Raw genomic sequence first — 57,671 nt, 5'->3', positions numbered from 1 at the left:
TTGCGCCTTTTGTTGCCCTTATCGGCACGACCTTCCTGCTCGGCTTGCTGGGTGCGCGTTTCACGCCTCGGTGCCTTGCTGGCCATCGAGCCATCCTCCGCAATCATGAAATCAATCTTGCGGTCATCAAGATCAACACGAGCGATCTGCACCACTACGCTACCGCCCAGGCGATAGGTAGTACCGGTACGATCCCCCTTGAGCTGATGGCGTTCAGCCTGATACTGGTAGTAGTCGGAGGGCAGCGAACTGATATGCACCAGTCCTTCTACGAAATAGTCGTCGAGGCGTACAAAGATACCGAACTGGGTCACCGAAGCGATGTGGCCCGGCAGCACTTCTCCCACCTTGTCCGCCATGAATTCGCACTTGAGCCAATCCTCGACATCACGGGTCGCCTCGTCGGCGCGCCGCTCGGTCATTGAACAGTGCTCGCCCAGCTCAACCATCTGTGCATCGGTATAAGGGCACCACTGCTGACGTTTCTCGACCGGGGTATCGGCTACGCGAGCCACTTCACTGGACGCTTCACCGCTGCGAATCACCGAACGAATGGCGCGGTGCACCAATAGGTCAGGATAGCGACGGATAGGCGAGGTAAAGTGCGCATAGGCGGCATAGGCCAGCCCGAAGTGACCTTCATTGGCAGGCGAATAGACCGCTTGCGTCATGCTGCGCAGCATTACCGTCTGGATAATGTCAGCGTCAGGACGGTCGGCAATCGCATCACGCAGGGCCTGATAATCCTTGGGCGTAGGCTCTTCACCGCCGCCCAGACTTAGCCCCAGCTCACCGATAAAGGCACGCAGGGTTTGCAGGCGATCACCGGAAGGCCGCTGGTGAATACGGAACAGGGCCGGCAGCTTGTGCTTTTCAAGGAAGCGCGCGGTTGCCACGTTGGCAGCCAGCATGCACTCCTCGATAATCTTGTGCGCCACATTGCGCGAACGCGGCACAATCTTCTCGATCTTGCGCTGGTCATTGAAGACGATCTGCGTTTCCGTGGTTTCGAAATCAATCGCCCCTCGCTTGGTACGCGCTTCGCGCAGGGTGCCATACAAACCGTGCAGATCTTCCAGCGCAGGCAACAGCGCCTTGTACTGCTCACGAAGCTGACGGCCCTCTTCACTTTCGGGGTGCTCAAGTATCTCGCCTACCTTGGTGTAGGTAAGACGTGCATGGGAGCGCATCAGCCCTTCATAGAAGGTATAGCGGCTGATCGCGCCGTTGGCGGTGATATTCATTTCACACACCAGACACAGGCGATCCACTTCCGGATTGATGGAGCACAGCCCATTGGAGAGCAGCTCCGGCAGCATCGGCACTACCTGACCGGGGAAGTAGACCGAATTGCCGCGATTGCGCCCTTCCACATCCATCGGGCTATCAATCCCGACGTAGTACGACACGTCAGCAATCGCTACCAGCAGCTTCCAGCCGCCCGTTTTGGTGCGATACGCATGTACAGCGTCATCGAAATCCTTGGCATCCTCACCGTCGATGGTCACCAGAGGAAGGTCACGGATATCAACGCGGCCATGCTTGTCTTCTTCACGCACTTCAGCAGAGAAGTTCTGGAGCTGCTCTACCACTTCCTCGGGGAATTTATCCGGAATATCGTGATCACGAATGGCGATCTCGATCTCCATGCCGGGGTCCATGCGCTCGCCCAGCACCTCAACCACTTTGCCCTGTGGACGCTGCTTGAGAGTGGGCTGCTGGGTAATCTCAACCGATACCACCTGCCCATCTCTTGCACCGCCGATCTCTTCGGGCGCAATCAGGACTTCATTGGGAATACGGGAGTTTTCCGGCACCAGAGCAGCAAAGCCCTCTTCATGAGTGGCCTGGTCACGGAAAATGCCGGTCAATGTCTGGGTACGCGCCTCCAGCACATCGACAATGGTGCCCTCGGGACGACCGCGCCGGTCACGCCCGCTGATACGCGCTACCACCACATCACCGTTAAAGACGCGGCGCATTTGGCGCGGCGGCAGTACCAGGTCGGGCTTCTCGCCATCCTTGCGTGCCAGAAAGCCGATGCCGTCCCGATGGCCGATCACCCGCCCCTCGATAAGTTCGGAAGGATCAATCGACGCATAGGCACCCTGAGCGGTCTTCAGCACCTGACCATCGCGGGCCATTGCGATCATGCGGCGGCGCACCGCCTCACGCGGCTCCTCTTCCACAAGGCCCAGCAGGTCACTCATTTCTTCATGAGTCAAAGGCGCCTTGTGCTCGGCCAGCCGCTGTTGCAGATATTCGCGGCTGGGCACAGGGTTTTCGTAGTTACTTGACTCTCGAGCGGCATTGGGGTCTTCGCTCAGGGTCCAGGATGTCATGGGCAAATCCCCGGGATAAAAGGTGATAGTAAGCTATTCAAAAAGAAAAAAGGCGTCGTCAGTACGCTTCCAGCGAGCGCGTCTCGACCACTGCTACCGCGCGTAACGCGATGACCTTTGCAGGCATTCGTGGAGCGCCCCTTGCGCGGGCGCAGCGTCACTGCCTGGTGCGGCAAGATCGAGCAATAGGTGCCAGTGCCGCGACTATCGCAGGATGTGGGAGTGCGATGCTTGAAAAGCGTGTGTTTAAAGAGGCAGGAGCTGCTCTCTATCATAGTGGACGTGTTAACCATAGCGGTGAGTATAACTGTCCCCTTCCCGCTAGGGAAATAAAGCGCACGCAGGAAGGGAAACAGCGAAGGCCGGCGCGCCCTTTCTGCCATCAGCGTCTGCTTTATGAGAGAGAAAAACAGGGTCGGAGCGCTATAAGCAGATGTTTCCTGGATTTTTTATTGCGCCACCTATTGCGCTGAACAAAAAAACCGGTATTATTTGCCGCCACTTGGTTCGCACTTTCACTCACGCTCCAACGCGCAAGTGAATGGCAACTCGCCCAGATGGCGGAATTGGTAGACGCGCTAGCTTCAGGTGCTAGTGACCGCAAGGTCGTGGAGGTTCAAGTCCTCTTCTGGGCACCACTTGGTGCATCAGTACACGCGAGCTGCAAGCGACAAGACACAAATTGCCCGGATGGCGGAATTGGTAGACGCGCTAGCTTCAGGTGCTAGTGACCGCAAGGTCGTGGAGGTTCAAGTCCTCTTCCGGGCACCAGCATGTTGTTACTGCACTTCTTGATGAACGCAGTACACAGGCCCAGGTGGCGGAATTGGTAGACGCGCTAGCTTCAGGTGCTAGTGACCGCAAGGTCGTGGAGGTTCAAGTCCTCTCCTGGGCACCATTAATACCCTTCTGATATTCTCTTCAATATCTCTCTGATACTCCCTTCCTCTGCAACACTGCTTTCTTCTGCAACACCTCTTTTTATCGGCTGTTAACGCAACCTCCCTTTCATTCCCCCCTTATCACCCTTTATCAGGATAAGTTCAGCGAACCGTATTCCTGTTGCCCCCTCTATTTACTCGATTGCGTGCAAGCATCTCCCTGCGCTCTCAACCATGCTGTATCTCTACACTTCTTTCAGCTATCCGACTAGCCCTCAGGCTGCCCCAAACAAAGAACGGCCGCTGCTCCATGGCATATGAAGCAGCGGCCGTTCGTGCGTGTCGTCGGATAGATACTAATCGGTACCTGACTGATCCCGCTGCTTCGATACACGGCTACGCGCAGCAGTACCCGCCGTCTTGGCTGCGCCACCGGCAGCAACAATAATGGCAGCGATGGCCAGATACTGCACAATACTTAGCTGCTCATGCAGGAACACCAGCCCCGACAGCGCCCCCACCGCCGGCTCCAGACTCATCAGCATACTGAAAAGACGCGCAGGCATCCGGCGCAGTGCAATCATTTCAAGGCTATAAGGAAGTGCAGTAGAAAGCAGCGCGACGACGGCAGCAAGGGGCCAAAGGTGCGGCACGATAAGATCCGCGCCCAGATTGACCACGCCAATCGGTAGCGCCACAAGCCCCGCCACTACAGTGCCCAGCGCTACGGTATGGCGGCCATGACGGGCACCTGCCTTGCGTCCCCAGATGATATAAAAGCCCCAGCATGCCCCTGCTCCCAGCGCATAGGCAATACCCCGCGGGTCCATATCACCGCCAATCTCACCTACGGGAAGAAGCAGATAGAGACCGAACACCGCCAGCGCTATCCATACCAGATCAAGCACGCGGCGCGATCCCAGCAAGGCGACTGTCAGCGGGCCGGTAAACTCAAGGGCTACCGCAACCCCTAGCGGGATGGTCTCAAGCGCCTGATAGAACAGCATGTTCATGCCGCCCAGCGCCACGCCATACATCAGCAGCGCACGCCCTTTACTGCCTTCGGGCCAACCGCCGCGCCAGGGGCGCATCACGATCACCAGCATGATGGCGGCAAAGCACAAACGCAGCACCGATACTCCCAGCGCCCCCAGATCGGGAAACAGCGTCTTGGCAAGCGATGCCCCAGACTGCACAGAAGTCATGGCGACCAATAGCAACAACACTGGAGCAAGAAAAGAACGAGACGCAGCCACCACACTCCCCCATAGCCAAAGAAACGCAGCGCATCTCAGTGTCGCTATGAAGCGGCACCGACAATGCGCGGCGTTCTGATGAATCCCGACAGCACCTGACAGATGCGTTGGGCATGTAAAATCCTGTCACTGTCGCCATGGCGACAGCGAAGAAGCCTATCATGAGGGCAATGCCAGCCCAACCGGAAAATCCCAACCGTTAATAGCGCGCGGGAAGCCGCGCATAGCGCTCCAGTTCCCAGCCATGGGTGTCAACCTGCTGCTTCAGGCGCTGCTGCTGTGCCGCGGGTAGTTCACTGAAAAAGCGCAGGCCGGTCAGCCGCTCAATGGTGGCAATCGGCACGAGATACTTGTCCAGCGGCTCATTGCCCTTTACGTGCTGCGGCATCAGAAAAGCCAATGCCTTGGCCGGCTCACCATGCTGCCCCGGCGCGACCACAATCTTGTAGAAGGATTGGGGAATCGACACACACACCGGCAGCGAGGGCATATGAGTAAAAGACTCGCGGCATGAACGCAGCCACTGCCAGTTCTGGGTATACACAGGCCCGGTAATCACCCAGAGGGAGCCAAACCGCGGCAGCATTTTATCCATGACCGCCGATTCAAGCCGCTGCCACAGCTTGCGATTAAGCGCAGGGCTTTGCGGTGCCACGTTCGTCATCAGAAAGGTTTGCTGCTGCGCTTGCTTGCCATAAAGACTGGCCATCGCGTAGTTCGGCGCCATATGGCCGCGGTCATAGCCGCTCGCGCTGTACACATCGCTGGTCAGAGGCAACCCCGAACGCCAGTCACGATGAAAACCGGCAGGCCGCTTCAAATGATACCGCGGGTTGGTCGCCTTCAACTGATACTCCACCCACAGCGGCGTCATGCGAATATCTGACCACCCCACCAGGTAGTTGTCGTTACGCAGCACACGATGAAAACTGCGCCAGTCCTGCCATTGGCTGGCGACAGGTACACCCTGCCAGCTCATGGTGGTGCGGCTTTTCAGCTCGCCCACGTACCAGATGACTCCCACAACGCACAGCACCAGCAGCGCCCATGGGCTTTTCTTCGCGCGGCGCACCAGCCACGCCAATGGCGGTGGCACTACCCTGACCAGTCGCTGTAATACCCACCGGATCATGACTGATTAACGGATAAATGCACCGCCCTTGCCATATGCAGTGCCGCTGCCTCCATTGAGGGGTACTTCTCTGCCGATCCTCGCCTGCTACACACCGCTATCTTCCGCCTGCTCATCAAATGCCCAACCTGAAAACGCCCTTAAGGAGAGCGCCCACTTTCAATATTCGAACACTGTACATAAATACACATCAATAAAAAAGCGCGTTGCCTCCGGGAAGCAGCAAAAAATGCGATTTCAGGCGCTGCAATGCGCATTCCATATCTTCATGCAGGCAGCTTTTACGCTGTTGCTGCAACCGCCATTTACGACGATAGGTGAAGGCTACCCTCTCTTTTTGGGTCTGGAAGAGCAGGCTTATCACTTAGTCGAATTTCGGTGACACGAACATGTCACTAAAGTGGCCTCAAGCTACACAACAGGTTGCGAGCAGTGAAATGAAATCGTTTTCACACTGCTCAGCGGCTTCTACTTCATGGAAAAGGTCATTGTCGGTCATGGCTTATATCTCAGCCTACGCTCCCAAGCGCGCTACCATTCTGCAAGTAGCCAAGGATGCAGGGGTATCGAAAACCAGCGTCTCTCGCTATCTGGGCGAAGGCAGACGGCTGCTTTCCGAACCGATGCAAAAGCGTATTGCGCAATCCATCGAGCGACTGAATTTCAAGCCCGACCGTATCGCCAGCAGCCTGCGCGGACGCCGTACCCGCTTGATTGGCATGGTCGTCACCGACATCACGACCCCCTATACCGTCCAGATCATGCGCAGCATCGAGAATGCGTTCTACCAGCGCGGTTACACGCTGGTGGTCTGCAACACCGACAGTGACCCTGAGCTGGAAGCCAACCATCTACAGGTTCTGCAAAGCTATAACGTCGAGGGAATCATCCTGCACACCTCCAGCGGCCTTGGCGACACGCTGGGATCACTACAGCGGGATCATGCGCCGATGGTACTGATTGACCGCACCATCGAAGGTGCCGAGCTGCCGTGCATTTCACTGGATAATGCGCAGGCCATGGCATTGGGCATCGAACACGTTCGTCAGCAGGGCTTTCACCATCTGCTCTATATCACACAGCCGCTGGGCGGATTCAGCTCTCGCGAAGCACGTGCGCGCGCATTTGACGATCAGCTACAGCATCAGCACACCCTCAGCGGCGAGCAGCTTGAACTGAGCGACGAAAACGCGGAAGCCACCCTCATTGAGGCATTGACTCGGCTACTGGAGCAGCATCACGCGCCATGCGTCATGTGCAGTAACGCCAAGGTAGCGCTAAAAACCCTGCGCGTGCTCGACAAGATCGAAGGTATCGGTAAAACCGGATTTATCACCTTTGATGAAGAGGCGTGGTCCCCGCTTGTTGCCGGCGGAATCACCACGATTGCCCAGCCTGCCGATCAGATCGGCGAGCGCGCTGCTACAACACTTTACCGACAGCTGCACGAAGCATCGCCTGCGGCGCAGTCATACTCATTTCCCGCAACACTACATATACGCCGCTCCACTCAAACCGGTGCAGGCGAGCACACTGTTACCCGTCAACGCGCGTCAGTCGCGCAGGGTAAATAAGGAACCTTCTATGTCATCACCTCTCTTTATCTGCGCATCGTCCTATGGCGCCCACTATGCCACCGCCCATGGCCAGGCACAGTGCGCCCATATTGCAGCAGAAGCCGGCGCTACCGGCATCGAGATCCGCCAGGAACTTTTGAGCGAGCACGATCAGCCGCTGGAGACCCTGGGCGAGAAGATTGCCGAACTTGGTCTGGAGTGCCACTACTCCAGCACAGATCTGCTGTGGCTGGGCGAGCACCTCAATGACCGACTGCACGCAGCCATCGAAGATGCCAAAAAGCTGAAAGCGAGCCTGATCAAGGTAGCCATCGGCGCACTTCCTTCCGAAGAGACACGCCGCACCACCCTGGCGCAGTTGGCTGAATGGCTCGAAGGCAGTCAGCTCACTGTGGCGCTGGAAAATGATCAAACCAGCGAAGGCGGCACGCCTGAAGCACTCAGCGCCGCGTTGGAAGCCTTCAAGCAGGCAGGTATCAAGGCCGGTTTCACCTTCGACATCGGCAACTGGCAGTACGTTGGCGTGAACGCCATTGATGCCGCTCATGAGCTGGGCCGCGACGTCATTTATGTTCACTGCAAAGGCGTGCGTCGGGAAGGCAATCAGCTTCATGCCGCACCGCCCAGCCCCAGCGAGCTGGTCGATTGGTCCACCATGTGGAAAGCGTTCCCTCGTCACGTCAAGCGCAGCATCGAATTTCCGCTTGCGGGGGATGACCGCCATGACCATGACAGCCACCAGCTCATCAGCAACTCCGCCTCCTGGGTGACTCGTTTGAGCCATCTCTAATCACGCTACCGTAATGACGCAATATCCCACTGTACCGGGAAAAGGAATCGTTTTCATGAGCAGTTCTGATGCTAACAACAACGCCAAATTCGACTTTGATGTCGTAGGTTTCGGTGAAAGCATGGCGATGTTCGCTGCCCTGGAAGAGGGACCGCTTGAAAGCGTACAGCGTTTTGAGCGCAGCATTGCCGGTGCCGACAGCAATGTCGCCGCGGGTCTGTCGCGCCTGGGCTTCGGCGTACTGTGGTACTCGCGGGTAGGCAACGACAGCCTCGGGCGTTTCATCCTCAATACGCTGAAGTCGGAAGGCATTGATTGCAGCCAGGTCAAGGTTGACGAAGAGGCGTTAACGGGCTGGCAAATCAAGGCGCGCCGCAACGATGGCGGTGATCCTGAAGTGGAGTACTTCCGCAGCGGCAGCGCCGCCAGCCGGATGTGCGCGGATGATCTTACCCCCACCCTCACTACCAGCCGCCATCTGCACTGCACCGGCATTCCGCCGGCCCTGAGTGCCACGGCCCGTGAGCTGAGCCACGCCGCTGTCAAGCGCATGCGTGACGCTGGCCGCAGTATTTCATTCGACACCAATCTGCGCCCTGCCCTGTGGCCCAATCAGGCCACCATGGTCGAGGAGATCAACGCCCTTGCCTGTCAGGCGGACTGGGTACTGCCCGGTCTGGAAGAAGGCGAAATACTTACCGGACGCGCCGATGCCGAAGGCATCGCTGACTTCTACCTCGAACGGGGCGTCAGTGAGGTGGCGATCAAGCTCGGTAGCAAAGGGGCATTTTACAAAAACAGCAGCGGCACACGTTTTGAGCAGCCCTGCTGCTCCGTCACCCGAGTCGTCGATACCGTGGGCGCAGGCGACGGTTTCGCAGTGGGGTTCATCAGCGCACGTCTTGAGGGGCTAACGCCCGAACAGGCCGTGATGCGCGGCGCCTGGATTGGCGCCAGACAGGTACAGGTCGCAGGGGACAACGCAGGACTGCCCTTCCGCAAGGATCTGGCAGAAATCGACCAATAAGCGGTAGCTCTACTGATCGTTCGACTTCATCGCTCAACCACATCACCCAAGCAATGAAGTCGCACCGTCAGCGCTGCTGGCGCGGTCGAGCATTTGACATTCAGGTAACGCCTGGCCTGACGCTGCAAGGCAGCGTACTCGCCACCGACCGCCTCCCGTTGGATCAGAGGCGTTCTACCCACAGAGCAGACAATTGTCAGTTCTTCAATGATGGACGACCAATACCGCTCAATGGACTAACGCCACCATCAGTGCGATAGCCATTGTGCGGCAGGAGAAGTATCTCATGGCCATAGCACCAAGTGATGTTGCCCCTCACAAGGCAACGACTTCCGAAGTGGATACCACCCACCTGACCCGTTCGGCGTGGGCACTCTCTCTGGGCAGCGCGCTGGAATACTATGATTTCGCGCTTTACAGCCTTGCCTCGGCACTGATCTTCGGGCCGCTGTTCTTCCCTTCCTCAAGTATCGCCATGCAGCTGATCCTCAGCTTTGGCACCTACTTCCTGGGCTTTGCGGTACGCCCGATCGGGGGTGTGGTGTTCGGCGCACTGGGCGACAGAATCGGCAGGAAGGCGGTACTGACCATCACGGTACTGCTGATGGGGGTTTCCAGTACGCTGATCGGCCTGCTGCCTACCTTCCATAGCGTTGGCTATCTCGCGCCGATCCTGCTGGTGATACTGCGTATCGGCCAGGGCCTGGGTGCCGGTGCCGAACAGGCTGGCGCAGCGGTGATGATGACCGAAAGCGCGCCGCGCAACCGGCGTGGATTCTTCGCCTCACTGCCCTTTGTTGGCGTACAGGGCGGCACCATTCTGGCGGCGCTGGTCTATTTCCTGATGCTCTATGGCGTTGAGGACATCGCTGATACCTGGCTGTGGCGTATTCCGTTCCTTTGCAGTGCCGCTATTGTGGGTGTTGCCCTCTATATGCGTCTGCACATGAAAGAATCTCCGACCTTCGAGAAACTTTCTGCGGAAAACAAAAGGCCCAAAAGCACCCTGAAAGAGTCACTGGCGTGCTCCAAGAAATCCATCCTGACCGGCATCGGGCTGCGCATGGCGGAAAACGGTGGCTCCTCCATCTACCAGGCGCTGGCTATCAGCTACATTGCCGGAGTCGTCGGTCTGAGAGGCCCGGTCGGTGCCCTGACACTGGTGGTTGCTGCTTCTGTCGGCGTCGTCACTGTACTGGTAGCGGGCAAGGCCAGCGACATCTACGGCCGACGCGCTGTTTACCGCTTCTTTGCCGTCTTCCAGCTCGTGGTCTCTTTCCCGGTCTGGTATGTGCTTAGCCAGGGTGAGCTGATCAGCACCATCATCGCCATTACCATTGCACTGGGCATCGGTACCTGGGGCATGTTTGGTGCTCAGGGAGCGCTGTTGCCGGAGCTGTTCGGTTCGCGCTACCGCTACCTCGGTGTGTCGATTTCACGTGAAATTTCTGCCGTGATTGCAGGCGGCATCGCTCCGCTGGTCGGCGCACTGCTAATGGGCGCTACCGAATGGGTACTAGGCGGAAATCCCGAAACGCGCATCTACGCATGGATTCCCATTGCCACTTACCTGTCGCTGCTGACCCTGATTACGGTTATTACCGCATGGCGCATGCCTGAATCGCTGAACCGTGACCTGAACAGCGAAGACGATGCCCATTGAGTAGCGCCTCGCAGCGCTCTACAGTAAATGGACATGGCATCCAGCTACCTTGTTCTGTCAGAGCGCGCTTGATACGGCGCGCTTTGGCAACATCTTCTCCCAACCTTCGAGGTTACTCCGATGAAGCCAACGGTTATCTCCTTCAATCATCCGCTTGACCCCAAGCTCAAAGAGCGTATCGAGCAGCACGCAGAACTTCTCGATTTCACTCACACCAAAACACCGGCTGACGATCCGAAATTCATTGAAGCGCTGGCAACGGCGGATGGCGTGATCGGCTCCAGCCTCAAGTTCGGTGCTGAGCTGATTGACAAGGCACCGCAGCTCAAAGTGGTCTCCAGCGTCTCCGCCGGTGTCGATAACTACGACGTTGAAGCACTTAATCAGCGCGGCATTCTGCTCTGCAACACGCCAGATGCCCTTACCGAAACCGTGGCTGATGCAGGTTTCGCCCTGATTCTGGCGTCCGCCCGTCGTGTGGTCGAGCTGGCGAACTGGGTGCGTGACGGTCAGTGGCAAAAAAGCCTCACCCCGGAACGTTTCGGCAAGGATGTGCATCACGCGACGCTGGGCATTGTCGGCATGGGCCGCATTGGTGCCGCTATCGCGCGTCGTGCCCGCTTCGGCTTCAACATGAACGTGCTTTATCACAACCGTTCGCAGCATCAGGGTTACGAAGAGGAAATTGGCGTCGAGTACCGCTCCTTCGAGGAGCTGCTCAAGGAGTCCGACTTCGTCTGCACCACGCTGCCCTATTCCGAACAGACTGCGAACATGTTCAATGCCGAAGCGTTTGAAATGATGGGCAAGGAGACTGTCTTCATCAATATTGGACGCGGCGGCGTAGTCGATGAGCCAGCACTGATTGCGGCCCTCGAAAACGGCACCATCAAGGCAGCGGGTCTTGATGTTTTCGCCAAGGAGCCTCTCTCCGCCGATAGCCCGTTGGCACAGCTCGATAACGTCGTGGCGCTGCCGCACCTTGGCTCGGCAACTGAAGCCACTCGCTACGCAATGGCAGAGCTTGCGGTCGATAACCTGATTGCCGCGTTGTCAGGCGAACGTCCGCAGTGCCCCTACAACTGGAAACAAATTGGCAACGAGTAGTGCTGATACCTCGATTGTATAAGCACGGAATGATATAAAGATCCAAACCATATGCGGTGGTGAGATATAAGCGTCTCGGCGCGTGTATCTACTTGCTCGGCAAGCACCTCTCGACCCCAGTGGTGGATTAGCTGTCAAACAACGGAGCATCTAGCATGTCCAAGCAGGAAATTGGCGTTATCGGTATGGCCGTCATGGGCAAGAACCTTGCCCTGAATATTGAAAGCCGCGGCTACACCGTGTCGATCTTCAACCGCTCGCGCGGCAAGACCGATGAAGTGATTGCAGAACATTCTGACAAAAAACTAGTGCCCAGCTATACCATCGAAGAATTTGTCGATTCGCTGGAAAAACCGCGCCGTATTCTGCTGATGGTTCAGGCGGGTGAAGCCACTGACAAAACCATCGAATCCCTGAAGCCGCACCTCGACAAGGGCGACATTCTGATCGACGGCGGCAACACCCTTTACACCGATACCATTCGTCGTAACAAAGAGCTTTCCGATGAAGGGTTCAACTTCATCGGTACCGGTGTTTCCGGCGGTGAAGAAGGTGCATTGAAAGGCCCGTCCATCATGCCTGGCGGTCAGAAGGAAGCGTATGAGCTGGTAGCGCCTATCCTTGAGAAGATTGCCGCCAAGGCGCCCGATGGCGATCCTTGTGTTACCTATGTTGGCCCAGATGGTGCAGGCCACTACGTTAAAATGGTACACAACGGCATCGAATACGGTGACATGCAGCTTATCGCTGAATCCTACTCGCTGCTCAAAGGCACCCTGGGTCTCTCTAACCGTGAGCTGGCCGACGTCTTCTCTGAGTGGAACCAGGGCGAACTCGACAGCTACCTGATCGACATTACCGCCAAGGTCTTCACCAAGAAGGACAAGGATTCCGATCAGGATGTGGTTGATGTCATCCTCGACTCGGCAGGCCAGAAAGGCACCGGCAAATGGACCAGCAAAAGCGCGCTCGATTTCGGTGTGCCGCTGCCGCTGATTACTGAATCCGTGTTCGCTCGCTTTATCTCGGCGCTCAAGGATCAGCGCGTCAAGGCCGCGAAAGTGCTGACCGGCCCCACGCCCAAGCCCTTCGACGGCGACCGTGCCGAGTTCATCGAGAAAATCCGCCGTGCGCTCTATCTGAGCAAGATCGTCTCCTACGCGCAGGGCTTCTCGCAGTACAAGTCGGCTTCCGAGTCCTACGGCTGGGATCTCAACTATGGCGAAATCGCCAAGATCTTCCGTGCTGGCTGCATCATTCGTGCAGGCTTCCTGCAGAAGATCACCGACGCCTACGAAGAAGATCCGCAGCTCGACAACCTGCTGCTGGCACCTTACTTCAAGGGCATCGCGGATGAATATCAGCAAGCGCTGCGTGACGTGGTTGCCTACGCTGTCCAGCAGGGCATTCCGACGCCGACCTTCTCCTCTGCGATCGCTTACTTCGACAGCTATCGCTCCGAGAAGCTGCCCGCTAACCTGATTCAGGCACAGCGCGACTTCTTCGGCGCTCACACTTATCAGCGTCTCGACAAGGAAGGCACCTTCCATACCGAGTGGCTGAAAGACGACTAAGCGGCCCGCTTCGCTTGTCATAGAACGCCCGCGCCCCCTCTAGGGTCGCGGGCGTTGTCGTATCAGTTTCTACATTCGCCATCTTTTTCGCGCCCTTTATGGTGGCTGCAAGCCATCGGCGCAGGAGTTCGCCATGTTTCAGGCCATTTATCTGACTCAGGATGAAAATCACGCTACCCACGCCCAGCTTGAGCAGTTGGAGGAAGCTCAACTACCCGACCGTGAGGTGTGGATCGACGTGGAGTGGAGCACGCTCAACTACAAGGACGCGCTGGCACTTACGGGCAAAGGCAAGATCGTGCGGGAATTCCCCATGGTGCCGGGCATTGATCTGGCTGGCGTGGTACGGGAAAGCCGCTCCCCCAACTATTCACCCGGTGATCGGGTGCTGCTGAATGGCTGGAACGTCGGCGAGAAGTACTGGGGCGGGCTGGCTCAGCAGGCACGGGTGGATGCCCACTGGCTGACGCCGCTGCCGCAAGGAATGAGCACCCACACCGCCATGGCGCTGGGCACCGCAGGCTACACCGCGATGCTGTGCGTTCAGGCTCTGGAGCGCCATGGGGTAACACCGGAAAGCGGCCCCATACTGGTGACCGGCGCGAATGGTGGCGTCGGCACTATCGCCATCATGCTGCTGAAAAAGGCGGGTTACCGGGTGATTGCCGCGACAGGACGAATGGGGCAGCGTGATGCCCTGCTGGCGCTGGGGGCAAGCGAGGTGATGGATAGAAATGAGCTGAATCAGGCTGCGCCTCCCTTGGGTAAGGCACGCTGGGCAGGGGCCATTGATAGCGTTGGCAGCCACACGCTCGCCAACGTGTGTGCCCATACGCAGGAAAATGGCGCTGTCGCCTGCTGCGGTCTTGCTCAGGGCATGGACTTTCCCGCCTCGGTGGCGCCGTTTATTTTGCGCGGTATCACGCTATGCGGCATCAACAGCGTGACGCGCCCTGCCAGTGAGCGCGACAACGCGTGGCAGCGCCTGGCCCACGATATCGACCTTGAGCAGCTGGACCGATTGACTCGCACCATCGCCCTTCCTGAAGCCATCGGTGCCGCCGAAGAGCTGCTGGCAGGCAAGGTACGGGGCCGTCTCGTGGTTGACGTTAATCGTTGAATAAAAGAAAGAAGGCGGCAAACCTGCATATAGAGGTCGCCGCCTTATTTTTTCAATCTACTGAATGCGCCCAACCGCTGGCACGGGTGGAAGGCATGTATCGCCAAGCGGCCCGCTCACTGAAGGCAGAGAAGACTACGCGGCGGCAGTGCTGCTCAACCGTCGCGCAGCTCTTCTCTTCACCTCAGCATCCAACCCGCTTCCCGACTATTTCTTGTCAGCAGGCCAGGTAGGATAGCGACGCTCGCTGGCTGCCGGTGGGAAGTACTGATAGAGCCAGGTTTCACTGAGCGTCTCGTCACCCGATTTCAGGAACAGACGCAGATTGACCGGATCGGTGCTCTCCGAGGTGGGATACCAGTCAAACAGAATCCGGTAGCCCTTGAACTCCTTGACGTAGATAACATGTATGTCCTGCACCTTACCGTCACTGGCAGAGACTTGCGGCTGTAGGCTAAGCCCCTCATCCAGCTCGGCAAAATCGACGGCAAAGCGACGGCACCACACATCAGGGTACTGCTCTCCCGGTGCCCAGCCTTCCGTAAAGCCACCGGCTCCCTGGCGGGTTTCAAGCACGTTGGCGAGCGAACTCTGAACCGGTGGCAGCGGTGCCCAGTGCAAGCGATATCGGAAGTGATACTCCCCACCCTTGGCAATTTTCTGTTCCGGCTGCCACATGCAGACAATGTTATCGAGGGTTTCACCGGTCGAAGGCAGCTCCAGCAGATTAACCGCCCCCTTGCCCCACTCATTGAGCGGCTCTACCCACAGGCTGGGGCGCTTATGGTAGAGATCGACGGTATCCTGATAGGTGGCAAAATCACGCTGTAGCTGCAATAGCCCGAAACCGCGCGGGTTTTCATCGGCATAGGCGTTGTACTGGATATGCTCGGGGTTATTGAGCGGCCGCGCGACCCATTCGCCATTCCCGCGCCACATCGCAAGGCGATCGGAGTCATGGATTTCAGGGTGATAGGTGACGCAGGCGCGGCGATCATTGCTGCCGCAGCTAAACATACTGCTCATCGGCGCAATCCCCAGCTGGGCAATATCCTTGCGCGGATAGACAAAGCTATCGACTTCCTGCGTTACCTTGCCCTCTACGTTTTCGCAATCAAGCACGAAATGGTAGGCACCTACTGCGCTGGGGCTATCGAGCAGCGCATAGACACTGAAGGATTGGCTGGTATTCGGCTCAGGCTGCTGAATCCAGAATGCCACGAAATCGGGGAACTCTTCCTGGAGGTTATCAATATAGGTATCAATCGCCAGACCACGCGCCGATAGCCCGTACTGGCCGTCGCCTCCTTCGGCACGGAAATAGCTGGCCCCCAGGAAGGAAAACACATCGCTTTTATCAAAATCCGGTGCGCGGAATACCTTGAAGCCGGCAAAACCGAGATCATCCTGCCCCTTCAACGCATTGGTATCGACGCCAGCGTCATGATAATTGAACAGCGAAGGACGGAAGTGCACTTCACGCGCCTGATTACCAGCCTGATTCAGCGAGTAGATATGCACGCGACGTTTGAAATGCATGCCCACATGGAAAAACTCGACATCGACGGCGCGCCTGGCGTTGGAGTGCCAGAGCGAATGGTTTTTATCGTAGCCAATCTTCTGATATTGCAGCGGCGACAAGTTCGCCAGCGTCTCGGGAATCGGGCCAGGCGCTCCGCCGAAAGGCTTGGTAGCTTCACTCCTGGCGCGCTTTTTCAATTCATCAAAGCTGAAAGGCACCGGTTTTCCGTCAGCAATGGCCGCTGGAGCAGCGGCTCGCGCCATCGAAGGAACACTGCAAAATGCTGCCAGCGCCGCTGACGCCTTGAGTACTGACCTGCGATCCATAACGAGAATTTTCCTGTGTAGGCAATGAATGTGATGCGCAGACTACGCATGTTTATGAAGCGCACTGCCACGCGCCGCATCGCTGTGAATGAAGGTTCCTCACTCGGACAGCGCCTGCCCGAAATAGTGCCCGCAGAAGAGCACCGGCTCAAGCGCTGTTAACGTACCGGCAGCGAGACATCGGCAAAAACCGCTGCTTCGTGCCCAATCCCTGCCGCCATCGCGGCCTCAACCCGCTCACGGGTAAGGTGAGGCGCAAGGCGCTCAAGGAAATCGAGCATGTAACGACGCAGGAAGGTACCGCGCCGAATGCCGACGCTGGTCAGCGAGCTATCGAAAAGATGCGAAGCATCAATGGCCACCAGCCCCTCTTCCTGCGAAGGAGCCGCCATGTGCGCCACGATACCAATGCCCATGCCCAACCGAACATAGGTTTTTATCACATCGGCATCGGCTGCTGTCAGCACCACATTGGGCGAAAGCCCCATCTTGCGGAAGGCGCTATCAAGCTGGGAGCGCCCGGTGAAGCCACGGGTGTAGGTAATCAAGGGCAGATCGGCCAAGGCTTCCAGGGTCAGCTCGCCCGGTGCTAGCGTCGCCAGAGGGTGCTGCTCAGGCACCAGCACGCTGCGGTTCCACTGATAAAGCGGCAAGACCACCAGATCGTTGAACAGCGCCAATGCTTCCGTACAGATCGCGAAGTCAGCCTTGCCATCTACCACCAGCTGCGCAATCTGGCGCGGGTCGCTTTGGTGCATATGCAGTGCAATACCAGGATAGCGCTCACCGAAAGCCTGAATAACGGGAGGAAGTGCATAGCGCGCCTGAGTATGGGTGGTAGCGATGGTCAGCTCACCGCGCGCTTCGTTGCTGTGCTCCTGCGCCACCTGCTTGATGTTCTCCACGGTATGCAGCACCTGCCCGGCCAGCTCGATTACCGCCTGTCCTGCTGGTGTGACGCGAGTCAGATGCTTACCGCTGCGCGCAAAGATTTCGATGCCCAGTTCGCCTTCCAAAAGACGGATCTGCTTGGAGATACCGGGCTGAGAAGTAAAGAGGCTTTGGGCGGTTGCCGATACGTTCAGATTATTTCGTGATACTTCCCATACGTAGCGAAGCTGTTGGAGTTTCAACGCTGCACTCTCCCGTAAACAACCAAAGATGGACACTCTCGCCCTGAAAAGCGGGAGCGCTGGATGAGATGACCCACCCCGGCTGACCGGTGGGAAGGTTTTTAATGCTATCAAGTCATAAAATCATAAACAATCGGTCCTTTTAGCTATATCAAAATAGCTTTAAGTTGCCCCTCTTATGATGCAAACAGCCGTCATATCACGCTGTTACCAAGGTGCGCCCCGAGGCTTCCAAAGGCCACACCGAGCGCCCCCTTCCCTTGCATGAGAGCGATATGGATCTAACCTCATTTCTGTTTTACATCGTAGCCGGTGCCGGGGTCGGATTTGCCATGGGCTGTACCGGGGTGGGCGGCGGTTCATTAATGACGCCGATTTTGCTGGCCGTCGGTATTCCAGCTCAAACCGCCATCGGAACCGACCTGCTTTACGCGGCCATTACCAAGGTCAGCGGCCTATTCAGCCATCAGCGCCGCGGCAACATCGACTGGACCATCACCCGGCGCATGAGCCTTGGCAGCATTCCCGCTACCATACTGACGCTGCTTGCCCTGCACTATTTCAGTGAAGGGCCACAGGGTTATGCCGAGCTATTGACCGGCGTACTCGGTATCATGCTGGTGCTGACCGCCATATTGCTGATTCTGCGCGGGCCGATCACCCGCCTGGCGCGCCAGCACGACCGCTGGGTAACGCAGCGAGCGCCTCTCTTTACCCTCATCGCGGGAGCGATACTCGGTGTCTGCGTTACCCTCTCCTCGGTGGGCGCAGGCGTCTTCGGCACAGCGGTACTGCTCCTGCTCTATTCGCGTCTCAAGCCAAGCAAGGTGGTCGGCACCGATCTCGCTCACGCGGTTCCGCTGACCTTTATTGCTGGCAGCGGCCATATGCTGATGGGAAATACCGACTGGGTGCTGTTGGCAGGACTATTGATCGGTTCGCTGCCTGCAATTCATCTGGGAGCAGCCGTGGCTCAAAAGATGCCCACCAATCTGCTGCGCTGGATACTTACCCTGCTGCTGCTGGGCCTTGGCCTGAATTACAGCATCGACTTTCTCTTCTTCTAATCGCTCCTGCCGGCGCATTCACGCCGTCGAACCCCGCTCACGGCTGCGCCAGCACCTTCCCAAAGCGCTGAGCCATAAAGCGAGCTGAAATTTGCCCGCTAGCGGCGCAATGGGTAATATCGAGGCATTAGCGCCACTTCGCTTCTGAAGTGCAATCAACATATGGAGACTACGATGGTCAATAATGTGGACGTCACTGAAAGTAACTTCGAACAGGAAGTTATCAGCTCTGACAAACCGGTACTGCTGAAATTCTGGGCTCCCTGGTGCGGCCCCTGCAAGATGATGGCACCTGTCGTGGAAGAGATCGCAGAAGAACGCGCCGACAGCCTCAAAGTGGTCAGCATCAATGTTGACGACGCAGCCGACATTGCTGCTCAGCAGGGTGTACGCGGCGTACCCACCGTTACCATCTTCAAGAATGGTGAAAAGGTCGCCTCACTGGTAGGCGCGCAGTCCAAGGCTCAGCTGACCCAGTTTATTGATCAGAACGCCTGATCTTCCAGAAGCCTGCTCAACATCTCGCGCTAGCGCTATGCAAGGCCAAAACAGGCAAGGACGCGGAGTTTACGCGGTGTAAATGAGCAATCCGAACCTGTTTTTAAGGCAGTAGAGCCGACACGCGGCAGACGTTGAACAGGTTATCAGCGCGCTTGCCTGCCCCTCGAAAGAGCGGGCAACGCCACTAAAAAAACCGAGCCCGGTCTTTCCGGCTCGGTTTTTTCTTTGCCGCATCAGGGCCAGCGCCGCGGTGTTGTTCAATACACGGCGCAAGTGCCGGTAAGCGATGCCCACCGGCACCTGCTGCCCTCTCCACCAGCAGAAGACCAGCAAGCGACCGCACCTTAAAAAGCGTTATCGGGATTCATATACCTTTTTTGCCCTCTTCGCTTTTTTCTCTTGTTCGACCGGCCCAATCAGCACGGATAACCAGCGCGTATCGGGATGACAATCGAGCAGGATCTTGAGCGACATGGTGAGCGGTACCGACAGCAGCAGTCCTACCGGGCCGAATACCCACCCCCATACCACCAACGAGAGAAAGACCATCAGAGACGAAATCCCGAGCGCTTGCCCCATCAAATGAGGTTCAAACACGTTACCGCTGATAAAGTGCACCAGCCCCAGCACCACCGCCAGAATGATCGCAGACATGACCCCGACTTCGGGCATCACCAGCGCCATGATCACAGGGGGAATGGCCGACAGAAACGCACCGATATTGGGGATGAAGTTAAGCAGGAAGGCCAATACCCCCCAGATCAGCGCAAACTGAACGCCAAGAATCCAGCACGCCACGGTCGTAGCCACGGCACAGATCAGGCCGATTTCACTCTTCACGATCAGATAGCGCGTCAGGCTTTCCGAAAACTGGGTAACACGTTCGATTCGGCCATCGGCATGGGTAAACGCGGCGCGCAGCTTGGTCGGCAGGTCGATAATTTCGAATATCATAAAGACCGCCATCACCAGAATAATTACTGCCTGCGACAGCGTATCGCCCACACTGCTCAACAATCCCGGTACATAGTGCATCATCTGCGACGGATCGAACTTGTCGACGATGGCCTGCTGGTCAATGGGCAGCCCCCAGCCTTCCAGAATGCCTACCCCCTGGTTATACAGCTCGCTAAGCCGATCGGAGAAGCGCGGCCACTGCTCGCTGAACTGGGTGAACTGACTGCCAATCAGCAGCGATATCAGGCCCAGCATCAGCAGCGCCATCACCAATACAACCGTGACCGCGAGAATGACGTTCCAGCCGCGCCCTTTCAGCCAGCGCACTGGCTGGGAGCACAGTATGGCAAAGAACAGGCTTAGCAGGATCGGGATGATCAGATCGCTGCCCAGCTTTAATCCACCAAACACGATAAAGACCGATGCCAGTGCCAGCACCATATTAAAGGGCATGGTCTTCGCACCGGTATCCTTTGATGTCTGGTGTAAGTGTGTTTCTCGTGTCGCTCCCTCACTCGATGGCGAGGGCCGCTTCGACTGTTCCATTCCGATTATCTCCTTATCGGATTATGCTGCTTCTGCCTTGTCAGACAGAGGCAGGCTTCATGCGCCGCTCGGATAGCCACCGTACCAACAGGTTGGCCAGCACCGAACAGAGCAACATCGTAACGACCATGGGGGCAGCGCCTTCCACCGAGAGCGAGCTGATAATCGCCCCGGCTACGGCTCCCAGGGAAAACTGTAGACAGCCCATAACCGCATTGGCAGTGGCGCTCATGTGAGGGAAGTAGTCGAGCATTGACGACACCGCATTGGGGTTAATCAACCCTGCGGTGCCAACAAACATCATCACCAGCACCATGATTACTGGTACTGAATCCATTCCGGTAGCTACCACCGCCACCATCAATAGCGCAGCCACCAGCTGTACCGACAGGCCGATTTTCAGCAGGCGGCGCGGCTTATGATGATGAAGCAGCTTGATATTCAGGCGATTGGAGCCGGCCATCACGATGATGTTGGCACCAAACAGGAACGGATAAACCGCTGGCGATACCTGATAGTACTCCAGATAGAGATAGGGAGAGCTGGTAATAAAGGCGAACATCGCCGCGACCGACAGCGCACAGGTCATCATGTAACCCAGTGCCGCGCGATGGGTTATTACCTGCCGGTAGTGACCGACAACGGCGAGCACCGAGGGCTTGTGCTCGGGTCTGGCGCGTGTTTCCGGCAAGGCAAATACCACAATGGCCAACACGACAATGGCGTAGCACATCAAAAAGCCGAAAATGAGCTGCCAGCCTCCCAGATACAGCAGCGCGGTCCCCAGCATCGGAGCCACCAGGGGTGCCAGCAGCAAGATCATCACCATGGTGGACAATACCCTGGCGGCTTCAGGGCCGGCAAAGCGGTCACGCACAATAGCGGGCGAATTGACCACACAGGCTCCACCGCCCAGCGCTTGCACAAAGCGCCAGAAGAACAGCTCCGACAGACTATGAGTGAACATCAGCGCCAGGCACGACACGATAAACAGCAGCAGCCCTGCAATCAGCACCGGGCGTCGCCCAAGCCGGTCGGACATGGGGCCGAACACTAGCTGCCCAATGGCGAAGCCGGCCAGAAAAACGCTCACCGATACGGACGTGTGATGAACACTTTCGCCAATATGCCTGGCAATATTCGGCATTGCCGGCAAATAGGCGTCAATGGCAAAAGGTGCCAATGCCGTGATGGCCGCCACCAGCAGCGCTAAACGTCGTGCACTTATGGTGCTCACACCACCTCCCATGAATAGTAAAAACCCGGATGCCGTAGCACCCGGGTTGATTGGCTTGTCGCTGGCAAACAGCGTTAGCGTGCAGTACTACCCTCTGGCGCAGCCGCAGAGCCGGAACCGCCGTTATCGTTGGCAGCAGCACCATCGTCGCCTGTTGCTTCAGGTGCCGAGAAGTCATCGCTGTCAGCGCCTGCGGCAAAGGGATCATTGGTGACCTTGTTGCCGTCGATTTCGAACTGACGGCGCTGCATCCACGCATCACGAATGAAGGTGTAGCGGTCGCCGTTCTGCATCAGTTTTTCCTGATCCAGCAGATCAGCGCGCACCTGCACCAGATCGACAGCACGCAGCCCCCAGCGGGCGTAGCTATTGTCGATATAAGTGACCGCATCAGAGAACCAGTCACCCGGCAAGCCCATGGTGTCACGTACCGTACTAGGACCAAGCAGCGGCAGCATCATGAACGGGCCTGACTTGAAGCCCCACGCAGCAAAGGTTTTGCCGAAGTCTTCATGACGCTTCTCGATGCCCAGGCGCGATGCCGGGTCAAGCAGACCACCGATACCCAGCGTGGTATTCAGCAGCACGCGGGAGAGCGACGTACCGACAATCATCGGGTTACCCTGCAACACGCCGTTGACGGTAGTGCCTACATCGCCGATGTTGCCGAAGAAGTTGCGTACACCATCCTGTACCGGATCAGGCGTTACTGCATCGTAGCCTCGTGCCACCGGACGGAAGGCATAATGATCGAGGGTATCGTTGAATGCAAATACGCCACGGTTGAAACCTTCCCATGGGTCATTGGGCTGACCGTCCTGAGTGTACATGCCTGCACACCCGCTAAGGGCCACGGCGGTTGCCGCCGCCGCCGAAATATTGCGTAGTCCCTTCATGAAAGAACATCCCCTATTTAGTGCCTGGCTTGCGTTGCACCATATTGTACGAACCGCCACTGCACGTTAGTGCCGATACCTACAGGCACCACGCTTCAGCAAGGCTGAGCCGCTCAACAGGCGATCAATCGCAAGTCTTTTAATCGAACAATAGCGCAATGATATCAAGCACAGCGCCATTTGACTGCCTTTTCTTTACACACGTCTTTACACACGAGCAAGACAAACCCACCGACGTCTTTTAACAACGCAGCGAATAAAGTGGGCATGATCCCTGTACGCATACCCTCAACAGATATTCCCCTACCATAACGGCGTGCAGTGCTCGCGTCACTGGCAGGGTGAATTAATGTGCGCTGCTCAGCTCCTTCCAGCGCCGCTCAAGACGCTTCACGGATACCGCCTCTTTGGTGCCGAGCTGCTGGGCAAACAGCGATACCCGAAGCTCCTGCAACTGCCAAAAGAACTCCTGCAACCAGGCGGGCGTAACGCCGCTCTGACGCGCACGCTCAAAACGCGCATCGAGGCGTGCCTCAAGCTCGGTCACTTCATCCATCGCCAACTGATCGCGACGTGTTTCGCGGGCTACCTTCTCAAGCCTGAGTCGAGCAGCTTCTATATAACGCGGATACTCCTCAAGCCACTCTCCTGCCGTGGCAATAAAGCCAGGATAGACCAAACGCGCCAACTGGCTCTTGACGTCAGCATAGCTGCGCGCCACGTCCAGACCGATACGCGCTTTTTTCAACTGCTTTTTCAGCGCTATCACGCCTTTTAACGCGGCTTCGGTCCGGGCAATCAGGGTGTCAGCCAGTTCACCCAACTGGCCGCGCGAGTGATCCAGACGTGCACGCAGTTCAGACGCCGACCGCGGCAGGGGATCATAGGCAAACGCGTTGATAAACAGGGTATTGCCAAGATCGCTGATCAGCTCGCGCTTGCTGCCCACCTGAGTATAAAGCACCGCCAGCGCCTCCAGCCGCTTGTCGCGACGAAAGTAGCCAAGCTGTTCGGGCAGCGCCAGCATTGCCGCCCGCGCTACCCCTTGGCGCATGCTGCGCTCGGCTGCATCAGGGTGATCATAAAACTTGATACCGATGCTATCGCCTTCATCGACAAACGCTGGGTAGAGCGTGATGCGGATACCGGCCTGCTCCCGCTCCACCTGTTCAGCGAGCGGCGTCTCGGGCAGCGTCTTCAACCCCTGCTGCTCACCGGAATGCGCCGCAGAAGCGCCAGCGGCTGTCTGCGGTGCAGCATCGCGGTAGCGGCCTACCAGTTGATCGAGATCACGCCCCTGCCCCAGGGTTTTACCTGCCGCATCGACCACCTTGAAGTTGGTACGCAGGTGATCGGGCAGCTCGATCTCATCCCATACCTGCGGGTCAACCTTCAGCCCTGTCTTGCGCCGCAGAAACTCGCCCAGCGCAACCCCCATCGACTCGCTGCCCGGCACAATTGCTTCAAGGGCTGCATCCACCCAATCAGGAATGGGAACGATCTGGCGGCGGTACTGCTTGGGCAAGCCTTTCAACAGTGCGATGGCCTTTTCGCGCCGCAGCCCCGGCACCAGCCAATCGAAACGTTCACGGGGCAGCGTATTGAGCATCAAGGCCGGCACTGTCACGGTCACCCCGTCATTCTGGGTACCAGGGGCGAAGTGGTAATCAAGCGGCAGCTCAACCGGCCCAACCGCCAGTTTTTCAGGATATTGCGCCAGCGTCACTTCTTCGGCATCACGCGCCATCAGCGCTTCTTTATCCACGAACAGGAAGCGTGGCTCCAGCTGTTCATGCTGCTTGCGCCAGCGGTCAAAGGAGCGGCTGTCGTAAATATCGGCGGGCAGGCGCTGATCGTAGAAGTCGTAAAGCTGCTCTTCATCCACCAGAATATCGCGCCGCCGCACCTTGTCCTCAAGCTGCTCTACTTCGTCGATAAGCGCTTGATTATGTTCCATAAAGGCCGCGTTGGTGGCTAATTGTCCCTCTACCAGCGCTGAGCGAATAAATATCTCGCGCGCCTCCTGCGGATTGATATGACCATAGGCCACCCGCCGTTTGGCGTAGATCGGCAAGCCGAACAGGGTGCCCTGTTCAAGCGCCACCACTTGCCCCCGTTTGGTTTCCCAGTGAGGCTCGGCGTGGCTGCGCTTGATTAACGAGCCTGCTGCGGCTTCGATCCACTCCGGCTTGATCGCCGCGACTTCACGCGCATACAAGCGCGTGGTTTCGACCAGCTCGAAGGCCATCACCCACTTGGGCGCTTTCTTCGCCACAAATGAAGCCGGATGCAGCACAAACTGGCGGTTGCGCGCACCGAGATATTCACGCGCCTCCTGCTTAAGCCCCAGGTTTGACAGCAGGCCGGTGAGCAGCGCCGCGTGCAAACGCTGATAATCAATCTCTTCTTTCAGCTCGTTGTCGGGCAGCTTGAGTTCGTGGGCTAGCTGGCGCAGCTGGCGATAGGTGTCGTGCCATTCACGCAACCGCATATAGTTGAGATAGTGCTCCCGGCACCAGCGCCGTAGCTGTGAGGAAGAGAGTTCATCACGGGCAGCGACAAAGGCTTGCCACAGCTTGATCCAGCCCGCGAAATCCGACGCAGGATCAGCCCACTCGCGGTGCGCCTGATCCGCCGCCTGACGCTTGTCAGCAGGGCGCTCGCGGGGGTCCTGCACCGCCAGCGCACTTACCACAATCAGCGTTTCGCGCAGGCTTCCTTGGGCGCCACCGGCCAGCACCATGCGTGCCAGACGCGGATCGACCGGAAAACGCGCCAACTGGCGCCCCACCGACGTGATCCGTTGCTTGTCGACCGCCCCCAGTTCTTCCAGCAGACGGAAGCCATCCCGCACGAAGCGCTCATCCGGTGGCTCGATAAATGGAAAAGCGCCGATATCCCCCAGCTTGAGCGCCAGCATCGACAGAATGACGGCCGCCAGATTGGTGCGCTTGATTTCAGGATCGGTAAAGGCGGGCCGCGCCAGAAAATCATCCTCGCTGTAGAGCCGGATGCACAGGCCCGCCGCCACACGACCACAGCGCCCCTTGCGCTGTTCGGCACTGGCCTGACTGATCGGCTCAATCGGCAGCCGCTGAATCTTGGCGCGGTAGCTATAGCGACTGATTCGCACCAGCCCGGGGTCGATAACGTAGCGAATGCCCGGCACTGTCAGCGAGGTTTCCGCCACGTTGGTCGAGAGCACGATGCGTCGCCCCGCATGGGCAGCAAACACGCGGTTCTGCTCCGCCGCCGAGAGTCGCGCATAGAGCGGCAGTATTTCGGTATGACGCAGTTGGGCGCGGCGCAGCACATCGGCAGTTTCACGAATCTCGCGCTCGCCGGGCAGGAATACCAGCACATCCCGCGGGCCGCTGCCAAAGCCCAACTCACGCTCCGCCTGTTCGATCTCTTCCACGGCGCGCAGGATACCTTCCTGCACACTGATATCGTCCTCATCGTCACCGCTGCGCACCAGTGGACGGTAACGTGTTTCCACCGGAAAGGTACGCCCCGACACTTCGATGATAGGGGCGGGAACACGTTTCCCTTCGCGCTCAACAGCGAAGTGGTCAGCAAAGCGCTCCAGGTCGATAGTCGCCGAGGTAATCACCAGCTTGAGATCGCGACGACGCGCCAGGAGCTGTTTGAGATAACCCAACAGGAAGTCGATATTAAGACTGCGCTCGTGTGCTTCATCAATGATGATCGCGTCGTAGCGCAGCAGATCAGGATCATGCTGGGTCTCGGCCAGCAGAATACCGTCGGTCATCAGCTTGATACGCGTATCAGCGCTGGTGTTGTCAGCGAAACGCATCTGATAGCCGACGCCCTCTCCGAGCGGCGTTTCAAGCTCTTCCGCCAAACGCGCCGCTACCGAACGCGCTGCCAGACGACGCGGCTGGGTATGACCAATAATGCCGCGCCGCCCCAGCCCGCACTCAAGACACAGCTTGGGTAGCTGGGTAGTTTTTCCCGAGCCGGTTTCACCGGCAACCACAATCACCTGATGCTCGTTGAGCGCCTTGAGAATGTCTGCACGCTTGCCGCTGACCGGCAGTGATTCAGGATAATCAAGGGTGAAGGTGCGTGCTTCACGGGCAGCCACCTGCGCCTTGCTCTTGGCGATACGCTGCCGGATGTCATTCAGCGCACGGTCAATCGGCTGACCGCGTTTCGTGCGCTGGGCAAGCTTTGCCAGCCGCCCCGAAAGCGCCTGGGCATCAGCAAGTGTTACCTCATCGAGCGCCTTGCCTAGTGCTCGAAGCTGGTCGTGTTCACTGCCAGAAGCAGGAGATAAATCGGATGCGCTCAAAGCGACCTCAGCAACTCACAAGAAAAGAAAGTAACGATCTGCATGAAACGGCCTGTGCCACTGGCTCGCGTCCATACATGGCAATAAGCAAGGCCGCCCCACCAGTCAACAAACTGATGCAGGCGGCCGGTTTCAGCAATAACGCGATGCAAGCCGCATCGCCCTGATTGCTATACGGTAGGTTCCTGGCGGACCGCGCGGTGAGCGCCAGAGCCGCGTTTGCCTGACTGCCCCGATGCAGCACTCGACTGCGGCGGTTGGGGGCCAAAACGGCGCGCCAGCAAACAGGCGATTCCGCCGCCAGCCACAGCCCCTATGACAACCCCCACCAGAGCGCCTTTAAGCTGCCCGGCCAGCACACCCAGCGCCGCCACGATAATCGCCGGAGCGATACCGGAGTAGCTCTCGATATCGACAGTGGCAGGACTGCTGAAGTACCACGGCATCCAGATGGCCCCTGCCACCAGGCCGACAATTGTCCAGCGCAGTATTCGTGGCACGAAACCGATGGCAAAATAGCCCGCGCCCAGCACCACCAGAGAAAGAACGGCGTAGTAAAGCCACAGCTGCGGCAATGAATTTGAAAACATTAGCGGATCTGCTCCAGTACCCTGGGGCTGCACACAGCAACGCCCCTAGTGTGATTTAACGTAATTGACATGCCGCTCGGTAAGACAGGCATCGCCGCTTTACCGCCACCATTGTATTAAAGATTCGTCTCTATGAAACCACAGTTGCCACCCGCATCACTGCAAGATCACGCGATCCGCTCGCTTGTCGCGGCCCACGCACACGCCAACGACCCGCACTGGCTATGGCTTGAACAGCGTGATGATGCCGCCGTGCGCGACTTCCTGCACGCAGCCAATCTTGCCAGTGATGAGTGTCTGGCCCCCCTTGAGCCTCTTGCCGATGCGCTTTTCGACGAGCTGTTGTCTCGTCAGGAGCTTGCCAGCGAAAGTCTCAAGACGCCACTGGACGCCTTCACCTACTGGACCTCGATTGGGGCCGATGATGACTATCCGGTGTGGAAACGCCACCCTATCGGCACTCCCGATGAGGTAGAAGTGCTGCTCGACATGCAGGCGCTGTCACGCCAGCACGACTATCTCGATGTGGGCGAAATCGCGATCTCCCCTGATGAAGCGCTGCTGGCCTGGACCCTCGACACCCGTGGTGATGAGCGCTACGACCTTTACGTTCAGTCGCTCCCTCACGGCACGCCCCGCTGCATCATCAGCGCCATGGGAGGCGAAGTGGTATGGGCGGAAGACAACCGCACCCTGCTGTTCACCCGCCTTGATGCCAGACAGCGCGCCGATTCAGTGTGGCTATTCGATATTCAGACAAGCAGAGAGACGTTGCTGTTCCGTGAGCCGGACGATGAGTTTTCGGTAGGCGTCGGCAAAACCCGCTCGCGCCAGTGGCTGGTCATCGAGAGCGTGGCGAAGGCGTCGTCGGAAAGCCATCTGCTTGATGCCGCTGCGCCCTACTCCGCCCTGCAATGCGTGAAGGCGCGTCGCCCCGGCGTTGAGTACAGTCTCGACCATCGTCCTGGCGTTTTCTATCTGCTGCATAACGCCGCGCATTCACACTTCCAGCTCGACATAGCGCCAGAGAATGCTCCTTCCGAATGGCAGCACTGGATTGCCCCGCGCGAAGAGACCACGCTGGAAGGCATCGACGCGTTTAGCTGGGGCGTAGTTATCAGCGAGCGCGATCACTATCTCGCCCAGCCGCAGCTACGTCTGGTGGAATGGAGTGGACCGCTCCCCGCCAACCCCACGACACACGCACTGGGGGATTACCATGCCAACGCGGTGCGCGATCAGCGTCTGCCCTTATTCGAAGCGCCTTCCACCGTGGCGCTGGATGACAGCTCTCGCTTCAATACACGCACCCTGTGGCTCGATGAAGAATCCTTTGTTACTCCGCCGCGCTGCGTTGCCTACGATATTGACAGCGGGGAACGCACCTTGCTGAAGCAGCAGCCGCTGTACGGCGATGTACTGCCTGAACAGTTGGTGACCCAGCGTCTTTGGGCCACCGCCAGCGACGGTGAGCGAATTCCGGTCTCTGTAGTGATGCACCGCGATGCGCTGGCGCAGCAGCGCCCCTTGCCTACGCTGCTATATGGCTATGGCGCCTACGGTGATCCCCTCGACCCGTGGTTCTCGATCAGCCGTCTGGCGCTATTAAAGCGCGGTATCGCTTTCGCCGTGGCCCATGTGCGCGGCGGCGGTGAGCGCGGCGAGCCGTGGTATCACGCCGGTAAGCTGGAGCATAAAGAGAACAGCTTCGGCGACTTCCTGAGTGCGCGGGATGCGCTGGTTGAAGCCGGCATCAGCGCCCCCGAGCGCATTCTTGCCTCGGGAGCCAGCGCAGGCGGTTTGTTGGTGGCGGCGTGCCTTAATCGCGCCCCCGAGGCGTTTTGTGGCGCACTTCTCGATGTTCCCTTCGTCGATGTGCTGCGCACCATGCAAAACCCGGAATTACCGCTTACCACCGCTGAGTATCAGGAGTGGGGAAACCCCGCCCAGCCCGACGCCCTAGCCAGAATTTCAGGGTACTCGCCGCTTGATAACCTGAGTGAGCAACGCTACCCCGCGCTCTATATCCAGGGGAGCTGGAACGATTCCCGCGTTCCTTATTGGGAACCCGCCAAGCTCTTTGCTCGCATCAATCAACTGGGCAACGCACGCGGCCCCGTGGTGCTGCGTACCGATCTCGACGCCGGTCACGGTGGTGTCGCTGGACGCTATGCCGCGTGGCGAGACGGAGCGCGTCAGGACGCCTTTGTGGTATGGGCGCTGCTCCATCAACAGCCTTCTTCATAAGTCAGCCAGCCAGCGCCGGTTGCTCGTTAAAAGCCAGCAGAGAGACGAACACGCGGCGCTGGGTCAGAAATGAAAAGGCAGAAATGAAGAGACAGCCTTCTTCGGCACACCTGCCAGTGTGCTGGTACGGGCACGAGAATGGCTCGTCAGTGCAAGTGCGCTACTTCTGGGGGCAGAAGAGCGACATCGACGCCGTACAAAGGCGTTTTCCAAAACGAAAGGGTATTCGAAGCCGCACGATTAGCGGTATCCTTCACCCCGCGCGTTGACGCCCATTCAGGCTGGCAGTCCTATTGCTTTCCGTATAAGGGCATCAAGCGCTATCCAATAATATAGAGAGAGAGGCGTTATACGACGCCGCAGGAGTTATTCCCCCATGTCACACGAAGGTCCCGGACTGGTTGAGCTGCTTACCCTGGAACCGCTGGAAGTGAATCTGTTTCGAGGCCGCAGTCTCGATCTTGGTCTCCCCCAGCTATTTGGCGGTCACGTTCTGGCCCAGGCGCTTACCGCTGCCAATTACAACGTCTCCCGAGAGCGTACCGTTCACTCACTGCACGGCTATTTCCTGCGCCCCGGTGACGCCAGCCATCCGGTGGTTTACGAAGTCGATCAGACCCGTGATGGCGGCAGCATTTCCACCCGCCGCGTTACCGCTATCCAGCACGGCAAACCGATCTTTTTTTGCAGCGCCTCCTACCATGTGCCGGAAGAAGGCTTCGAGCATCAGATTCCCCAGCTTCCTGACAGTATTCCCAGCCCTCAGGAGCTGCTCGATCAGGGGCGTGATACCCGGGTGGAGCGCGTTCCACTGATTCCGCTGGATATTCTGCGCTGGGAACAAACCCCCGAAGAGTCGCATCAATCCATCTGGTTCCGAGTGCGTGGCGATGCGCCTAAAGATCCGGTACTGCACCGCCAGATTCTGGCCTACGCTTCCGATCTTGATTTGCTGGCGACCTCACTGCTTGAGCACCACGCCATTCCCCAGCAGGATGCGCGGGTTGCCACCATTGACCACGCAGTGTGGTTCCATCAGGACCTTGATCTGACCGAGTGGCACTGCTACCGCATGTACAGCCCGTGGGCGAGCGGCGCACGCGGCCTGAGTCGCGGCGAAGTATTCAACCAGCAGGGTGAACTGGTCGCCACTACCATGCAGGAAGGCTTGATCCGCCCGATTCGCAAGTAACGCTGGCATCACCATACACAAGGCCCGCTTCCCCCAAAGGAAGCGGGCCTTGTGCGTGATACCTGCTCATTAAAGCTGTGCGGCCTTACTCGCGCAGGATGGCGATGATGTGGTCGTCATAATCTTCTTCGTCGACCTCGCCCTCTGATACCGCCATGCCACGCACGCTAATGCCCTTTCTGTGCATGCGCTGGGCAGATCCCGCAATCAATGGGTGCCAGCCCGCCAGCCTGCGCCCTTCAGCCAGACGGCGATAGGCACAACTGCCGGGCAGCCAGTTAAATTGAGGCAAATTATCAAGGGTAAGCTGGGTACAGCCCGGCACCTTGTCAAAGCGATTGGGATAGTCGCTGCACTGGCAGCTCTCGGTATCCAGCAATTGACAGGCGACGTTCAATAGTGCTATTTCGCCGCTGTCAGGGTCTTCAATCTTGACCAGGCAGCAGCGCCCGCAGCCGTCGCACAGCGCCTCCCACTCCGCCTTAGAAAGCTCTTCCAGCGCAAAACGCTCCCAGAAACGCTCGCGCAGTGCCCCTGCTTCGGCCATCCTAATAGCGCTCCATTTCAGTACCGCCCCTCGGTGGGCGTTCGATACAGATCGAGCATATAGGCTTCACGCTGTGGGGGAAGTTGCAGGTAAAACCCCTTGTCGCGAATGCCTGCCATCACGGCAGCAGCATCGGCTCGTGCCAGCGGGCGATCAGCGCTCAGCAACACCACCATCACCGGGGATGGCGTACCAAAGTGCACCAGCAGCTCTTCGGGCACTCGGGCAAGATCATCGCTGCGATCCACGTAGAGATAGGTTTCTTCACGCTTTGGGCTTGAGTACACCTGACATATCATGCGCTCACTCATGAGAGCCCCTCCTGTTCTATTACCTGGCGCAGTTCGGCATCCAGCAGCTCAGCGCGCCAGCCGCCCAGCGTCGTTTGAGCGACGGTACCGTCACTGTCAGCCTGAATAAACCGCTCGATATCGCGACGACTTGCCAACACGCCGGCACTCACCCCCAGTGCGTCGGCCCGCGCTTGCACGGCACTCTTTAGTTGCTTCAACAGGTTGCGATAGCGTGGCGTTACCGGTGAAAGCAGGCCCGGCAGAGTCTCGGTGTCGTGACGCGCGGCTTCTACCAATGCCAACAGCGTAGCTCCGTCGCGCTTGATAACCGCAGGACGCAGCTCATCCACTGCTGCCAGCTCAGCCTTGTGGCGCGGCATTTTTTCGGCAATCGCCAGCAATACCCGGTCGGCGGCCAGCCAGTTACGCGGAATATCACGCGCCCGCGCCTGCTGTTCACGCCATTGGCAGAGCCGCTGGTAGGCAGCCAGCGCTACCGGCGACAGCTTCCAGGCATTGCGATTGCGCCGGAAGTAGTCAGCATAGTCATCCTGCTCACGGGCAGCATCAATCAATTGCTGACAGTCGCTTTGCAGCCATTCAAGCCGGCCCAGTGCTTCAAGCTGCTGCCGTTGCTGCTCCCAGATACGCGGCAGATAGAGCACGTCGAGGGCGGCATAGCGACGCTGCCGCTCGCTTAATGGCCGCGCCAGCCAGTCCGAGCGCGTCGCGTCCTTCTCCAGCTCAATATCCAGACGCTCGGCCACCAGACGCTGATAGCCCATCGAGGCGTTATCGGAGCAGAGCGCCTGAGCATGCTGGGTATCAATCAGCGGCTCGGGCAATACGCCCACCCACTGCTGTAGCACTTCCAGATCTTCGCTGCACGCATGAATCAGCTTCAACGGCCCCTCATGACCAAACAGCCGCTGCAATGCAGCAGAGGCATCGAGTGCCAGCGGATCAATCAGCCATACGTACTCGCCGTCGCTCAGCTGCACCAGCGCGGGAATAGCATGAAAGGTTGTCTCGCGGCGGAATTCGGTATCGACGGCCAACACCTTGCACTGCGCCAGTGCATCGCAGCACTCACCAAGCGTCGCGTCATTATCTACCCAAGTAATTGGTAGCGCCTGCATGTCACCCTTCCACACGGTCAAAGGGCGGCTGCCCGCGAATAGCAACAACCGACCCTATCAATAAAAAGGCGCAGTCACTGTGTCGGCTGCGCCATTCGTTCATCAGGTTTGCCCGCGCTACTGCGACGAGTAGGGAAGGCGGCCAGTGAAAGCACGCGCCAGCGTGCCTCCATCGACATATTCAAGCTCTCCGCCCAGCGGCATGCCGTAGGCCAGACGAGAACAGTTGACCCCATAAGGCGTCAGCAGCTCCGAAATATAGTGGGCAGTGGCTTCGCCTTCGACAGTGGGATTGGTGGCAAGCACAATCTCGCTAAAACTGCCCTGGACGATCTGCTGCTCAAGCTGCTCAAGCCCAATCTGGTCAGGCCCGATACCATCAAGGGGCGAAAGGTGCCCGTGAAGCACGAAATAGCGTCCGCGATAGCCCCCTGCCTCTTCGATCGCCAGCAGATCGGCGGGTGATTCGACGATACAGAGCAGCCGATCATCACGACGCGGATCGCTACACTGCGCACAGCATTCATGCTCGGTCAGGTTGCGACAGCGCTGGCAGTAGCCAATGTGCTCCAGCGCCTCGGCAAGCGCGCTGACAATACGCTCTCCGCCGACGCGATCACGCTCCAGCAGATGCAGCGCCATACGCTGCGCACCTTTCGGCCCAACACCGGGTAACGTGCGCAGCGCCTCGGTCAGCTTTTCAAAAAGCGGAGAAAGCGCCATTAGAACGGCATTTTGAAGCCAGCCGGAAGATTCATGCCTTCAGTCGCTTCCGACATTTTCTCTTTGGAATTCACTTCGACCTTGTGGACGGCGTCATTGACAGCGGCAGCCAGCAGATCTTCGAGAAATTCCTTCTCTTCCGTCATCACCGAAGGATCAAGCGAAATGCTCACTACATCGTGACGACCGTTCATGCGTACCTTGACCATGCCAGCACCCGACTGCCCTTCCACTTCCTGCTGGGCAATCTCTTCCTGCACCTGCTGCATTTTTTCCTGCATCTGCTGGGCCTGCTTCATCAGGCCACCCATGCCGCCTTTAAACATGAAAACTCCTTGAGATAAAACGCGTGCTCCACCGCGCACCACATGCCGATGAAGTCGCTACTGTTTGTTCGGATGTAAAGCCCGCCCCACTGCACTGGCAGTGATCTATCCAGCGGACGGATCAGATTCGAGCGAGGTGACGCTCTCATTCAGCAACTGTGCGCCGAACTGATCCCTGAGCATCTGGATATGAGGGTCATTGTGCAGCGCTTCAACTGCTCGTGCTCGCCGTTCCTGCTGCAAGCGCTGACGCCTCAGGTGCGGCGTTTCGATATTAGGCGGAATTTCCCCTTCCACAATGGAAACCCTGCGCGACGCGCCCAATCGCGCAAGCTCGCTCTCCAGCCGTCGCGCGTGGATTTCAGCATTCATGGCCGCCTGCGACGGGGCAAGGCGCAGCTCAAGATGCTGCTGCTCATCGCGCTCTACCGCACAGTTGGCAATTAGGTTGCCGGTGATGCCGCCAAGACGGATATGCGGAAATGCTTCCAGCCACAGGGCCTGGTCGATCACCGCTCCTTCAGCGAAGCGGTAGCTCGACGCGGCATCATCCTCTGGTGCAGCATCGCTGTTTATCGCTGGCGCGGCATTATCACCGGAGTCATCATCCAGCGCTTGAGAGAAGGCTTCATTTAAATCGTTGGAAGGCTCTAGCGCTGCATATTCTGCATAACTATCGTCTTCATCATCGACCTCGCTGTCATCATAGGAAAGCCCCTGCCCCTGGGGAGCTGACTGTGGGGACGCCTCTGCTGACGGTGCCGGTGGCTGATAATCTACCGAAGCCTGCTCTCGCGGCTGTGCCGGCGACTCAGCCTGAACGGATGGCTCAGGGGCGGCTACCGAGGGGGCTGGAGTGCTACTGGTCGCTGCCACGGACGACTCGCTGGCCGACTGCTCCCAGGGGGGAGGCTCAACGGCAGGCGCGCTGGTAGCTACCGGAGCGGCTTCAGAACGAGAAGCCTGTGCAGCGCCAGCAGCAGCCTGATGATTATTCACATCAGCGCGTGGCGGCACATTAGGCGCTGCCGTGTTGGGCTGCGCTGTTGAAGAGGCAGCAGCAGACGAGTGAGCCGCAGGCGCTGCCGTTTCCGCTGAACTGGCAGGAGAATGCTGGTGCGCAGGTTCGGCAGTTATGCCTGCCGGCGCGGGGTCATCGCTATCCTGATTGCTGCGATCACTTGCCTGATGGGGGGCTGCATCCCGCTCACTGCTACCGCGCAGTGGCAGTGCCACTTCCGGCGGGCGAGGAATCCCCTGCGGGCGGAAGGCGAGCATTCTTAACAGCGTCATCTCAAGCGCGGCTCGCGGCTCGGGGGCATTGACCATCTCGGTACGTCCGCCCAGCGCAATCTGGTAGTAGAGCTGCACATCCTCGGCAGTGAACTGCTGCGCCAGCGCCAGCACGCTGTCGCGATCACCAAAGCCGTTATCAGGCGCGTTAGGCACCATTTGCGCTACGGCCAGCCGATGGAAGAGCGCCGCCAGCTCATCAAGAACAGCGGAAAAGTCGGGCGCCTGTTCCGCCAGACGCGCAATCTCCTTCAGCACCACCGCGGCATCGAGCTGGGCGATCGCCTCGGCCAGCCCCACGATATAGCGGTGATCCAGAGTACCCAGCATCGCTCTGACATCGTTCTCGCTGATATTGCCCTGCCCGAACGAAATCGCCTGATCGGTCAGCGACAGCGCATCGCGCATCGAGCCATCAGCCGCACGCCCCAATAGCCACAGTGCCTGTTCATCGAAAGAGACACCTTCCATGCCAAGAATATGAGTGAGATGGCTCACCACCTGCTCGGGCGGCATCGCTTTCAAGGCAAATTGCAGACAACGGGACAGCACCGTAACAGGCAGGCGCTGCGGGTCGGTGGTCGCCAACAGAAACTTGACGTGGGGAGGCGGCTCTTCGAGCGTTTTTAAAAGCGCATTGAAGCTATGCGACGACAGCATATGCACTTCGTCAATCAGATAGACCTTGAAGCGCCCCTGGGTGGGCGCGTACTGAACGTTATCAAGTAGCTCACGGGTATCTTCTACCTTGGTGCGTGAAGCGGCATCTACCTCAATCAGATCAACGAAGCGGTTCTCGTCGATGGCCTTGCAGGTATCGCACGCACCGCACGGCATCGAGCTGACACCCTGCTCGCAGTTCAGGCACTTGGCAAAAATACGCGCAATGGTGGTCTTGCCCACCCCGCGAGTACCGGTAAACAAATACGCATGGTGCAAACGTCCCTGATCGAGGGCGTTGACCAAGGCTCTGGAGACGTGATCCTGGCCTACCAGCTCGTGGAACGTGCGGGGCCGCCACTTGCGGGCCAATACCTGATAGCTCATGAAGGGGTTACGAATCCTTGACCGCTGAAATCGAAGCTCGCGCTATGGCGAAGTGCCCATATAGTAGCGCGTTAGGCACTGCCTGCGCGAACCCGATATTGCCGCAGCAGCACATAGAGAGAATACGAGGCAAAGCGATCTGCGTGAATGGCCACGTTCATGCGCCACTAAGCAACATGCAGCCGGAAAGACACGAGAAAAAAAGAGGAGAAATACAGGGAGATGACAGGGGAAGGATAAAGAGGAGAGCAATAAAGCACTGCTCTAAAATGGAGGCGGCCCCTGCCAGCCACATCCCGGCACACGGCTCCATCGCTACCGTTGCTCCCTTCCGGGCCTGGCGGGGTTTGCGATTTCGCGTTGCGGGAGGACCGACAAGGGCCACCATAACCTGAGACAAGCCTTTTAAATCATCGCCTTGGATGACGTTGCCACTCAGTAGGTGCAGCATGGTAGCAAGTGAATGGCCGCACAGCAAGCAGCGATCGCGCGAAGTTTCATCATCTCGCTAACCGTGCCTTCACCTGCGCTAACACCGCCCCTCACATGAAGCTGACGGCTTGGGTATAATTAGCCCCCTTCAGGCAGCTCAGCGCTACTCTATCCCCCTCTTTTCCATCTTCACCGCGGGAGCGGACATGTCCGATCTTTCAACCAGTTCCCCCCTTGTGCGCGTCGATCAGCTCCTGGTCGAGCAGGGCCAGGCACGTTCGCGTACCCGCGCCCAGCGTCTGATCAAGCATGGCCGTGTACGGCTTGTTGAAGAAGGTGTTCATCGCCAGATCGACAAACCCAGTGAAAAACTGCCAGCCGACAGCCACTTTGATATCGAAGACGATCCTGAAGAGCGCTATGTCTCGCGCGCGGGTCTCAAACTTGAAGGGCTATTGCTCAGTCAGAAGGTGCGCTTCGATCATCAGACACTGCTGGATATCGGCCAATCCACCGGCGGCTTCAGCGACTGTGCCCTCACCTTTGGTGCTGCGCGAGTAGTAGGCGTTGAAGTGGGCCATGGCCAGTTGGACCAGCGGCTGGCCGACAATGATCGAGTGGTGTGTCTTGAAGGAATCAATGCCCGCGAACTACCGGATACGCAGCTCATGCAGTGGGCACCACAGGGGTTTGATGGCGCCCTCATGGATGTGTCGTTTATTTCTCAAACACTGATTCTGCCGGAGCTGGCCAGGCTACTGCCTGCTGGTGCCACGCTTTTCAGCCTGGTCAAGCCGCAATTCGAACTGAGCCGTGACGACATTGATCAGCGTGGATTGGTACGTGATCAAGCCGCGCACAGGAAAGTCGAGGATAAAATCCGTCAGGCGCTGAAGGATAATGGGTTTGAGCTTGTGACGTGGCAGCCCAGTGTGATTACGGGCGGTGATGGCAATCAGGAGTGGATGATGATGGCGGTGAAACGCTAGGCGTTATTGTCTGCCATTGCTACTTTTGCCACTTGTGCCGGTGCCATAGGGCAGCGCACTGCCCTACTCTCCTTCAAAGGGACTTCAGGGGTGAAGCGCCCCACTGCCGTGACAATCGCACTGGCTGGCGTGATCCACCCCCTCCACCTGCAGGGTGGCGTGACCAATGCCAAAGCGTTGCAGAAGCGTTTGAGCGGCGGTGTGCAGCACCGCGTCACGCACCGCCTCGCTGGTGACCGTCAAGTGCGCGCTCAGCATGACTTCCTTCTCGGTAAGTCCCCACAGATGCAGATCGTGAACCCCCTGCACGTCCTCCAACCGCTCAAGCGCTCCACGCACTTCTTCTGAGTCGATATTTTCCGGCGTGCCTTCCAGCAGCAGATGACTGGCACTTTTCAATATTCTCACCGCCCCCCGCAGTATCAACAGACACGCCAGCAGCGACAGTAGCGGATCGGCAGCAGTAAAGCCGGTCACCATAATGATAATGGCAGCCGCAATGGCGGCTACCGAGCCAAGCAGATCTCCCATTACATGCAGAGCTGCACCACGCATATTGAGATTGTGCTTATCGCCGCCTTCCAGAATCCAGAATGACAAGGCGTTCACGCACAAACCGATGATTGCAACAATCAGCATCGAGTGGGCGGCCACCTCCTCGGGGTAGATCACGCGCTTGAGCGCTTCAAAGGCAATCGCCAGCGACAGCAGCACCAGCACCAGTCCATTGCTGAAGGCTGCCAGCACCTGCATACGCTGATAGCCGTAGCTGCGCTTGGCGTCGGGCGGCCGTCTGCCCAGCCGGAAGGCGGCCAGCGCCAGCCCCAGCGAAAAGGCATCGCTCAGCATATGAATGCCATCCGACACCAGCGCCAGCGAATTGGCCATCAAACCAACGATAATCTCGACTGCCATGAAGATGGCTGTAATCGCCAGCGCCAGCATGACCCGGTGCTCGCTGTCCTTGGTGACATCATGCACATGGCCGTGATGGTGGCTGTGCCCTGCATGACTGTGACCATGGTGGTCATGTGTATGGTGATCGTGCCCGCCATGACGGTGAGCATGTTCGCCATCACCGGGCTTTTGATCGAACGAATTTGACACCACCCCACTCCTTTTACAGCATCCAGACCATCGGGCTGCGGCGCTCTGTGCCCCGCTACCAGCAGCCCAATAGTGGGCCATTGATACCGCTAAGCCTGCGTTTCACTCGATTGACGTGTACGATAGACCCATTCAACAGGCTGTAACCACTTTAGGGTCAAGCTCCTTCAATTCATCAAGGCTTCAGGGAACACGTCATGGCAGGCTGCCTGGTTCACTCATCGCTGCGCATAGGCGAGCTTGCCGAACATGCAGGCTGTGCCGTTGAAACCATCCGCTATTACGAGCGGATAGGTCTGCTGCCCGAAGCCAGGCGCAGCGCTGCCAACTATCGCCTTTACTCCTCCGTGCATGCGGAGCAGCTCTGCTTTATTCGGCGCTGCCGCTCGCTGGATATGTCCCTTGATGAAATCAGCACCCTGCTCGCCTTGCGCAGTAGCAGCAATCGCCACTGCCAGGAGATCGAGCAGGTGGTCAGCAACCACCTTAGCCATGTTCAGGCCCGCATTGAAGAGCTTGAAATGCTGCGCGATCAGCTCACGGAACTTCATGCCTGTTGCGGAACTGAACAAGAGGGTGAATCATGCGCCATACTGACACGGCTGGAACGACATAGTACCGACCAGCCATCTTCTTCCACCGAGGCTTCATCCAGCACAGCTCATATTGACGGTGCGCACTAGGCTTTTCATGAACGAATACCGACGCCATCGCTATCAGCGCATACCGCCAGCCACGGGGGCAGAATCTGCTCGCGTGGCGTTTTCTGCCGAAAGCGCGCTCAAAAGAGGCTCCTACCCGCTATTGGCGCTTTTGATCTGTGCCAGCACGGGGCCGATGAAGTACGCGATGGCTGACGACAGCACCGCTTCCTCTTCAGAATCTTCAGAACAGAGCCAGCCTCTCTCGGAGCAGGCTCTGGAGCGCGCGATGCAGTTGGAAGCCGAGTCAAATGCCAATCCGCTGGCGATTTCGACCTACCGCCTCAACTATGTGCTGCCAATCGCTCATGACACCAAAAAGCCGCGTATGGGCGACTATCGCGCGGCGGGCAATCATCATCCTGAGCACACTGAAATAAAGTATCAGATCAGCCTGAAGGTCAATCTCGCTAACAACCTGTTTCATGACAACGGCGATCTCTTTTTGGGCTATACCCAGTTTTCGCTGTGGCAAGCGTATAACGCACGCGACTCCGCCCCTTTCCGCGAAACCAACTATGAGCCGGAGCTGTTTCTGCGCTTCACCAACCATCAGAAATTCTGGGGCTGGAACAATACCCTCAACCAGATTGGCCTGATTCACCAGTCCAACGGACGCGGGGGTGAAGAAAAGGACGATGCGGATTCCGCTTCCAGAAGCTGGAACCGCCTCTATGCAGAAGCCATTTTCCAGCGCGGCAAATGGACACTGTCGCTCATGCCGTGGTGGCGTATTCCTGATTCCAAGAAACACGACGAAAACCGCGACATCGAAAAGTACATGGGCTACGGCCAGGTAACAGCGCTCTATACCACCGCCAATAACCATGAGATTTCGCTGGCAGCCAAAGGCAACCCTGTGCATGGCAATTACGGGGCGGAGCTTGACTACACCTTTCCGCTCACCGAACGCCTGCGCGGGATGGTGCAGTACTATCACGGCTATGGCGAAAGCATGATTGATTATGATCGCAAGGTGAATCGCTTCGGGCTGGGGGTCAGCTTCAACCCCTATCTGCCCAGCGGGGCCGAAGCACCGCGTCTTGGCCCCATCGGTTCAGGGTACGATGAGATATCCCAGAGCGACGCCATCGCTGCCGCTGCTCCTGCGAATGGCCGTCACCTTAGCCAGATTGAACGCATTCGCGCAGCACGCAGCTACTTCGAAGCACGCGCCAATGAAAACCCGCTTTCGTTGACGACCTATCATCGCAACTACGTCCTGCCTATCGCTTCCAATACGGATTCGGTGGATAACAACGATTTTGCGGTGGTATCGCCCAACAGCCACCCCAACCACAATGAAGTGAAGTTCCAGCTCAGTATTAAAGGGCGGCTGTTCCACAACATATGGCAGGACAATGGCGACGTTTATGTCGCCTATACGCAGAAGTCGTGGTGGCAAGCCTACAATTCCAAAGCCTCATCCCCCTTCCGGGAAACCAACTACGAGCCTGAGCTGTTTGTCGATTTCACCAACAGCGATAGTTGGCTGGGCTGGACCAATATCACCAACCGCTTTGGCTTTGTGCATCAGTCCAATGGCCGCTCCGACCCCATTTCACGTAGCTGGAATCGCCTTTACGCGGAGATGATTCTGGTCAATGGCCCGCTTCAGGCCAGCATCAAGCCGTGGTGGCGTATTCCTGAGTCGAACCACAGCGACGATAATCCGGATATTGATAACTATCTCGGTTACGGTCAGATGTCACTCACCTACACCCATGGCAGGCAGGAATTCTCCTATGCCGTGACCGGCAACCCCGGCAAGGGTCATTTTGGTCATCAGTTTGAATACAGCTTCCCGCTTTGGCACAGCATCAATGGCTTCCTGCAATATTACAATGGCTATGGCGAGAGCCTGATCGACTACAACCGGCGGGTTAACCGTATCGGTGTGGGCGTCAGCTTCAACAACATCGGTCTTGGTGACTAAACGTTACCTCTCGCTGACACCCACGCTGACACCCACGCTTCAAGTGCCTGCTGGCTGCCTCCGCGATGCCCGCTTCCCCTTGAGTACGGGCATTGTGCAGCGCGTGCCAGCGAAGGCCGTCCTTTCTGCCGCCTCATGCTTTCCTTCCGATAGCCATGGATAAGTGGCTGCAAATCGCGAAGCAAGCAGCATTCGCTCCGACATTGTGTTGAACATTCACCTTTTTTTTCCTACTCTCTAGGTTCCTAACACTTGTCTTTGGAGGACAGGAAACATGGCTTCTAGAAAGGATTTTGAAGACGTAAAGCAGCAGGGCGAACGCTCTCGCCGTCAGCTTGAGCACGACCTGCGCGAGCTGTCTGATACGGTTGAAAAGTTTCTGAAGTCCAGCGCCGAAGACTCCAGCGAACAGCTTGATGAGCTTCGTGCCGAAGCGGGTTCGCGCCTGGAAAACGCCAAGGCACGCCTGGCCAGCTACAGCGAGGAATTCAAGACCCGCGTACATGATGGCAAGGAGTACCTTCACGAGCATGGCCGCGATGCCTTCGAGTGCGCTGACCACTATGTGCACGAAAACCCATGGCGCAGCATCGGCATTGCAGCGGCAGTAGGCACGGTCTTCGGATTGCTGGCAGGACGCCGCTAATGCCACAGCGCTCTGGTCCTGCCGCATCAGTGCTGGGTAGCGCACGCAAGCTCTTCACGTCGATGTTGAGCGCTGGCGAAACGCGCCTAAAACTGGTGATTATCGAGCTTCAGGAAGAGCGCAATCGCTTCTTCTCGCTGCTTATCACGGCGATGGTCGCGCTGCTGATGGCTGCATTCGGTATTGGCATGCTGGTGCTATGGGTGGTGGTGTACTTCTGGGATACCCACCGCCTGCTGGCGATAGGTTCGGCAGCCGGTATCCTGCTGGTGCTGGCCATCATTCTTGGCCTGCGCGTCAAGTATATCGCTAGCCGTCCCACGCTATTGCGTTCGACGCTGGAACACCTGGGCGAAGATCGCGAGCAGCTTGAAGAGCGCGTTGAGGAATATTCAACCAGCCGGCGACTGAGAAAGGAGAGTGACTAATGGCAAAATCCTCTTCCTTGCAGAGCAGGCGTCGCGGACTGGAGGGGCGCATTGCCAGCGAGCGGCGTGCGGTGCAACAGGCGGCGGATCAATGGCTGACCGCTACCGCTTCTTTCGACCGCAAGGTGGAAAAACTGTCAGCACTGAAGGTACCCGCTGCACTGGTGGGTGGTCTGATAACGCTTAGGCTGGTTAGAAAGCCTGGCAAACTGATTACACTGGCACGTAAAGGCATTGGGCTTTATACCCTGACCCGCGGCGTGCGCAAGATGATTAGTCAGGCACGCTAACCCCTCCCCGACCACCTCGGCCATCACTGGGCCGAGGTTTTATTCTGCGGTCAGGCTGAATGCCTGCCATGCGCTAGGCAACATTCCCGCACGCCACGCCCGATGACCATGCCCACTGGAAGTTATACCCACCCAACTGACCGGTCACATCGAGCACCTCTCCAATAAAGTAAAGCCCCGGTACCGTGTTCACGCTCATATCCTTCGACGAGACTGCCCGCGTATCAACGCCGCCAAGGGTGACTTCCGCAGTACGCCAGCCCTCGGTGCCCGCCGGTTTCAGGGAGAAATGATTCAGGCACTCCGCCAGCGCCGCCACACTGTCATTGCTCCACTGAGCGGCAAACGCCTCGGTATCAACGGCGACAGCCTTGCAACACCACTCTGCCAGCGCCAGGGCAAGGCGCTTGGGCAATAGTTCGCTCAACCATTGGCGCAGCAGTTTACGCGGTTCATCACGGCGCAATTGAGCCAGCGCTTGCTGGGCATCCAAGCCATCCAACCAGTCGATATGAAGGCTATCCCCCGGGTTCCAATGGGTAGAGCTTTTCAGCATGACCGGCCCCGATAGCCCACGGTGAGTAATCAATAGCGGCTCGCGATAACGTGCATCGTTGCACCGCACCACCACAGGAACCGAAATACCGGCCAGCGGCGTAAAGAACTCCTTCCATCCCGCTGTCAGCGTAAAGGGCACCAGCGCAGGGCGCGTTGGCAGCACCTCAAGCCCAAACTGCCGCGCCAACTCATAACCGAAGCCACTCGCACCAAGCGTCGGTATCGACAAGCCACCGGTTGCAATCACCAGCGCTTCACAGCTAAGCGTGCCGCGATCGGTTGCCAGCGAAAATCCGCCCTGCTCACGCGCAGCCACCTTATTGACCGCAGTAGAGAGCCAGGTGGTAACGCCCGCCCATTCACACTCCGTTTCAAGCAACGCCACCATCGGCTTGGCCGATTCGGCACAGAATAGCTGCCCCGGCGCCTTCTCTACATAGTCAATGGCGTGGCGCTCCACCAATTCCAGGAAGTCACGCGGTGTATAGCGTTTCAGTGCAGAGATACAGAAATAGGGATTGGCAGAAAAGTAGTGTTCCGGCGCAGCATCCATATTGGTGAAATTACAGCGACCACCCCCTGACATCAGGATCTTCTTGCCTGCTCGCTTGGCGTGTTCGATGACAAGCACGCGCCGCCCACGATAGCCTGCTGTTGCTGCGCACATCATGCCGGCAGCGCCTGCACCAATCACGACGACATCCCAGTCGTAGCGCTTGACGGGAGTATCCTGGGGAGTAATAGCTGGGGAGTGCTCGGTCATGACGGCTCTATCAACGGTAAAATGTAGCCGCGATAATAGGAAATTAGCGCTGCAAAGGCGAACCCAATGCATCATGAATTGAGCCTGTAACGCAGAAGACCCACCCCAAATGAATGGAGCGGGCCTTCGATCAAGCTCAAGCGCTACGATAGATGCCGGATTACTTGGCTTCTACGTGACCACCGAACTGATTACGCATGGCCGATAGCAGCTTCTCGCCATAGGAGTTGCCGCTGCGCGAACGGAAGCGCGTGTAAAGCGACGCGGTCAGCACGTTGGCCGGTACGGCTTCTTCGATGGCTGCTTCGATTGTCCAGCGACCTTCACCGGAATCGCTGACCTGACCAGAAAACTCGTCAAGATTGATATCGTCGGCAAGGGAGATAGAGATCAGATCAAGCAGCCACGAGGAGACCACGCTACCGCGACGCCATACCTCGGCGATATCCGCCATATCGAGATCGTAGCGAAGGTTGGCTGGCAGGCTCTCAAGGTTTTTGTTGCGCATGATATCGAAGCCTTCAGCGTACGCCTGCATCATGCCGTACTCGATACCGTTGTGCACCATCTTGACGAAGTGGCCTGAACCCACTGGGCCGCAGTAAAGATAGCCGTTGAGGACGCGCGGGTCGCGATTCTCACGGCCAGGTGTTTTAGGAATGGAACCTTCCCCCGGCGCCAGCGTCGCGAAGATGGGATCATGGCGCTCGAAGACTTCCTTGTCGCCACCGATCATCATGCAGTAGCCGCGATCCAGCCCCCACACGCCACCGGATACACCCACGTCCAGATACGAAATACCTTTCTTGGCGAAGGTTTCAGCGCGCGCCACGTCGTCCTTGTAGAACGCGTTACCGCCCTCGATCACTGTATCGCCTTCATCAAGCAACTCTTCGAGCACCTTGATGGTGGAGTTGGTGATATCGCCCGCTGGCAGCATCAACCAGATGGAACGCGGCTTGGGAAGCGACTGTACCAGCTCTTTCAGTGTGGCAGCGCCCTGAGCACCATCTTCAGTGAGCTGTTTTACGGTGTCTGGATTGGCATCGAACACTGCACATTCGTGACCATTTTTCAGCAGGCGGCGAGCGATGTTGCCCCCCATTCTTCCCAGACCAACGACTCCGATTCTCACGACTCTCTCTCCTGATTAGCGAGGGCGCAGCGTCCGCGACTTGTGCGTGTGCGCGCAAAATTTATTAAGCCACGCATATTGATACCGCGTGTTAGTAAACTTAGCAACATAGGCTATCGCAAAGTCACTGAAATTGCACAACCTGATAGAGCAAACCAGCAGGAATTGTAAGTTACTTACACGAGCATTAGGCAAGTACTCTTTGGGATAAAACAGCGCTGGCGCTCCTGCTCACCGTTCTTCAGCGGCGACGAAGGACGCCGTAAGCCCGGTAACGCCCTGCACATTCACCGCACCTGTTCCATTTTTCTAACACAGTCAGGCAGCAACAACAGATGAAGAGCGCCATGTTGACACCCATGCCTTTCAGATTACTGCGTGCATTTCCGCCGCTCTACTCTTGCGCTCACCAGCCAGAACTCTTCGTGCACCTCGACGATCTCTCGCTGCACGTTTTATGAAGCGCGGGTAGAGAGGCTTTTCATAAAATGCAGCGGCGGGCTGACCGCAGTATGGCCCCATAATATCGAATGAACATGTTGCCGTGGTAAGTTTAGCAACATCACCACCAAGGTGCCTTACTGCTCCTGCCATGCCTTGTGTTGGTGCAGCATTCGCCACCAGGCCAGGGCTGCCAACAGTGCAAGCAGCGCCTGCAATAAAGGCTCTACGCCGGCTCCGGCGAGGTTCAGGGCTGCGCCGCCCACCAGTGATCCCGCAAAAATGGCGCCGTTGAACACCGTGGCAAAGGCTGCCTGGGCGAAATCTATCTGGCTGCCTGCCATATCCGAAAGGTACTTGATCAGCAGCGTAGGCGCGCCGCCAAAGGCCAATCCCCATAGTGCTACACAGCCAAACACGATGAAGAGATGTGACGCCATAAGGAACGTGACAAGGGCCGCCACAACAAACACGGCAAGCGCTGCGCAAGCCAGCACGTTGTGAAAGCGGTCGATGTAAACGGTCGTTAGCGCAATGCCCACGAAAGAGGCGATACCAAACAGCATCAGCAGTGACCCGAGATAATCAGCGTTTCCGGCAGCTTCCAGAAATGGCGCGAGGTAGGTGTACAGCACATTGTGCGCCATGACCCACAGTAACAGGGTGGCAAGCAGCAGCAGGATACGCTTGTCCGAGAGCACCTGACGCATGGGTACATGCTGATGCCGGGAAGTACCTGGCACTGACGGCAGCATCCAGCCACACCAGCCGAGCGTCAGCAGCGCGAGGATCGCCGTACTGAAAAAGACACCCTGCCACCCCACTATCCCCACCAGCGTCGATACCAACGGAGTGCCGATAGCCAATGCCAACGGCTGCCCGACGCCCATGATAGCCAGTGCCCGCCCCGCTTTGGCCGCGGGGGAAATTCGCACCGCGAAGCCGGCCAATAGCCCCCAGCCCACGCCCGCCGAAACGCCCGACAGAAAACGCTCAACAAACAGCAGCACCACATTATGGGTGATGGAAGCGGCCAGATTGGTCAGCAGGAACCCCACCAATGCCGCCAGCAGCAGGTGCTTGCGATTGAGGCGATGTGTGGCCGAGATAATAGGAATAATCGCCGTGAGTGATCCCAGCGCATAGATGGCGACCAACTGCCCAGCCAGGGCGCGCGAGATATCAAGACCTGCCGCCAGTTGGGGCAGCATTCCTACCGGCATGGTTTCGGTCATTATGGCGAGGAACCCGATCAGGGTCAGGGGCAGCAGCCGCGCCATTGATAAACGTTGCGGCTCAGTCATCGACTTACTCTCATTCATGCATCCTTGATACTTCTTTCTGTCATTTGCTTTAGAAAGTTATGCGGATCTGCGTAATGGCGCCATCACATGCTCAACAGCAGCGCTGACTCACTGCGCTGCCCTGCGTTTACCCATGAAATTCATTGCCCCAAGAGAACAAAAAGGCGCCTTTTGCCATTCAATGCGCAGTAAATACAGCACTTCGCCGCTCTCTTCCACCATTGACCTTATAATTTATATGGTTAATTCTATTATCAGTGCTAACGCCAGTGTCTCTTAGGGAGAATGACATGAGTGCAGGCAGTTCCCAGGTTCCCGCCATCATCGTGGTCAATGCTGGTTCTTCCAGCCTCAAGCTGTCGATATTTGCTGTCACCGAAGATACTCCTCCTGCCCTGCTGCTCCACGGCGAATTGAGCGGCATCGCTACCCAGCACCCAGTGCTTTCCATTTCCGACAGCCAGGGTGCCACACTCGACACTGAACGGTTCGAGGCCCATCAGGTCACCAGCCATAGCGACGCCTATCAGCGGATGCGCGCTGCATTGAGCCGCAAGAGTGACGAATTTTCACCGATCGCTGTGGGGCATCGGGTAGTACACGGTGGCGTTTTCTATGAAGGCCCGGTGGTCATTGATGCCGAGGTCAAGGCAACCATCCAGCAGCTCACCGAACTGGCGCCCCTGCATCAGCCCCCTGCTCTTTCCGGTATCAACGCCGTTGAAGAACAGGCACCGGACATTTTGCAGGTAGCGGGCTTCGATACTTCCTTCCATTTCCATCGCGATCCACTCACCCAACTGACCGGGCTACCTTACCATTTTTATGAGCAGGGCCTGCGCCGATTCGGTTTTCACGGCCTCTCCTACGAATACATCGCCCAACAGCTCGCCTGCCATAACCCTGAGCTGGCAGAGCAGCGTATTGTCGTCGCTCACCTGGGGGCGGGCGCCAGCCTGTGCGCCATGCAAGGGGGGCGCAGCATCAATACCACCATGAGCCTGACGCCACTTGATGGGCTACCGATGGGAACCCGATGCGGCGCGCTCGACCCCGGCCTGATGCTGTACCTGCTGAAACAGGGCACCAGCATTGATGAGCTGCGCGAGCTGCTCTACTACGACTCCGGTCTCAAGGGCTTGTCGGGGGTTTCCAGTGATATGCGTGAGTTACTGGAAGATGATTCCCCACGCTCCCGCCGCGCCGTGGACTTCTTTACTTTCCGGGTCGCCGAAGAGTTCGGACGCATGGCAGTGTCGCTGGGCGGTGTCGATGCGCTGATCTTTACCGGCGGCATCGGCGAGCACTCAGCCGCCATTCGCAGCGCTGTCTGCGAGCGTTTGGCTCCGCTGTTTGATACCCGACTCGATCAGGCAGCCAACAATGCGCCATCGCCTCAACACATCAGCAGCGCTGATAGCCGCTGTCAGGTGCTGGTCATGCCTACCGATGAAGAAGGCATGCTGGCACGCCATGTGTGGAAATTCTGGCAACAGCATCACTAACCCTTTCACTGGGTGCCATGACCTATCGCGCTTTCAAGACTTATCGCCCTGCGCGCACTGACGGCATCTCTTCTTCACTCACCTGCCATGGAGGTTCTACCGCATGAGCGACCATCCTCTCTCTGAGCACGACATTCACCTGTTCAATCAATGGTGGGGGGCAGCCAACTACCTCTCCATTGCGCAAATCTATCTGCTTGATAACCCGCTGCTGCGCGAGCCATTGAAGCTTGAGCACACCAAGCCACGCTTGCTGGGGCACTGGGGTACAACGCCCGGCCTTAACTTTATCTATCTGCACCTCAACCGAATCATTCGCGAACAGCATCATAACGTGATGTTCATTACCGGCCCCGGCCACGGTGCGCCAGGTGTTGTAGCCAGCACCTATATGGAAGGCACCTATAGCGAGTGTTTCCCGGAAATTACCGAGGACATGGGCGGCCTCAAGCGCTTTGTCAAACAGTTCTCCTTCCCCGGCGGTATTCCCAGCCATGCTGCGGCGACAACCCCCGGGTCGATTCATGAAGGCGGTGAGCTGGGCTACTCGCTCTCCCACGCCTACGGTGCCGCGTTTGACAACCCCGACCTGACGGCCGCCTGTGTTGTGGGCGATGGTGAAGCAGAAACCGGGCCGCTGGCAGCCTCCTGGCATAGCAACAAGTTCCTCAATCCGGCCAGCGATGGCGCAGTACTGCCTATTCTTCACCTGAATGGCTACAAGATTGCCAACCCGACACTGTTGGGACGCATGCCCGAAGAGGAGCTATTGCAGCTTTTCCGTGGCTATGGCTATGAGCCGATTCTGGTCGAAGGCGAGCTACCCTCTCCCATGCACCAGAAGATGGCCGTTGCGCTTGATCACGCCTTTGCGCGAATCAAGGAGATTCAGCATCACGCGCGTGAGGAAGGCGCTACCGAACGCCCCACCTGGCCGATGATCATTCTGCGCAGTCCGAAAGGCTGGACCTGCCCGAAAGAGATTGATGGCGAGCGTGTCGAAGGCTTCTGGCGTTCACACCAGGTGCCCTTCGCTGATCTTTCCAATCCCAAGCACCTCAACGCGCTGGAGCAGTGGCTGCAAAGCTATCAGCCCGAAACGCTGTTCGATGAAGATGGCAGGCTGAACAGCGAAATACGTGCGCTGGCCCCCGAGGGTGATTTGCGCATGAGTGCCAATCCCCATGCCAACGGCGGCATTCTGAAGCGCCCGCTCAAGCTGCCTTCTATTGGCGACTATGCGGTAGAAGTCAAAAGCCCGGGGCAAACCAATGGTGAGAGCACCCGCGTGCTGGGCACCTGGCTGCGCGATGTGATGGCGAACAACCTGAAAAGTGCCAACTTCCGCGTATTCTCGCCTGATGAAAACAACTCCAACCGACTGGACGCAGTACTGGATGCCTCTAGTCGCGCATGGCAGGAGGAGATCTTCGATTACGACGATCACCTTGCTCCCGGCGGTCATGTCATGGAGATTCTGAGCGAGCACACCATACAGGGCTGGCTGGAAGGCTATCTGCTGACCGGTCGTCACGGCTTCTTCTCATGCTACGAAGCCTTTATTCATATTGTTGATTCGATGTTCAACCAGCATGCCAAATGGCTGAAAACCGCCAACGAAGTGGAGTGGCGCCGCCCGATTGCATCGCTGAACTACCTGCTGACCTCGCATGTATGGCGTCAGGATCACAACGGCTTCAGCCACCAGGACCCGGGCTTTGTTGATTACGTGGTCGGCAAGTCGCCGGATATTGTGCGCGCCTACTTCCCACCGGATGCCAACACCCTGCTCTGTGTAGCTGACCACTGCCTGCGTAGCTGGAACCGCGTCAATGTAATCGTGGCCGGCAAACAGCCGCAGGCCCAGTGGCTCAGCATGGAAGAAGCGATCAAGCATACCCACCAGGGAATCGGTATCTGGCACTGGGCAGGCAATGATCAGAGTGGAGAGCCGGATGTGGTGCTGGCATGTGCAGGGGATGTGCCCACGCAGGAAACCCTGGCCGCCGTCTCATTGCTGCGTGAACACGCCCCCGATATCAAGGTACGTGTGGTCAACGTGGTCGATCTGCTGACATTAATGTCAGACACCCAGCACCCGCACGGTCTCAGCGATGCTGAATTCAACGCGATCTTCACGCTCGGCAAGCCGGTCATCTTTGCCTACCACGGCAATCCGCAGTTGATTCACCGCCTGATCTACAAACGCCAGAATGCGCGTAACTTCCACGTACATGGGTTCAGGGAGGAAGGCACCACCACGACGCCTTTCGATATGACCGTGATGAACCATCTTGATCGCTACCATATCGTGCTCAATACGCTGCAACGCATTCCGGGCATGAATGACCAATCGGGCTACCTGACGCAGTTTGTGCGTGACAAGCTGGTAGAACACCGCCGCTATGTCGACGAATATGGCGTCGATATGCCAGAGATCAGTGACTGGCAGTGGAGCCTGTAAGCGCTTTTCAACGTCTCGCGAGCTAGCGCTATGCAAGACAAAAACAGGTGAGGACGCGGTGTAAATAAGCAGTCCGAGCCTGTTTTTACCGCACTAGAGCTGGTGCGCAGCAGACGTTAAACAGATTCCAGGCAGCTAACCCGAAAGAAAGAACAGCGCCGCAAAGGGAAACCTCTGCGGCGCTGTTCCATGGTGACAAGGGCTAGTCCTCAATATGCCAGGGCCATGCTGTTGCCAACGTGGCGCATATTCTCTGGCGTCGGCACGGCGATAATGCTGGCTGTAACGAAGCGCCTCCTGCTCATAGGAACAGAGAAGCCCCATTCTCCCGAGCCTTTCCCGTCGCTGAAAAACATCCCCTCGTCCCCATCAAAAAGGGGCCGAGTCATCACAACCCAGCCCCTTCCGCTTGTCACGGTAGCTGAACGCCTTACGGCGCGCCTTGCACCGCCTGTTTACTATCGCCTGCCTGAAGCGGCTTGCCCGGAGCGGTCGCAAACAGCGTACTGGGGTCGCCTTCCACCATGCCTTGCAGGCTTTTCGCCCCAATCGCGTTATTGCCCAACTGGTAAGGATCAGGCCATACCGTCGGCTTGCCTTCGACGACATCCACCATTGAGGAGACGGTGCGAACCAGCGTTGATTCGTTCACATTTGAGAACAGAGTCAGACGCTGATCGAGCTTCGCCTGTAGCTGTGCGGGCGTGAGCGGCCCAATGGTTTGCGCAAGCCCCGCCCACTGCTGAACCCGAATGCAGCCGTGTGAACGCGCCCGCCATGCTGAACCAAACAACGACTTGTTGTTGGTATCGTGCAGGAAGATCGCCTGATTGTTATTGGTCGTAAAACGCAACAGACCAAGGGGGTTATTAGGCCCCGGCGGTGTACGCTGGTAGCTGCTGCCAGCAATGGAGGGCGGAGCCACCCAGTCGGGCGAGTACTTAAGACCAGTGATGCGAGTCCAGAACAGCGGTGTCGGATGAGCCTTGGTGCCCACCACCACCCGACTTTCCAGCACCTGCTTACCATCGGAGGTGCGAATCAGATGCAGGGTATAGGAAGGCACGTTGATCAAGACAAGATAGCGAGCGCCGTGCGCCCGCGCCCCACTAACCTGCTGGTCGATGGCAGTAGCCCAGATCCTGAGCGCCTCGGCCTGATACGCCGGCGTAGTATTCAGCGCCGTCGCTACCTGCGGGCCTACGACACCGTCCGCCACCAGACCATGATCACGCTGAAAGCGTTTAACGGCTTCCTCCACCGTATCATCGAAGGTCATGATCTTATTGGCGGTCGTGGCGCTATCGTAAAAGTTGAAGGGGCCTTCCGGCTCTTTATCGAGATACCCCCACGCCTGCAAATGGTTAATCAGCGAAACGACATGCTCTCCGCTGTCACCTTCACGCAAGGGGGTGGTGGCTCTGAGCGGGGCCAGTGCGCTCTCCTGAGAGGAAGGCGCCTGCAAAAGCCTGCCGGCAGCGTCACGCACCGTGTCCGAAAAGCTCTGCTGCGGCAACGGCTTGGCAGGATTGTTCAGCGGGGCCGGCTCAGTGGTTACATTGGGCACCTGCCAATTGCCCGGTTTGGGTTTTGGTTTTGGCTTCGGTTTCGGAGCAGGGGCCGGTTTCTCAACGGGGACATCAGGCTCGGCAGCACTGGTGTTGATATCATTTTGGCCCGCATCGCTCTCCATGGCTGGGGCGTCAGCAGTTGAAGCCGGCTCCGGGGTTATCTGCTGGGTACTGACATCACCGTCATCAAAGGCTGCTCCCGCACCGGTTGCTGACGAAGGAAGACTCTGAGCATTTACTCCCGAGCAGCAGGCGAGTAAAAGCGCCGCTGCTGCATAGCGTGGAATAGCAGTCCCTGTTACCGCAAAGCGATCAAAAAACATGCTCATCTTGACGCCTCCCGATACTTTTCGTATCTCATTTTTTTACTGTCTGGGTTCAGACTAGCCCTAAATGGCGCCATTTACGAACCCGTTACAAGAGCACGCTTTCTACCAGCGCTGCATTGATCGACTTCATCAATGAAACCGCTGAATTCCATTTAGTAACTATAGCTTAGCAGCTTCCCCACCATATATGGGAAAGCATTACCCCACACAAAAAAGCCGCCCCTGTTAGGGACGGCTTTTCGAAATACTTGATGGCGGAGAGGGAGGGATTCGAACCCTCGAAGCCTTGCGACTTACACACTTTCCAGGCGTGCTCCTTCGACCACTCGGACACCTCTCCTGCACTTGCTGCCGCGCTGGGCAACGAGAACGGCGCACACTTTATCGGTATCCAGCGCATTTTGCAAGCGATTCAGTAAATTACCCTCTTCCGCCACATTCCTGCCGGTACCTTCGCCCCTGTTTGTGCCACTCCCTGTGCCAGCACTTAACTGAAAAATACCGACAGCAGCCCACTGACAGCGGGCTTTTAGCGCCAGATTACGGCGATGTCCAACGCTCTACAAAATCCTTTGGCTCCAGCTTAGGCAGCCTTTTGGCGTTCCCTATCTTGTGGCCCAGATAGATAAAGCCGACCAGCTCATCGACAGGAGTAAGACCAAAGCCTTCGCGCACTACCGGACTATGCGCAAAGTCACCGGTACGCCACATGGCCCCCAGCCCCTCAAGCTCGGCTGCGTAAAGCATGGCGTGGGCTGCACAGGCGGCAGAGGCGACCTGCTCAACCCTTGGCACCTTCTTGTTGTCCTTGATGCGAGCAATCACCGCAATAATCATGGGAGCACGCTCGGCCTTGAGCTTGATAGCGTCCAGCTTGTCTTCACTGATATCAGGCTTGCGCAGCTTTTCGGCACGGGCGCTCAATTCACCCAGCCGCTTGCGACCATCACCGCTGATCTCGACAAAGCGCCACGGCGTTAGCCCCTTGTGATCCGGCGCGCGCAGGGCGGCGCGATAGAGGGTATCGAGCTGCTCTTCGGTGGGAGCAGGGCCTTCCAGTTTCCCGTGAGAATTACGCTTTAGCAGCAGCGTCTTGGCATCCATGGATAGCCCCTTTTCAACGATCAAAAATATGTAGGCTGACAGTGCTTCTCGCCGCTGATCAAAGAGACTTGAAGCACGTACAAAAGCCCCGTATTAGCGCATCACCCAGCGCTATTGGCGAGCGGTACGCTTTTCAAGCCATGCGGGATCGAGCGCCTCAAAACGGCTGGCACGACAGGGATTGATATCAAGCCCGCCGCGCCGCGTATAGCGCGCCATAACGGCAAGCTCGGTTGCCTGAGTACGTTCGCGCAGATCAAGATAAATGCGCTCGACACAGTGTTCATGAAAATCCTGGTGGTTACGGTATGACACCAGATAGGCCAGCAGCCCCTCGCGGTTGATCCGCGGCCCCTTATAGCGAATCACGACACTGCCCCAGTCAGGCTGGCCGGTGACTGGACAGTTCGACTTCAGCAGGTGCGAGTGCAGCACCTCTTCAACGATCTGCTCGCTGTCAGCATGAAGCAGCTCAGGGGTGGGCGTGTAGTGCTGAATCGCGACCGTCAGATCATCAATGCAATCACCATCGAGCGTTGCAATCGCGAAGTCGGCGCTATCGAGCCTGTGCAGGCTCACCATGACATCGGCCCGCACCGCTTCTGACAGATCCCGCTCCAGACGTTCAATCACCTCGCCTTCATTGGCGAAGTGAGTGTTGTTGAAGCCGTTCAGATAGAGCTTGAACGATTTCGATTCGATCAAATGGCTGGAATTTGCTGGGATACCAAAACGCGCCAGCCGCACGACGGGCTTACCGCTGCGATCAAGCCACGACAGCTCGAAGGACTGCCATAAATCCAGGCCAACAAACGGCAGCTCATCCTGCTCATCAAGCCCCAGCTTGCCGCGATTGGCCGCACGGGGAATCGGGAACAAAAGGCCCGCATCATAGTGATCCGGATAGGCCGAACTTTGGCCCAGCGGCGCTTGCGCAAGGCCCTCATCTGAAGGTGCATCGGTCATCAGTGACGAATTCCTTTACCACGATTGAGCATGCTGAGCGCCAGCGCAAAAAGCACCACGTTAAAGATAATAATGGCGCCCATCGCCCAGCCCGCCGAAATATCGGAGACACCAAGAATGCCGTAGCGGAAGGTGTTGACCATATAAAGAATCGGATTGAGCTGCGATACATGCTGCCAGAAGGTCGGCAACGTATGAATCGAATAGAACACGCCGCCCAGATAGGTCAGCGGTGTCAGCACAAAGACCGGCACAATCGAAATATCATCGAACTTGTTGCCGAGCAGCGCGTTAATGAAACCGCCGATGGAGAACAGCAGCGACGTCAGCACCACAACCACCAGAGTGAGCAGCGGATGCACGATATCAAGGCGCGTAAAGAACATCGACACCAGAGTCACGATGATGCCAACCAGCAGCCCACGCGCGGCACCGCCGGCAATATAGCCCGCCAGAATCGCCCAGTTGGGCATTGGCGACACGATCAGCTCTTCTACCGAGCGCTGAAACTTGGTACCGAAGAAGGATGACGCCACATTGGAGTAGCTATTGGTGATCACCGACATCATGATCAGCCCCGGCACGATGTAATCAATATAGGGAAAACCATCCATCTGACCGATGCGCGAACCGACCAGATTACCGAAGATCAGGAAATACATCGCCATGGTGATCGACGGCGGCAGCAATGTTTGCGGCCATATACGCATAAAACGGCGCACTTCGCGCACCAGTACAGTCCAGAAGGCGACCCAGATTTGTTGATACTTCATTCAGCGAATTCCCCCTGCTTCCTTACCGTGATCCACCAGCGACACAAACAGCTCTTCCAAACGGTTGCTGCGATTGCGTAGCGACGTCACGCGAATGCCCTGCTGCGACAATTGTTGAAAGGCGTCATTGATGTGCTGCCCCCGTTTAACGGCGAGCGCCAGTTGCCCACTGTCGAGCAGCTCGATCTGAAAGTCTTCAAGCACCGGTGCCTGAACCAGCGGCTCCTCGGTGTCCAGCAGAAAGGTTTCGACATCCAGCTCGGCAAGCAGATCACGCATACTGCTGTCCTTAACGATGGTGCCCTGGTCAATGATCGCGATATTGCCACACAGCGCCTCGGCTTCTTCGAGATAGTGCGTGGTCAGGATAATCGTCGTTCCTTCCTGCTCGTTAATGCGCTGCATGTATTCCCACATGCTGCGGCGCAGCTCGATATCGACCCCGGCAGTAGGCTCATCGAGAATCAGCAGACGCGGCCGATGCACCAGCGCACGGGCAATCATCAGGCGGCGCTTCATGCCCCCTGACAAGGTGCGCGCCTGCTGCTCGCGTTTATCGGAAAGGCCCAGATCCTCAAGCAGCTGGCGGGTACGCGACAGCGCCTTCTTGCGCGGAATACCGTAGAACCCGGCCTGCGCCAGCACGATATCCTCAACCTTCTCGAAGGGGTTGAAGTTGAACTCCTGCGGAACGACGCCCAGCTGGTACTTGGCGAGTGAAAAATTGCGGTCGATATCTATACCAAATATCTCGACCTTGCCCGCCGACTTGTTGACCATCGAAGAGACAATCCCCAGCGTGGTCGACTTACCGGCGCCGTTGGGACCCAGCAGCGCAAAGAAGTCGCCATCGTTGACCGTGAGGTCGATACCCTTGAGGGCCTGGTGCTGATTGCCATATACCTTGGTCAAGCCACGGATGGATAGGGCTGGAACTGACATTCACTGCTCCTGTCATGACTTGTACAAACGAAAAGGGCTACGCAAGACAAAGCCTGCGCACCCTCAAAATGCGTTGGCGAGCACCCCACGATGTGGCACTCGTTGGCAGCGTTTCACCCCCACGTATAGCAAGCGGAAAACGTCTGACGTGCGGCACTGCATTGAAAAATGGGCCATAGTCTAGCCTGAAATGCCCCTCTCTTCCTACTGTGGAGATAGGCTCAGGAAGGCATTTCCCTGGAAAAAACAGCGCATGGCACTGAATGAAAACGGTACGGAGAGAAAACTACGCAAACCAAAAGAATCGCTACTCGCCGGGAATACAGCAAGAATCATGCGAATACGCGAGGGATTTATAAGATTCAGAAGGGGGATAGAAGCTTTGGAAGTGGCGTCCCATAGGGGGTTCGAACCCCTGTTACCGCCGTGAAAGGGCGGTGTCCTGGACCACTAGACGAATGGGACGCAAAACAGCATTTTCAAGCAGAATCTGCCGGTTGCCGCGCGCATGGCTGACAACGCGGCGCATTATTCACAACTTGAGTGAAGATAGCAAGAGCCTGCCTGCGAAAAATTTGCCATGAATCGCCCTGCTACTCCCCCACATTTCATCTGCGCGCTGTTACCATTTCCTATTCACACAGTGGTGGAGCACGCGTCCCTTGCTTAGGCTTTTACATACCGCAGATTGGCAAATCGGCAAATCCTTTGGTCAGTTCGACCCTGACGAGGCGTCGCTATTGGCGCAAGCGCGTATCGACGCCATTGGGCGGCTGGCAACCCTCGCTGACCAGCATTGGGTAGATGTCGTACTGGTCGCCGGTGATGTGTTCGATGCGCAGACGGTTGCCGACAAGACCATTCATCGCGTGTTTAACGCCATGCAAGCCTTCAGCGGCCAGTGGGTACTGATTCCCGGCA

At 57.6% G+C, this 57,671-nt stretch carries 45 protein-coding genes, 5 tRNA genes and 1 other RNA gene (2 of these 51 running past the window's edge); 23 read left to right on the top strand and 28 right to left on the bottom strand.

What is annotated here, in order from left to right; all coding sequences use genetic code 11:
- Positions 1–2,342, bottom strand: partial view of a ribonuclease R gene (gene rnr, locus L881_RS0105805; RefSeq protein ID WP_025732759.1) — the 5' portion only. The gene continues 268 nt to the left of window position 1, outside the view; the window shows 2,342 of its 2,610 coding nt (coding positions 1–2,342); its start codon is at positions 2,340–2,342; its stop codon lies off the left edge, out of view.
- A 551-nt stretch (positions 2,343–2,893) separates the two neighbouring features.
- Here rnr and L881_RS0105800 point away from each other — a divergent pair.
- The 3 genes from L881_RS0105800 (at position 2,894) to L881_RS0105790 (ending at position 3,240) form a co-directional block, all read left to right on the top strand.
- Positions 2,894–2,980, top strand: a tRNA-Leu gene (locus tag L881_RS0105800).
- Between the two features lie 46 nt (positions 2,981–3,026).
- Positions 3,027–3,113 (top strand) — tRNA-Leu (locus L881_RS0105795).
- A 40-nt stretch (positions 3,114–3,153) separates the two neighbouring features.
- Positions 3,154–3,240 (top strand) — tRNA-Leu (locus L881_RS0105790).
- Positions 3,241–3,579: 339 nt separating this feature from the next.
- On the opposite strand, the gene L881_RS0105785 is transcribed toward L881_RS0105790, so the two are convergent.
- Together L881_RS0105785 and L881_RS0105780 are read right to left on the bottom strand one after the other, a co-directional pair.
- Positions 3,580–4,428: an EamA family transporter gene (locus L881_RS0105785; protein ID WP_084055414.1), complete on the bottom strand. Its 849-nt coding sequence runs from the start codon at positions 4,426–4,428 to the stop codon at positions 3,580–3,582.
- A 250-nt stretch (positions 4,429–4,678) separates the two neighbouring features.
- The gene (locus L881_RS0105780) at positions 4,679–5,611 is read right to left on the bottom strand and encodes a DNA/RNA non-specific endonuclease (RefSeq protein ID WP_051464802.1); all 933 of its coding nucleotides are present in this window, start codon (positions 5,609–5,611) and stop codon (positions 4,679–4,681) included.
- 497 nt (positions 5,612–6,108) lie between these two features.
- Here L881_RS0105780 and L881_RS0105770 point away from each other — a divergent pair, with 497 nt between their 5' ends.
- From L881_RS0105770 to acuI, 7 genes are all read left to right on the top strand, one after another.
- On the top strand, positions 6,109–7,185 hold the full coding sequence (locus L881_RS0105770) for a LacI family DNA-binding transcriptional regulator (protein ID WP_025732756.1): 1,077 nt from the start codon (positions 6,109–6,111) through the stop codon (positions 7,183–7,185).
- A gap of 10 nt (positions 7,186–7,195) precedes the next feature.
- Positions 7,196–7,978, top strand: coding sequence for a sugar phosphate isomerase/epimerase family protein (locus L881_RS13385; protein WP_025732755.1), 783 nt, complete (start codon positions 7,196–7,198; stop codon positions 7,976–7,978).
- Positions 7,979–8,033: 55 nt separating this feature from the next.
- Entirely contained in the window at positions 8,034–9,005 is a 972-nt protein-coding gene (locus L881_RS0105760) for a sugar kinase (RefSeq protein WP_025732754.1), read from the top strand.
- Between the two features lie 286 nt (positions 9,006–9,291).
- Positions 9,292–10,668, top strand: coding sequence for an MFS transporter (locus tag L881_RS0105755; protein WP_025732753.1), 1,377 nt, complete (start codon positions 9,292–9,294; stop codon positions 10,666–10,668).
- Positions 10,669–10,788: 120 nt separating this feature from the next.
- On the top strand, positions 10,789–11,775 hold the full coding sequence (locus tag L881_RS0105750; protein WP_025732752.1) for a 2-hydroxyacid dehydrogenase: 987 nt from the start codon (positions 10,789–10,791) through the stop codon (positions 11,773–11,775).
- 155 nt (positions 11,776–11,930) lie between these two features.
- The gene (gene gndA / locus L881_RS0105745) at positions 11,931–13,349 is read left to right on the top strand and encodes an NADP-dependent phosphogluconate dehydrogenase (RefSeq protein WP_025732751.1); all 1,419 of its coding nucleotides are present in this window, start codon (positions 11,931–11,933) and stop codon (positions 13,347–13,349) included.
- Between the two features lie 133 nt (positions 13,350–13,482).
- A complete protein-coding gene (gene acuI / locus L881_RS0105740) occupies positions 13,483–14,469 on the top strand; it encodes an acrylyl-CoA reductase (NADPH) (RefSeq protein WP_025732750.1) in 987 nt (328 codons plus the stop codon).
- Between the two features lie 207 nt (positions 14,470–14,676).
- Here acuI and L881_RS0105735 read toward each other — a convergent pair whose 3' ends face one another.
- Together L881_RS0105735 and cysB are read right to left on the bottom strand one after the other, a co-directional pair.
- Entirely contained in the window at positions 14,677–16,317 is a 1,641-nt protein-coding gene (locus L881_RS0105735) for an OpgD/OpgG family glucan biosynthesis protein (RefSeq protein WP_025732749.1), read from the bottom strand.
- A 158-nt stretch (positions 16,318–16,475) separates the two neighbouring features.
- The gene (cysB, locus tag L881_RS0105725) at positions 16,476–17,450 is read right to left on the bottom strand and encodes an HTH-type transcriptional regulator CysB (protein WP_025732748.1); all 975 of its coding nucleotides are present in this window, start codon (positions 17,448–17,450) and stop codon (positions 16,476–16,478) included.
- Positions 17,451–17,725: 275 nt separating this feature from the next.
- Between cysB and L881_RS0105720 the strand changes: the two genes are divergently transcribed.
- Positions 17,726–18,517, top strand: a complete 792-nt coding sequence (locus tag L881_RS0105720) for a sulfite exporter TauE/SafE family protein (RefSeq protein WP_025732747.1) — start codon at positions 17,726–17,728, stop codon at positions 18,515–18,517.
- 174 nt (positions 18,518–18,691) lie between these two features.
- Positions 18,692–19,015: a thioredoxin gene (gene trxA, locus L881_RS0105715; RefSeq protein ID WP_025732746.1), complete on the top strand. Its 324-nt coding sequence runs from the start codon at positions 18,692–18,694 to the stop codon at positions 19,013–19,015.
- A 357-nt stretch (positions 19,016–19,372) separates the two neighbouring features.
- On the opposite strand, the gene L881_RS0105705 is transcribed toward trxA, so the two are convergent.
- From L881_RS0105705 to L881_RS12890, 5 genes are all read right to left on the bottom strand, one after another.
- Positions 19,373–20,428, bottom strand: coding sequence for an AI-2E family transporter (locus tag L881_RS0105705; RefSeq protein WP_025732744.1), 1,056 nt, complete (start codon positions 20,426–20,428; stop codon positions 19,373–19,375).
- 133 nt (positions 20,429–20,561) lie between these two features.
- The gene (locus L881_RS0105700) at positions 20,562–21,758 is read right to left on the bottom strand and encodes a Bcr/CflA family multidrug efflux MFS transporter (protein WP_025732743.1); all 1,197 of its coding nucleotides are present in this window, start codon (positions 21,756–21,758) and stop codon (positions 20,562–20,564) included.
- Between the two features lie 74 nt (positions 21,759–21,832).
- Positions 21,833–22,654, bottom strand: coding sequence for an MlaA family lipoprotein (locus tag L881_RS0105695; protein WP_025732742.1), 822 nt, complete (start codon positions 22,652–22,654; stop codon positions 21,833–21,835).
- 346 nt (positions 22,655–23,000) lie between these two features.
- Entirely contained in the window at positions 23,001–26,969 is a 3,969-nt protein-coding gene (gene hrpA, locus L881_RS0105690) for an ATP-dependent RNA helicase HrpA (RefSeq protein WP_025732741.1), read from the bottom strand.
- A gap of 170 nt (positions 26,970–27,139) precedes the next feature.
- A complete protein-coding gene (locus L881_RS12890) occupies positions 27,140–27,559 on the bottom strand; it encodes a hypothetical protein (RefSeq protein ID WP_051464801.1) in 420 nt (139 codons plus the stop codon).
- Positions 27,560–27,691: 132 nt separating this feature from the next.
- Between L881_RS12890 and L881_RS0105675 the strand changes: the two genes are divergently transcribed.
- Both L881_RS0105675 and L881_RS0105670 read left to right on the top strand, forming a co-directional pair.
- On the top strand, positions 27,692–29,806 hold the full coding sequence (locus L881_RS0105675) for a S9 family peptidase (RefSeq protein WP_025732739.1): 2,115 nt from the start codon (positions 27,692–27,694) through the stop codon (positions 29,804–29,806).
- A gap of 376 nt (positions 29,807–30,182) precedes the next feature.
- Complete coding sequence (locus tag L881_RS0105670; protein ID WP_025732738.1) at positions 30,183–30,998, top strand: acyl-CoA thioesterase; 816 nt, start codon at positions 30,183–30,185, stop codon at positions 30,996–30,998.
- Between the two features lie 85 nt (positions 30,999–31,083).
- On the opposite strand, the gene L881_RS0105665 is transcribed toward L881_RS0105670, so the two are convergent.
- The 7 genes from L881_RS0105665 to ffs form a co-directional block, all read right to left on the bottom strand.
- Entirely contained in the window at positions 31,084–31,545 is a 462-nt protein-coding gene (locus tag L881_RS0105665; RefSeq protein ID WP_034578659.1) for a YcgN family cysteine cluster protein, read from the bottom strand.
- A 17-nt stretch (positions 31,546–31,562) separates the two neighbouring features.
- Positions 31,563–31,856 carry a YcgL domain-containing protein gene (locus L881_RS0105660; RefSeq protein ID WP_025732736.1) on the bottom strand — a complete coding sequence of 98 codons (294 nt, stop codon included), beginning with the start codon at positions 31,854–31,856 and terminating at the stop codon, positions 31,563–31,565.
- Complete coding sequence (gene rnd / locus L881_RS0105655; protein WP_025732735.1) at positions 31,853–32,977, bottom strand: ribonuclease D; 1,125 nt, start codon at positions 32,975–32,977, stop codon at positions 31,853–31,855. The genes L881_RS0105660 and rnd overlap by 4 nt, the downstream gene beginning before the upstream one ends.
- Positions 32,978–33,094: 117 nt before the next feature.
- The gene (gene recR, locus L881_RS0105650; protein WP_025732734.1) at positions 33,095–33,700 is read right to left on the bottom strand and encodes a recombination mediator RecR; all 606 of its coding nucleotides are present in this window, start codon (positions 33,698–33,700) and stop codon (positions 33,095–33,097) included.
- Positions 33,700–34,026, bottom strand: a complete 327-nt coding sequence (locus L881_RS0105645) for a YbaB/EbfC family nucleoid-associated protein (RefSeq protein ID WP_025732733.1) — start codon at positions 34,024–34,026, stop codon at positions 33,700–33,702. The genes recR and L881_RS0105645 overlap by 1 nt, the downstream gene beginning before the upstream one ends.
- A gap of 105 nt (positions 34,027–34,131) precedes the next feature.
- On the bottom strand, positions 34,132–36,366 hold the full coding sequence (gene dnaX, locus L881_RS0105640) for a DNA polymerase III subunit gamma/tau (protein WP_025732732.1): 2,235 nt from the start codon (positions 36,364–36,366) through the stop codon (positions 34,132–34,134).
- Positions 36,367–36,646: 280 nt separating this feature from the next.
- Positions 36,647–36,743, bottom strand: an RNA gene (gene ffs / locus L881_RS13555) — signal recognition particle sRNA small type.
- A 261-nt stretch (positions 36,744–37,004) separates the two neighbouring features.
- Between ffs and L881_RS0105635 the strand changes: the two genes are divergently transcribed.
- Positions 37,005–37,787: a TlyA family RNA methyltransferase gene (locus L881_RS0105635; protein WP_025732730.1), complete on the top strand. Its 783-nt coding sequence runs from the start codon at positions 37,005–37,007 to the stop codon at positions 37,785–37,787.
- Between the two features lie 84 nt (positions 37,788–37,871).
- Here the strand turns inward: L881_RS0105635 and L881_RS0105630 are convergent, their stop codons facing one another.
- A complete protein-coding gene (locus L881_RS0105630) occupies positions 37,872–38,894 on the bottom strand; it encodes a cation diffusion facilitator family transporter (protein ID WP_025732729.1) in 1,023 nt (340 codons plus the stop codon).
- 197 nt (positions 38,895–39,091) lie between these two features.
- Here L881_RS0105630 and cadR point away from each other — a divergent pair, with 197 nt between their 5' ends.
- The 5 genes from cadR (at position 39,092) to L881_RS0105605 (ending at position 42,895) form a co-directional block, all read left to right on the top strand.
- Positions 39,092–39,577, top strand: coding sequence for a Cd(II)/Pb(II)-responsive transcriptional regulator (gene cadR / locus L881_RS0105625; RefSeq protein WP_211238894.1), 486 nt, complete (start codon positions 39,092–39,094; stop codon positions 39,575–39,577).
- A 7-nt stretch (positions 39,578–39,584) separates the two neighbouring features.
- On the top strand, positions 39,585–41,531 hold the full coding sequence (locus L881_RS13380; RefSeq protein WP_025732727.1) for a phospholipase A: 1,947 nt from the start codon (positions 39,585–39,587) through the stop codon (positions 41,529–41,531).
- Between the two features lie 274 nt (positions 41,532–41,805).
- Positions 41,806–42,177 carry an ElaB/YgaM/YqjD family protein gene (locus L881_RS0105615; RefSeq protein WP_025732726.1) on the top strand — a complete coding sequence of 124 codons (372 nt, stop codon included), beginning with the start codon at positions 41,806–41,808 and terminating at the stop codon, positions 42,175–42,177.
- Positions 42,177–42,605 carry a phage holin family protein gene (locus tag L881_RS0105610; RefSeq protein ID WP_025732725.1) on the top strand — a complete coding sequence of 143 codons (429 nt, stop codon included), beginning with the start codon at positions 42,177–42,179 and terminating at the stop codon, positions 42,603–42,605. The genes L881_RS0105615 and L881_RS0105610 overlap by 1 nt, the downstream gene beginning before the upstream one ends.
- On the top strand, positions 42,605–42,895 hold the full coding sequence (locus L881_RS0105605) for a YqjK family protein (protein WP_025732724.1): 291 nt from the start codon (positions 42,605–42,607) through the stop codon (positions 42,893–42,895). The genes L881_RS0105610 and L881_RS0105605 overlap by 1 nt, the downstream gene beginning before the upstream one ends.
- A 73-nt stretch (positions 42,896–42,968) precedes the next feature.
- On the opposite strand, the gene L881_RS0105600 is transcribed toward L881_RS0105605, so the two are convergent.
- From L881_RS0105600 to L881_RS0105590, 3 genes are all read right to left on the bottom strand, one after another.
- Positions 42,969–44,216 (bottom strand): BaiN/RdsA family NAD(P)/FAD-dependent oxidoreductase, encoded by a 1,248-nt coding sequence (locus L881_RS0105600; protein WP_025732723.1) that lies wholly within the window; start codon positions 44,214–44,216, stop codon positions 42,969–42,971.
- A 160-nt stretch (positions 44,217–44,376) separates the two neighbouring features.
- The gene (gene gnd, locus L881_RS0105595) at positions 44,377–45,351 is read right to left on the bottom strand and encodes a phosphogluconate dehydrogenase (NAD(+)-dependent, decarboxylating) (protein WP_025732721.1); all 975 of its coding nucleotides are present in this window, start codon (positions 45,349–45,351) and stop codon (positions 44,377–44,379) included.
- Positions 45,352–45,929: 578 nt separating this feature from the next.
- Positions 45,930–47,096, bottom strand: a complete 1,167-nt coding sequence (locus L881_RS0105590) for an MFS transporter (protein ID WP_051464800.1) — start codon at positions 47,094–47,096, stop codon at positions 45,930–45,932.
- Between the two features lie 290 nt (positions 47,097–47,386).
- Here L881_RS0105590 and L881_RS0105585 point away from each other — a divergent pair, with 290 nt between their 5' ends.
- Both L881_RS0105585 and L881_RS0105580 read left to right on the top strand, forming a co-directional pair.
- A complete protein-coding gene (locus L881_RS0105585; protein ID WP_025732718.1) occupies positions 47,387–48,601 on the top strand; it encodes an acetate/propionate family kinase in 1,215 nt (404 codons plus the stop codon).
- A 103-nt stretch (positions 48,602–48,704) separates the two neighbouring features.
- Positions 48,705–51,065, top strand: coding sequence for a phosphoketolase family protein (locus L881_RS0105580; RefSeq protein ID WP_025732717.1), 2,361 nt, complete (start codon positions 48,705–48,707; stop codon positions 51,063–51,065).
- A 430-nt stretch (positions 51,066–51,495) separates the two neighbouring features.
- On the opposite strand, the gene L881_RS0105570 is transcribed toward L881_RS0105580, so the two are convergent.
- The 7 genes from L881_RS0105570 to L881_RS0105540 all read right to left on the bottom strand — a co-directional run bounded on the left by L881_RS0105570 (position 51,496) and on the right by L881_RS0105540 (position 57,215).
- Positions 51,496–52,965 (bottom strand): L,D-transpeptidase family protein, encoded by a 1,470-nt coding sequence (locus L881_RS0105570; RefSeq protein ID WP_025732715.1) that lies wholly within the window; start codon positions 52,963–52,965, stop codon positions 51,496–51,498.
- A 252-nt stretch (positions 52,966–53,217) separates the two neighbouring features.
- A tRNA-Ser gene (locus L881_RS0105565) sits at positions 53,218–53,305 on the bottom strand.
- Between the two features lie 200 nt (positions 53,306–53,505).
- On the bottom strand, positions 53,506–54,069 hold the full coding sequence (locus L881_RS0105560) for a nitroreductase family protein (RefSeq protein WP_025732714.1): 564 nt from the start codon (positions 54,067–54,069) through the stop codon (positions 53,506–53,508).
- Between the two features lie 111 nt (positions 54,070–54,180).
- On the bottom strand, positions 54,181–55,035 hold the full coding sequence (queF, locus tag L881_RS0105555) for an NADPH-dependent 7-cyano-7-deazaguanine reductase QueF (RefSeq protein ID WP_025732713.1): 855 nt from the start codon (positions 55,033–55,035) through the stop codon (positions 54,181–54,183).
- On the bottom strand, positions 55,035–55,808 hold the full coding sequence (locus tag L881_RS0105550; protein ID WP_025732712.1) for an ABC transporter permease: 774 nt from the start codon (positions 55,806–55,808) through the stop codon (positions 55,035–55,037). Before L881_RS0105550 ends, queF begins: the two co-directional genes overlap by 1 nt.
- Positions 55,809–56,750, bottom strand: a complete 942-nt coding sequence (locus L881_RS0105545; RefSeq protein ID WP_025732711.1) for an ABC transporter ATP-binding protein — start codon at positions 56,748–56,750, stop codon at positions 55,809–55,811.
- Between the two features lie 389 nt (positions 56,751–57,139).
- Positions 57,140–57,215, bottom strand: a tRNA-Glu gene (locus L881_RS0105540).
- A 197-nt stretch (positions 57,216–57,412) separates the two neighbouring features.
- Between L881_RS0105540 and L881_RS0105535 the strand changes: the two genes are divergently transcribed.
- Positions 57,413–57,671 carry the 5' end (the start) of a metallophosphoesterase family protein gene (locus L881_RS0105535; protein WP_025732710.1) on the top strand. Its footprint extends 866 nt past the window's final position, so only the first 259 of its 1,125 coding nucleotides appear in the window; its start codon is at positions 57,413–57,415; the stop codon falls past the right edge of the window.

Source organism: Carnimonas nigrificans ATCC BAA-78 (genome assembly GCF_000526695.1).
GTDB lineage: Bacteria > Pseudomonadota > Gammaproteobacteria > Pseudomonadales > Halomonadaceae > Carnimonas > Carnimonas nigrificans.
This window is presented reverse-complemented; position numbering and strand designations above follow the sequence as displayed.

Excerpts from the sequence above, each read along its gene's own strand:
- L881_RS0105785 (WP_084055414.1), bottom strand. The coding sequence starts at position 4,428 with ATGACTTCTGTGCAGTCTGGGGCATCGCTTGCCAAGACGCTGTTTCCC.
- L881_RS0105780 (WP_051464802.1), bottom strand. The coding sequence starts at position 5,611 with ATGATCCGGTGGGTATTACAGCGACTGGTCAGGGTAGTGCCACCGCCA.
- L881_RS0105770 (WP_025732756.1), top strand. The coding sequence starts at position 6,109 with ATGGCTTATATCTCAGCCTACGCTCCCAAGCGCGCTACCATTCTGCAA.
- L881_RS13385 (WP_025732755.1), top strand. The coding sequence starts at position 7,196 with ATGTCATCACCTCTCTTTATCTGCGCATCGTCCTATGGCGCCCACTAT.
- L881_RS0105760 (WP_025732754.1), top strand. The coding sequence starts at position 8,034 with ATGAGCAGTTCTGATGCTAACAACAACGCCAAATTCGACTTTGATGTC.
- L881_RS0105755 (WP_025732753.1), top strand. The coding sequence starts at position 9,292 with ATGGCCATAGCACCAAGTGATGTTGCCCCTCACAAGGCAACGACTTCC.
- L881_RS0105750 (WP_025732752.1), top strand. The coding sequence starts at position 10,789 with ATGAAGCCAACGGTTATCTCCTTCAATCATCCGCTTGACCCCAAGCTC.
- gndA (WP_025732751.1), top strand. The coding sequence starts at position 11,931 with ATGTCCAAGCAGGAAATTGGCGTTATCGGTATGGCCGTCATGGGCAAG.
- acuI (WP_025732750.1), top strand. The coding sequence starts at position 13,483 with ATGTTTCAGGCCATTTATCTGACTCAGGATGAAAATCACGCTACCCAC.
- L881_RS0105735 (WP_025732749.1), bottom strand. The coding sequence starts at position 16,317 with ATGGATCGCAGGTCAGTACTCAAGGCGTCAGCGGCGCTGGCAGCATTT.
- L881_RS0105720 (WP_025732747.1), top strand. The coding sequence starts at position 17,726 with ATGGATCTAACCTCATTTCTGTTTTACATCGTAGCCGGTGCCGGGGTC.
- trxA (WP_025732746.1), top strand. The coding sequence starts at position 18,692 with ATGGTCAATAATGTGGACGTCACTGAAAGTAACTTCGAACAGGAAGTT.
- L881_RS0105705 (WP_025732744.1), bottom strand. The coding sequence starts at position 20,428 with ATGCCCTTTAATATGGTGCTGGCACTGGCATCGGTCTTTATCGTGTTT.
- L881_RS0105695 (WP_025732742.1), bottom strand. The coding sequence starts at position 22,654 with ATGAAGGGACTACGCAATATTTCGGCGGCGGCGGCAACCGCCGTGGCC.
- L881_RS12890 (WP_051464801.1), bottom strand. The coding sequence starts at position 27,559 with ATGTTTTCAAATTCATTGCCGCAGCTGTGGCTTTACTACGCCGTTCTT.
- L881_RS0105675 (WP_025732739.1), top strand. The coding sequence starts at position 27,692 with ATGAAACCACAGTTGCCACCCGCATCACTGCAAGATCACGCGATCCGC.
- L881_RS0105670 (WP_025732738.1), top strand. The coding sequence starts at position 30,183 with ATGTCACACGAAGGTCCCGGACTGGTTGAGCTGCTTACCCTGGAACCG.
- L881_RS0105665 (WP_034578659.1), bottom strand. The coding sequence starts at position 31,545 with ATGGCCGAAGCAGGGGCACTGCGCGAGCGTTTCTGGGAGCGTTTTGCG.
- L881_RS0105660 (WP_025732736.1), bottom strand. The coding sequence starts at position 31,856 with ATGAGTGAGCGCATGATATGTCAGGTGTACTCAAGCCCAAAGCGTGAA.
- rnd (WP_025732735.1), bottom strand. The coding sequence starts at position 32,977 with ATGCAGGCGCTACCAATTACTTGGGTAGATAATGACGCGACGCTTGGT.
- recR (WP_025732734.1), bottom strand. The coding sequence starts at position 33,700 with ATGGCGCTTTCTCCGCTTTTTGAAAAGCTGACCGAGGCGCTGCGCACG.
- L881_RS0105645 (WP_025732733.1), bottom strand. The coding sequence starts at position 34,026 with ATGTTTAAAGGCGGCATGGGTGGCCTGATGAAGCAGGCCCAGCAGATG.
- dnaX (WP_025732732.1), bottom strand. The coding sequence starts at position 36,366 with ATGAGCTATCAGGTATTGGCCCGCAAGTGGCGGCCCCGCACGTTCCAC.
- L881_RS0105635 (WP_025732730.1), top strand. The coding sequence starts at position 37,005 with ATGTCCGATCTTTCAACCAGTTCCCCCCTTGTGCGCGTCGATCAGCTC.
- cadR (WP_211238894.1), top strand. The coding sequence starts at position 39,092 with ATGGCAGGCTGCCTGGTTCACTCATCGCTGCGCATAGGCGAGCTTGCC.
- L881_RS13380 (WP_025732727.1), top strand. The coding sequence starts at position 39,585 with ATGAACGAATACCGACGCCATCGCTATCAGCGCATACCGCCAGCCACG.
- L881_RS0105615 (WP_025732726.1), top strand. The coding sequence starts at position 41,806 with ATGGCTTCTAGAAAGGATTTTGAAGACGTAAAGCAGCAGGGCGAACGC.
- L881_RS0105610 (WP_025732725.1), top strand. The coding sequence starts at position 42,177 with ATGCCACAGCGCTCTGGTCCTGCCGCATCAGTGCTGGGTAGCGCACGC.
- L881_RS0105605 (WP_025732724.1), top strand. The coding sequence starts at position 42,605 with ATGGCAAAATCCTCTTCCTTGCAGAGCAGGCGTCGCGGACTGGAGGGG.
- L881_RS0105600 (WP_025732723.1), bottom strand. The coding sequence starts at position 44,216 with ATGACCGAGCACTCCCCAGCTATTACTCCCCAGGATACTCCCGTCAAG.
- L881_RS0105590 (WP_051464800.1), bottom strand. The coding sequence starts at position 47,096 with ATGACTGAGCCGCAACGTTTATCAATGGCGCGGCTGCTGCCCCTGACC.
- L881_RS0105585 (WP_025732718.1), top strand. The coding sequence starts at position 47,387 with ATGAGTGCAGGCAGTTCCCAGGTTCCCGCCATCATCGTGGTCAATGCT.
- L881_RS0105580 (WP_025732717.1), top strand. The coding sequence starts at position 48,705 with ATGAGCGACCATCCTCTCTCTGAGCACGACATTCACCTGTTCAATCAA.
- L881_RS0105570 (WP_025732715.1), bottom strand. The coding sequence starts at position 52,965 with ATGAGCATGTTTTTTGATCGCTTTGCGGTAACAGGGACTGCTATTCCA.
- L881_RS0105560 (WP_025732714.1), bottom strand. The coding sequence starts at position 54,069 with ATGGATGCCAAGACGCTGCTGCTAAAGCGTAATTCTCACGGGAAACTG.
- queF (WP_025732713.1), bottom strand. The coding sequence starts at position 55,035 with ATGACCGATGCACCTTCAGATGAGGGCCTTGCGCAAGCGCCGCTGGGC.
- L881_RS0105550 (WP_025732712.1), bottom strand. The coding sequence starts at position 55,808 with ATGAAGTATCAACAAATCTGGGTCGCCTTCTGGACTGTACTGGTGCGC.
- L881_RS0105545 (WP_025732711.1), bottom strand. The coding sequence starts at position 56,750 with ATGTCAGTTCCAGCCCTATCCATCCGTGGCTTGACCAAGGTATATGGC.